Origin of the sequence: Bacillus cihuensis (assembly GCF_000504145.1) — a bacterium.
Taxonomy (GTDB): domain Bacteria; phylum Bacillota; class Bacilli; order Bacillales; family DSM-1321; genus Peribacillus; species Peribacillus huizhouensis.
Window position 1 is genome coordinate 2,189,665 of the sequence record NZ_KI632495.1, and the last position, 57,671, is coordinate 2,247,335.

Sequence of the window (57,671 nt, forward strand, 5' to 3'; positions counted from 1 at the left end):
ACAGTTTCAAAGGTAGCCTGTATGGGGCGTGTTGTGAAAACCAAAGTTGACGGTATGATAGGTTCTAAACTAACACCTAATAATGTACTTGTAACAGACGCTTGGAGAGCCTATAAAACGTATGCAAATGAAAAAAGGATAGAACACTACCGCATTAAATCAGACGATGAAAAACACGTCATCAAAGGTTTATATCATATCCAAAATGTAAACGGACTCCATTCAAGTTTAAAACATTGGATAAATCGTTTTAAAGGAGTAGCTACTAAATACCTTGATAATTACCTTGCTTGGTTCTTATTTGTAGATAGTCATAGTAACGAGAGCACAAAACACAATATCAAAGAATTTCTTTTGACATCGTTTGTTTTTGATATGACAGAAACATTCCATAGTCTGCGTTTGTCAAAATTTAACATACAATAAAAAGTTTATAAATGAAAAACTTAAAATAAAAACAAGTAATGAAAAAGGGTGAGTAGAAATGAATTTCGGCAAACAATGTTCGGTCAAGTTACAGGAGTTAGTGGGAGGACATAAGCGTTTTGAGGATTTATATTTCACTTTAGATGAAATTAAACAATTACCTAAAATACTACAAAGTTTTAAAGATGTAGAAGGTTTGATAATTACCCCGTATCACATTACAGATAACTCGATTATGGAGGTTTATTGGTGTGAACTTATTATTGAAATAGTGGATAATGTACAAGATAAATTTATCGAGCTACTAAGTGAGGCTGGTAAAACTAATTTAGAAGAAATAGAAACTGAATATATCGAGCAATGGGATTATACTCATTATCCAATTCTAAAAGATGATAAAAAGGGAATTATTGAAAGTTTAGAACGCTACATATCTTATATGGAAAGTAGAGAAATAGTTTTGCGAGAAGAATACGATATACCTAATCATAATGAACAAGGTATATTTTATAGCGTCTGGTAGAGAACTTGTTAACAAACTATCAGGAATACATAAAATACATTGGAACACCTTGTATTTTATGTATTCCTTTTATTTTTTTATTATCAACATTAAAGTTTAACACAGCCATTCAATAAATGAAACCAACATATATATTGAGACTAGTATAGTGTCCAAGTCGATCTATAAGCATTTTGATGATAGAACTCTTTATAATGAAAATAAATATAATCCGTTGCAAATTACGTGATTTTGCATCTAATAGATAATAAATATGTATTTATGTCAATGTGGCTCATTGGAATATAGCGGTCACTTTCAAGGAACGTTCCTATGAAGGGATTCCCATTATTCTTCTAAAGTAATGAGAAGTAATAAGAATACGTCATGTCAACGGGGATATTGGAAGTATTAATACCTAGACCTAACACAGCCATAGTAACTAAATCAGGGGATGATTCTAAAGGGGCTATTGGAGGAACCCCTTTTTTTACAATTAACGGAGCAATATCAGCCATTCATACATCAGGTGCTACCGGGATCACAATTCTCGTTTATCCAGGAATTTACGACGAAAAGATGGTCATACCTCCAGAGTGTTCGTTATGGGGGTAGTTTATTAACTGTAACGATTCCTCAACAGAATGTAACGACTAATACAACTTTATTAACCATGGGTGAGAATTCAAGAGTAGAGGATGTTAACTTGCTTTTAACTTCAGCAAATCATGTTAATTTAGTTGGCGTGGCTTTTTCCGGAACAACTTCACAAATAGCTAAATTGCGATCCACATCTATAACAGTAGATAACTCCACTGCTTGGACGACAGGGACATCTAATTAATGTTTATGGCGTTCATTCGTTTGGCACAGGAAATCCTTTAGACAATGTAGATGCTATTAGAGCTTCGGTAATAACAGTAAAATCAACTGGCTTAGGCACAAAACGAATATTATTAGTTAATACGAATGCACATCGATTTAATTGTCGGGACAACAATTTTTTATTAACGAGTGCAGGTGGGAGCGATTCATATATCGGTGTTGAAGTGAATCAATCCGGATCACAGATAGTTGTACGTGCATCAACGATTCAAGGAATTACAGCCGGGACTTTAAGTATCGGTACTTCAAACTTATTCAATTCAAATGCTAATAACTTAGGATTTTCTACTGTTTTACAGCCTTCTACGATTATTTGGAGCGATCCTGGTAGCTTACCAAAAGGAACTATTCGTTTTTATAGGCCGGGATCGGCTGCTGTTACAACCACTGAAATCTTTATTCGACTCAGTCAAACATGTCTTTTAAAAGCATTAAATATACGGTCTTTAACAGGGACAGTAGTTTCTAATACAGATACAAAAATGGGATTGATACACCACTTTCCGTTTCATTATCTGGTACGCAAACTTCCAACATTAACAATACAACATCTGTATCTTTTCAAGCAGGAGACAGTCTTTCATTAAAGTAACGACAAGTGCTGGTACAAATGTAACAGATACAGTGATTCAGGTTGATATCTTTTAATTGGGCAATTTTTAATATCAAAAACGGGACATCCATTTTAAGGTTGTCCCGTTTTCGAACTAATTATTATCATGATAAAAGAACAGAGCGAAACTACCACTACTTTTAAGTTTATAAATATTGACCAAATAATCCAACAAGGATTCCAATGGAAAAAAACAAACCACTCAAATAATGTCTTAAGATCTTATTTAAATACCCCCTATGTTAATATTTCTTTCCTGAGCACATCTCCTCCATATTACTTAAGATTAAATCCCCCTCCAAGATGAATTCTTTTACTTTTCTAAGGAAATTTTAAGGTTCTCCTTCTTTTTCTTTAAACTCTTTTGGGTATGATACAAATATCAACAAAACGAGGCGGTTATCATTAATGAACCTAATGAAAATTTTAATACATGGTGCATTGATTACAGTTGGTCTAGGAGCTCATACAATGATTGATAACCAACCTGTATCGAAACCAACTAATGCACAAGTACAACCAATAAATGAATTAACTGCAATAATTATTGCCTTAAACACATCAAAAGGTGGCTTAGTAACGGACACACAAACCATTTTTGATCATGGAAATATTAAATACGAGGTTTCAATCATAAAGCAAGAAACAGAATATGATATAGGTATTGCATCATCCGGGAAAATTTTAAAAATTGACCAATGTAGGAAAGTTTGTAACAACCATGATGTTGAGTAAGTAATTTTAAACTTTCATTCCTATTTCAGCTTGTAGCAAAACAGATTGTCGATTAATTTTAATCCATTTAGGGAAAAATAATATTAATAACTACTATCGGGAGGTATTTTTATGTTTCAAGATTTTAAAGTAAAACCATTATTTGAAGATCAAGTCCATGAACGCCAACATTTTACGCTTAATTTTGCAGGTGATACGTATCAAGGGATTTTCCACGAAGAAGAAATACATTGGTATCATCCTAAACCGAATATGAAGCTTGAAGAAGGTATCGTTCAAGATTTGGAATCTAGGGTGTATGACTTGATAACAAGCCACACTGATCAAGATTTCACCGCAAACCCAATGTTCGAAAACCAAGTTCATGAACGTCATAAGTTCGCCCTTAACTTTGAGGGAATGAATTATCAAGGGATTTTCCACAACGAAGAAATTCAGTGGCTACATCCGCAACCGAAACAACAGCTTGAAAAAGAGGGCCTTAAAGATTTGGAATCCAAAGTGTATGACTTGATGACTAATCATGTGTATCAAGAATTTAAAGTAAAACCTATGTTTGAGGATCAATTTCATAAGCGTCATCAATTTGAACTAAACCATGAAGGCGATAATTACCAAGGAATTTTTCATAATGAAGAAATTCAGTGGTTCCACCCTCAACCACATAGCAATCTTGAAGAAGACGGTATTGAAGAATTGGAATCTAAAGTGTATGACTTAATGATGAACCACGTTGACCAAGAATTTCAAGTAAAACCTTTGATTGAAGATCAGCCATAAATAACATCACAAAAGCGAGTGAAATAGTCATGCATTTCACTCGCTTTTTCATAACCTGAATTATCAGGTGTTACGATTTTTGCCAGTAAATCTGATTTCCCAACAACTTTCTGTAATTGGAGTAACACGATTACAAAAAATTAATGAAATTTACCAGTTAATCTAAAACCAATTTCTGCTACAACAGTTGATAATAAAAACGTCCCTGTATATACAACTAGTGAGATAACAACGATACGCCATCCTAATTTTTTAAACTCTTTCAAATCTTTTCCGAAAGATAGACCAGCATACGCCAAAATAGGTGTTGCTAATGCCATAAAATTCACTTGTTCTGTTACTTTAATAATTGATTCATTTCCTGGGAAAATTGGAGTTGTTATCAATAACGCTAACATAGACACCCAAATAACAATTGGTAGCTTAATAGGGATGATTTTAGCTAAAAAGAACCCTAATATCGTAACCGCTACAATGATCATCATACCTGGTAATGCTTCAGTAGGTGAAACATTGTACCCAATCCAATTTCCCATAAGGGCTATTATTCCAATAGTTACAAAAGTTAATATTTTATCTTTCATATAAAATCTCCTCTTTTATGTCCTACGCTCAAATATTTTTCATTTGATCTTGTTTTGCTTTTCTTCCCAAAATTGGTTCAAGTTTTTTGTATAGATAGTTTGTAAAAGGGAGAGAAAAGAATACACAAATATACGTGCCTAAAATTGTTGTAATTAAGTTAGCGGCACCAGCAAAAATTGCGATATCCTTTGCCGATTCCGGAAAAATAACGGCTAATGCACCAGACATAGCAGCCATCATACTACCTGAACCAACACCAGCACCCATGGCTAATGAAATGGGATGAAACCAACCAGTTTGAGCCATCACGCTCGCTAACACCGACAGATATAAAGCTCCAAATAAAGTACCGCATACATATACGCCTAAGGCTCCCCTTCCTTCTGGTGAATCAGAACCGTATTTTTCAGCAATAATGGCCAAGTTAGGTTCTCTATCGATTGAGAAAGTGGCTCCGACTGCTTCTCTTTTCATTCCAAGTAATAAAGCGATTGGTAGTCCTAATAGGATTGTACCCGCAAAATGGCCTACTTCTTGTAATCCTAAAGAAATTCCCGCCTCAAAAATCTTCGGTAATGATGGTCCCATTAACATGCCTAATTTTGCGACAAATAGCATAAATGAAATACCTAAAATATTAGCGGCTATATTCATTTCTTTTGTTTTTAATATTTTTAAAGACGGTAAACTAATAATGGCTCCAATAATTAATGCATACAACATTGGAAATAAGGCAATGGCTCCAATTCCGATATTTAATGTTTTTACGCCGATAAATTCTGTCACACATACTAATATCAAAACAAATAAATGAATTTTCCAATTTCTTAAAGAATTTTCTTGCATTTTTTTTGCACTCCATTTCTATAAATGTGCTGATTTTAACAAACAGAAAAAAGAGCGGGTCTTCGCAAAAGCTGCTTCACACCGCCGCTTTCCTATCGTCATACAAATTATCAACTCATTGAATTTTTTCAGTCGTATTTAAAGCTAGTCCAACGATTAGCGAGATCCCTCGAATCATCGCCTTTTCGTCTGGTAAAAACACGTCACTATGCAGTTTCATCGGTTCCTCTGGATTTTCACCAACACCTAGAAAAACAAATGTACCAGGTACTTGATCTAAATAGAAGGCAAAATCTTCACTTGCCATACTTGGTTTGCTCATCCACTGCACGGAATTTTCGCCAAATAAATCCGTAGCAATGCAAGCCACATGTTCATTAAATTTAATATCATTCATTGTTACAGGATAGCCTACTGTAAAATTGTAATTGATTTCAACTTCCAATTTCAGAGCAGCAGCTACTCCTTCGATAATTCGTTTTATACTATTTTGTACTTCTTTCCGAGTGTTTTCATTAAGTGTCCGTACCGTTCCTTTAAAACGAGCTTTTTCTGGAATGATATTATAACCATCTCCTGCTTCAATGGTGCCTATTGTAATAACAGCAGAGTCTACTGGATCGGTTTCTCTACTAACAATCGTTTGTAGAGCTGTAACAACATGACAAGCCCCAACAATCGCATCTACTCCTTGATGCGGCGCTGCTCCATGACCTTGTTTTCCAGTTAATACAACATCAAAGGTATCCATACTCGCCATCATCGGGCCGTTTCTAAATCCATATACGCCGGTCGGTAACTCGGGCCAAACATGAAAGGCAAAAGCATGGTCAACAGGGGGATTACTTAATACACCTTCTTCAACCATCATGATTCCTCCGCCTTTCATCTCTTCAGCCGGTTGAAAAATAAATTTGATCGTCCCAGAAACATATTGCTTATTTTCAGATAAGATTTTGGCTGCAGAGAGTAACATTGCCGTATGCATATCATGTCCACAAGCGTGCATGATTCCTGGATTTTTCGACTTATAGCTTACGGTTGTTTTTTCTTGAATCGGTAAAGCATCTATATCTGCTCTTAAAGCAAGCACTGGTCCTTCAAGCTCTCCGCGAAGAATGCCGACAACACCTGTCTCCGCTACTCCTGTTGTTACTTCGATTCCAAGTTCTTGCAAGTAATTAGCAATCAATTCAGCTGTTTTATACTCTTCAAACCCAAGCTCTGGATGTTCATGGATCTTTCTTCTTAAACTCACCGCTTCTTCATATATTCCAACTGTTTTTTCTACGATTTCAGCTGAAGTTAATGTTTTTGTAATTTTCTGGACATTCATAGCTGTTCATCCCCTAAATAATTAGATAGCCGTTCTCTGTTATAAAAACTAAAAATTTCATTATTATGGAAAAGTAAATAACGTCAGATAAAACATGTAATTTAGAAAATTCGAAATTGATATTGATATACTACCATATCAAAAAACAACTGTAAATCTGAAAAACACAATTGTATTTTTATAACATCTCATTAAGATTTAAATCATCTATTAGACTAAAAAACTAAAGCAACTGCCGATTTCTATGTAAATTCCTCCATACAAACATCTAAACGATTGTTACTATGCGTCAAAAAATACGAAAAAATAATTGATAATTGTTTTCAACGAGGAGGTGGCTTCCAATATAATCATTTCCTATAAATGACTTCGTGTTTGTCTTGATTTGTAATGACTGCGGTTATATAGATAAATGTGCGATTTATGATGATTTATGTCCATGTTGTGGGGAAAATGAAAGTTTAGAAAAGTATAACTATGTAAAGTGAAACTTCAAAGGTGGTTTTCTTCATCCCCACTGATTGTTAGTCCCGTTCTACTGTCGCTAAGGTCGCAGCGACAGCTTCGATCAATCGACAGTACGAACTAAGGTTCAATGAATCACAGACTAAGCGCGCCGCGTCCTGCGGCAACGTCTGTGTGACCCACATCCTGTGAGCAACAGAGACGCCATCACATCTTGTGATAGTCCGACAAGTATTACAGCTTATGACCTCGAGGGGCTAGGAGCCGCAACTAGATTAGGCATTGGTCCCCCACCTACTCTTCTTCGATTTCTCTAAGCCTTGAGGTGGGGGGTTACTGCCCGTTAATGCGGGATAAACGTAGAGTAATAGGTACATGTATTTACGTATGTATGCAGCATTTAGTCGAATTCCAATTCATCTAAAAATTTATTGCATATGCCACCACAGTAAACATTCATCGTCTTCTATTCACCTATCCCCCTGCTTAGAATTTTATCTTTAATACGATAAATAACTTCAACGAGGAGCATAAGAATGAAAAAATATATTTTAATTTTTACTAGTATGTCAGGAAATACAGAGGAAATGGCGGAGATTATTTAAAAAGCGATAACAGAAGAAGGTGGCGATATCCTTGTAAAAGATGTGCTTGAAGCTGAATTTTACTTGGTGCTTATACTTGGGGAAACGGCGATTCCCAGATGAGTTTTTAGATTTTTATGACGAAATGGATCAACTAAATTTTGCTGGTAGCAAGGCAACCGTTTTTGGTTCATGTGATTCATTCTATCCCGAATTTGGGGCAGCTGTTGATACATTGATGAATAAATTACAAGAATGTGGAGCTGATGTAGTACTTGAAGGTTTAAAGGTTGAGCTCGATCCTGTCGGTGAAGATGTTGAACGCTGCAAACTATTTGGAAAAGATTTTCTCAAGAAATGTACAGATTAAATATCACTGTAACTGCTTAGGAGGCATCTTGAAGTGAAAAATCATATGATCACAATCCGTACGATAACAGAACAAAACTTAAAAAATTTCATTCGTTGACCATATAAGTTTTATTACGAATAGATAGAAAAGAAGAAGTCTCCTTTAGATTGGAGGCAGGTCGTTCAACAAGTCGTTCACCGGATTGTGTACTCCTATTATCAACTCTCAATTGAACACCGGCATGCAACAAAAGTGCTTGAGTTAATAGAACAACATTGGCTGAAGATTTCTCCAAAATTTTATGAATCAAAAATTCACTATTATCAAGTAATGGCTAAAATGACGGATTATTTATTACAAGATTTAACAGCAGAATCAGATCTAGATCCACCTCTACTCTTATTTGAAAAATATAGGCTCTTTTCGTAAAGTTTGTTGTTTTTAGCAAGAAACCAATTCGAACAGATGTTGATTGTAGTGGAAGGTGCGAGACTCCTGCGGGAAAAGCGTGTTGAGGGAGACCCCGCAAGTGCAAAGCACTGAGGAGGCTTCTGAGACCGCCCGCGGAAAGCGAGTACCTGCAACGGAAATCAACCCGGGTTATTAGTGTAAAAATGATTGAAAAGCAACAAAGTATGTGAAAACAGCCAAAATATAAAACTCGTATTCAAGAACTAGACGTTGATCTCGCTTTAACCTTTGATGTTGTTAAATTTTCTAACTCCTCATTTGTTGTAAAGAAGTATGTAGTTAAAGCTGATCAAGAAATGTTAAAGCTTTATTATTACTTCATTCAAGTATTTTCGGGAAAAGTTTTTCAAATACGTCCAACACGGATTGAAGTGATCACTTTAATTGCCCAAAAGAAACATATCTTTCGTCCGACACAAGAAAAGCTTGATGAAGGAATAAGTTATTTTCTGTTAATGAAGCATTTTCTAGAAGATTCAGCTAATTATAGTGAAATCTATAACGAAAATGAATGCCCAATTTGTCCATTTCAAAACGTTTGTAATAGAGAAACACCAAAATTAAATCCAGCTAAGTATTTATCGTAAAACTTGCCTGTTGATTGGAGCGAAAGCATTTGCTTTCTGCGGTCAACAAGGGGTCTCCAACGGCGCTGTACGCTTGTTTGAGATCTCCCTTTGACGCTCTTTGGCACAAGAAGCCTCCTATACACGGTCCAATGAACATTGTGCAAAAATGAACACCACCCATAGCATATCCCTTTATAAATGGCCCTGTTAAGCTGTTCATCCTCTTGCTTGAATAATCATGATGGGATTGGTCTATCATTTTGGATTGCTCGCATAAATCACTTGGAAAATGTTATATTCCCATTTAATGCTCCGATCAGCTTGTTAAAAAAACTTTCCCTTTTCTAGGCATTGAAGATTCAACAACTGCAATCGCTTCTTTTACGTTTACTAAATCGTAATGGGAATCTGTCATCATTAATTTTAATTTATGATCTTGTATGAATGTAATGATCTGTTGAAAGGCTTCTTGCCAAGCTTCCGTCGATACTCTGCTGTTCCAATGCCGTAAATGAAAGATTTTCGCTTTTACTTTTGCCTGATTTACAATTTCTCCCCAGTTTACTTGAACGCCCGATAAAAGACCGATCGATAAAAAGATCCCATCGGGGTGTACACAATAGGCTAAATCCGTACCAGAGAAACCACCTATAGAATCAATCGCCGCATCAGCACCTAGTCCATTAGTAATCTCCATCATTGCTAAACGTAATGGTGTTTCAGATGTATTGATGACATGACTAGCGCCAAGGTTCAGTAATTCTTTTGTATATGTATTATTTCTCGTTACCGCAATTAATCGAAAGCCAAGTATTTTCGATAATTGGGCAAAGATTCGGCCGATTGAAGAACTACAAGCATTTACGACTAAAACATCATTTCGTTGTAATCTCAACTCTTCTGTACAAATGATCCATGCTGTAATTGGATTTATATACATTTGAGAAGCAATGAAATCATCAATCGTATCAGGGATTGGAACAGCAAACTGTGCGGATGTTTTCACAAACTCTTGCCAAGTGCCTTCTCCTCTTAAAGGTAAAACCCGCTTCCCAACAAGATGTTTCGATACTAAAGAACCCACCTCTTCTACAATCCCCACTCCTTCATAACCAGGAATAGCAGGTAGTGAAATTCGCTGGGAATATGCTCCTCTAACCGGAATTAAGTCTGAGGGATTAATAGGCCGTGCTAACATTCGCACAAGCACCTCATCATCTTTAGGCCGGTGAATTTCTTTATGTTCAACTTTTAATACGGCTTCTGGTTGACCGAATTCACAGAATGTAATACATTTCGCAGCCAACGCAACCACTCTCCTTCTATATCGGTATCCTCACACCGAAATATTACTACACTTTTCACTTTTTACTACCTTCAAAGACACATATCGCAACTAGATTTCTTAGATAACTGTCAATATTTCTGAGGGTTTATGCACCTTATAGTCGGGGTTTTCTCCTTGAATCGCTTCTATTGAATCATACCCCCAACTTACCCAGATCATTTTAATTCCTGCTTTTTTACAAGCAACTAAATCTCGTTTCTCGTCTCCTACATAGATCACTTCAGAAGACTCCAATTGATTCTCTCTTAAAAACTTTTCAATTAGTTTATCTTTTGAAAATAAACTGCCAGAACAAAGCACATTTGTGACACAGTCTATTTGATTACGTTTTAAAAAAAATAATATATTCTCCTTTGAATTAGAAGAGATGATCGCTGTTTTATATCCTTTTTTCTCTAGGCCGGATAACATGTCCTTAATTCCATCAAACAAATTAACATCATTTATTGATTTTCGGTATAATTTATAAAATTGAGGAATGATGATTGGCAGCTTATACATTTGAAAATTTAACAATTTACATCTTTCTTTTATCGAAAGTTTTTTCAAAGTCTCGATATCATCAAACTTTATTTCTTTAAAGCGATATTTTTCAGCAAGAATATTCCAACTTGAGATGAAAGCCATTTTTGAATCGGCGAGTGTTCCATCAAAATCAAAAATTATATATTTCAACATTTACTTTACTCCTATATCTAAAGATCCTAAGATTTAATAAGAAATTCCTCAGTATAAGTTCCCTCCTAAACTCAGCCTTTCCTTATTTCAAGTGAAAGCAATACTTCCTTCTTATAATATTGCACCCTTAGAACACGATGTTATTGCTTAATCGCTCCCGTTAGTATAACAAGGCTCCGCTTTTACTTTATGCATCCTTTTTTATAAAAAGGTTAACATATTAATTAAGTTTTTTGCACCGTTAACTGATTTTAATACTACGCAGTCAAAAGATATTGCGACGGAAACGAGGAAAATCGCAGAAAAAAAGACTGAGAATTCATCTTGACAGACAACTCCTCAGTCTACTAACAAATTATTTGTTATTTCTATTGGCTTCTCCGCCTTTGCGACCCGCTTCTTCTCGACTCATTTTGCGATCGTCAACATTGTCATCGTCCCGTTGGTTAGCTCTTGCTTCTCCACCCTTTTGTCCAATCTCTTGGTAAAAATCTTTGTCGTGATTTTTTGAAGTGGCTTCTCCGCCTTTACGACCAGCTTCTTCTAGACTCATTTTGTTATCGTTGTTAGCCATATTAATCACTCCTATAATAGATTTTTATCTTGCTTACATTACTTAAATATCCTGTTTGAGTAGTCCTTAAACTAAAGACATATATTTAGTAATCATTACCTTTTGATGATGTGATTTTAAAATTGGAACTACTTGTTAACTCGATTTGCTCGATATACAAGTAATGCTATTTGTTTATATATTTATGAAGACCATTGTTTTAGTCATAAAAAAGATTCTCAATTTAATCATTGAGAATCGGTTAATCATATATAGTAGTTTGATAATTTTGGCCAGATAAATTCACTGTATCCATCCTTACTTTTTTAATTTTTTATTTACGTGATTTTTACTAATTACGTTTTTATTTCTTTTTCTTTCCTTCTTCCATTTCTACTCCATAATTCCAAACTCTCTTATGTTTTTCCCCATAAACCTTCATTGCATCTGTTACTGATTTTATATATTTCTTCATTTATATGATCCCCTTTCTTATATGGTATGATTTTATTATCGTGTATGGGAGCCCTTTTGACAAAGCCACTGAAAACGGAAACATTCACCATGTAAACGGAAACAACATGGGTGATAGCGTGCATCATCGCTTATTTTCTCATTATTTCGTTGTTTTTGAATCGTTTGTAAATTAAGATTATTGGTATAACAATAATAGGGGGTACAATCCATGGATATTAAAAAAGCAACATTAAATGAGCTCGATTCACTAACAGAACTGTTCGATTTATACAGAGATTTCTATGAACAAGAGTCTAATCTTGAAGGGGCAAGGGAATTTTTAAAAGCTAGATTAATGAATGAAGAATCCGTCATTTTTATAGCCTTTGATGAGAATCATCCGATTGGTTTTGTTCAGTTATATCCATCATTTTCTTCATTAAGTATGAAAAAGTCATGGGTTTTAAACGATTTATATGTGAAAAAAAATGCTCGTAAAAAAGGATTTGGTGAGAAATTATTAAAAAAAGCCATTCGCTTTGCTGGGGAAACAGGTTCAAAAGGAGTTTTACTTGAGACGAATGTAGAAAATATTCCCGCACAAAGTCTCTACGAAAAAATTGGTTTTAAACGAGAAGAAAATTATTTTTATTTTTATTCGGTTATTTAAGTTGTTTACAATACGCCACCATTTACCATGAAGGATTAATCAAGTATCACGCTGCACTCACCTCATCACAGTGGTGGCGATGCGGAGCCGAAATTTTGAGGTAGTTTCTATAATCTCCTTCATACAAAAGAGGCTAATCTAAAAACAAAGATCAAAACGTTGACACCTATCTTTGAATTAGCCTCTAGTGCTTCTATTTAATTAAAAAGTATGAGCTAAATCCTTAGCACGAGCGATGCCATTTTCTTTGATTTCTTGTGCTTTTTCAGGCATAGCATTATGACCTTCAATAAATAATCCTTCAAAAGAAGGAACACCAAAGAAATTCATGATTACACTTAAGAAGCGATGCCCCATTTCTACGTCAGCAGCTGGACCTTCTGAATATACACCGCCACGTGCTTGAATATGAAGGGCCTTCTTATCTGTTAAAAGACCAATTGGACCTTGAGCCGTATATTTAAATGTTTTTCCTGCAACAGCAACAGAGTCAATATACGCTTTCATTACTGGAGGGAATGAGAAGTTCCATAAGGGGGTTACAAATACATATTTATCCCCTGACATGAACTGTTCACTTAGTTCATTAAGACGTCCCACTTTGGCTTTTTCTTCTGCTGAGAGCTCTTCAAATCCTTTGCCAGATTGGAGTTTCCCCCAGCCACTGAAAACATCTGTATCTAAATGAGGGATATGCTCTTGATATAAATCAAGATGAACGATTTCATCATTTGGATGTACTTCCTTGTATGTTTCAATGAATGCTTTTCCTGCTGCCATACTGACAGATTGTGTATCATCATTAGGATGAGCTGTGATGTATAATAATTTTGCCATGTTGCCTCCACCTTTTGCTTTTTAGATTCTTATTGTATAGTTTGAGAAAAATTAACATGGAACAAAGTTTGTATTTATTTAATTTTCGTTATTTACTCACATCAAAGAAATATGGGTTACCACCAATATTTAGACGCATCTCATCGGTTATTTGGTATAATTCATTTGAATAAGCTTCATCGTTTTCAGCATAATCAAAAGAAACACTACCATCATAATGATTAGGTTTTTGCTCCATATTTACACCTCCAATCATTTTTAGTATCTATCTCTTCCTATAATCCATTCATCAATTGGTAGCTTTCACTGACCGTTTTTCAACAAATAACCAATTTAAAAATATTTTGTAATTACCTAGCACGATCTAACCACTTTTTTTCATGACAATTGCTTTATTTTCTACTATATGTTCGAATTGTTTTTTATAGCGTTGTATAATAAGACAATGCAGAAAAATAGATTCTAGTTAAGGAGTGTCATACAATGATGGAATGGACGTTAGCCCTTTTATTTGGGGCAGCAGTTATTCTACTTATTTTGTCGGTTATTAAATCGAAGCAGTCGTCAAAAAGAGTAGAAGAACAAATAGATCAATTTACGATTTCTTTTTTGAAAGAATTAAACCAGTTACAGCAGAAAGTTCAAAACGTCGAGATAGATACTGAAATAATTGCTCAAAAAACAGGAGCTTCTAAACAACGACTTTTGTTACGTGAAGTAATCGACTTACATAGACGCGGATATTCATTAGAAAGTATTTCTGAAAAATTCCAGCTGACTGAGACTGAGATTAAAAATTTACTTGCTCCTTACATAAAATCAAAGGATGAGAGGAGCGAAGTTAGCAATGAAAGCACATTTAATGCGTAGCTTTGCCAGCGGACTATTGCTCGCAACCAGTATATGCGGGATCGTGTACCTCCTTGGTTCGAACAATGTACAATCCGCTAAAATACCATCAGAAGACGAGATGATCAGCTCTTTAACCTCTGAAGGCTATATCATCCAAACAAAGGAAGAGTGGAAAAAGCAATTTGAGGCCCATGAAGCATCTAAAGAGAATACCAAAAAAGAAACAACTGAGACAGTAGCACCGCAGGAAATAGTCGTGTACCGGACGATTCTGTCAGTGTCTAAAGGAATGACTAGCATTGATATTGAGAAGATCCTTAAGTCAACAAAAAGCATTGATCCTGCGATTGATTTCTCCAAAGAAGTAGAAAAGCGCGGCTTATCTAACAAGTTACGTCCAGGTACTTATGAGGTAGATAGTGGAATGACGATCGATGAAATAATGGCGGCTATTTTTAAATAAACATAAACTTTAATAGAGAGAATTTAAGAGTTATAGTTTAGTTATACATGTATTTACCTTTGGAAAGCTCTGTTGTGAGATCACACAACAGGGCTTTTTATTATGAATTTCTTCAGCGCTTTTTGTGACTCCAACAATTGAGCTACACGATCATTAGTGAAAAAAGACCTTTTACTGACGTGCTGCCAATATGATGAATCTCTATAAGCTAAGAACCGAAGATCTTCTGTAATTGATTAACTTCTTCATTAAATAACAACACCCATTGGTCGTTATATCGTTTAACTTCGACTTTTCTTATTGTAATCCCTCCTTTTGATTCTCTTGCAATGATTGCAAGACGGATTCCTGCAAAAAATTCGCCTCAACATATTCAGAATATCTGCTTTACAACTATATAAGGGTTAAAGCGAATGATCTTCTACTCGTACATTGACCCATGATTTCATATATTCAATAAATCTTTTCGTGGCTGGAGCAAGGGTTTTAAAAGATGTAGCTGCAATACCAATTGTACGATAATTCTCTCGCTCTAAGTTAAGGATGCGAATATTATTTGGGATTCGATATAAAGCCATTTCAGGAAGAATACTTATCCCCATTCCATGTTGAACCATTGAAAATATTGCTTGATCGTCTGCAAGCTCAAATTTTATTTTTGGGATGACATTGTTCTCTGTTAAAATTCGTCTTAAATCATTATCGCTTCCTTTCTTCGACATGATTAACTTCTCCTCTTGGATACTTTCAAAACTGATCTCATTTTGCTGAGCAAGGGGATGATCTTCAGAAAGGATGCAAAGCATAGGATCTTTTTTTAAAGGAATGACTTCAAACGCATAGGAGGTTGGGATCGAGACAAAACCAAAATCCACAATTCCATTGGATATCCAATACTCAATGTCATCATAATCCCCTTCTAGCAGCTTAATTTCGATAGAAGGATATAACTCACTAAAATTCCCCAATATTTCAGGCAGCCATTGAGCTGAAACGCTCGAAAAAGTACCAATACGTACTACACCTATTTCCAACCCATTAATATTCGCTATTTCTTGAGCCATTTCTTCGTTCCATTTTAAAATCTCACGGATATATCGTAAAACATGTTCTCCGTTACTAGTCAAATTAACACCTGCACGCCCTCTAGTAAGGATAGAAAATCCCCACTCTGATTCCAAACTAGAAATGGCATGACTAACCGCGGATTGTGTTAGACCAAGTGTTTCTCCTGCTTTTGTCAGACTCCCTAACTCTACAACTGTATTAAATATTTCAAACTTTGCAAGCGACAATTTCATCACTTCCTTTACATGAATTTTTTTCATTTAATTATTTAAAAACATTCATTTTTCTTATTTGAATTTTACAATTATACTAAAAAATAATAAAGTGAAACTTCCATCAGTGGATGTTTTTCACTGATGGTTAGTCGCGTTTTACTGTCGCTAAATCTTCGATAAATCGACACTACGAACCCGATTCAATGAATCACAGACTAAGTACGCCGCATCCTGCGGCAACGTCTGTGTGACCCACATCCTGTGGGCCTCAACTAAACCTTTGAAAACCACGAAGGTATGTTTCACTGTATCTCACCAATCGGGGATTTACAGGCTGTTTATCCCCACCAATTTATTTCTTGATTCTCTCAAAAAATTTAGGTGGGGGTATTACAGCCTGTTAAACCGGGATCAATTTGAAATAGGTAGGGGATGAAAAATGAATAGTATTCGAAAGTTTGAGATGCTAAAAAGGATAGGTATGAACAATCAATTAAAAGCAGATTTCATGATGATCATGGTCACTATGTTTTGGGGTTCATCCTATTTGTTCATGAAAATGGGTCTTCATTCTATTCAAGAATTTAACTTGATAGCCTTACGCTTTGGGATTGCCTTTATTTTAGCTGGAATCATATTTTACAAACGCTTGTGCAAGATGGATTTACCTACTTTTAAAGCTGGATTTATTTTAGGTACTATCTTGTTTTTGGCGCTTACTGTTGTCACGATTGGATTAACATCCACATCCATTTCTAATGCAGGGTTCCTATTTAGTCTCACGGTCGTATTTGTCCCATTGTTAATAGCCCTCTTCTTTAGAAAAAAACCTGAAAAGAAAATTGTTATCGGCGTACTTTTCTCTATAGTAGGGATCGCTCTTTTAACGTTAAATCAACATTTACAAATTAGTTCTGGCGATTTCCTGATCATTTTAGGTGCTCTTTTTTATGCGATCTATATTATTGTGACAGATAAATTAACAAAAAATGTAGATTCTATTACTCTCGGAGTTTTACAACTAGGTTTTACCGGTGCGTGGGCACTATTATTTTCATTTTGGTTGGAACAACCACATCTTCCTACTACATCAGAATCATGGTTTTCTATTTTAGCTTTAAGTATACTATGCAGTGCCGTTGGGTTTATTGGTCAAACTGCAGCCCAAAAATATACGACCCCTACACACACAGGACTCATCTTTTCATTAGAGCCCGTTTTCGCTGCTATACTCGCTTATATTTTCGTTGATGAAGTACTCCCAGCACGAGGTTATTTAGGAGCAACCCTTGTCTTAATCGGTGTCTTAGCCGCAAAAATAGATTTTAAACATTCATTGATAAGGAAAGGCATTAGGAAAACAATCAACGAGTCTCAAGTGTAATGTTACTTTCCACAGTAATGGAGTCAAGACATCATTTCTATCAGTACATCCAATTGAATAAATTCTCTTTTTTTTGCATAATTATTAACATTTTCATTTATATGTAGAACTTTTATGCTACTATATTCTATATAAACGGACGTATGAAGAGATCATATTTGAAAGATGTGTTTGTTTTGAGTTTATTTTTTACGTATCTTCTAGCAGGTCTGGCCATTGCAATGCCTGTAGGAGCAATGACTGTTGAAATGACGAAGCAAGGGTTAAAAAAGGGCTTTTTGCATGGCTGGGCTGTTGGATTAGGTGGAATGACAGTCGATTTCTTCTTAATTATTTCCTTATATTTAGGATTGGCATCGATACTTTCTACGCCTTACATTCAAATTCCCATGTGGCTAATTGGGGCCTGTTTCTTAGCATTTTTGGGTTATGATTCGATCAAAAATTCGGATCAGGGTATTACATTAACTGGTGATAAACCAAATCAATCTTTTTTTAGCTCATACCGGAATGGATTACTCGTAGCGATTTCACCAGGAAATCTTGTGTTTTGGATTTCTGTTTTTGGAGCTGTACTTTCCGATTCCTATGATACGACACAACCGGCAACGTTTTTAATCGTTGGGGCGGGTATATTAGCTGGTATATTAGTCCATGATATCGGACTCTTGTTAATCGTTACGATTACAAGGAAAATGATGAATCAGACAATGATAAAATGGGTTTCCATTATCGCTGGATTTATTTTAATCGGCTTTGCGGGATACTTCTTATATGAATTTATAATCACAATTAAAGGAGTACTATAAAGTGAAACTTCAATCAGTTAGGGTTTTACTGTCCGTTAATGCGAGATAAATCATGTTGAAAGAGACCAGTGATTGTATTCCATTAAAGTGTTCATTTATGGAGTACTATCACTGGTCTTCTTATTTTTATAGTTTGGTTATACTATTTCTTTCTACGTTCTTTGGGATGGAACATCTTAATTGGAATTGGTTTATGAAAGTCTAATTCTCTACAATGCAGCTGTAATTGTAGCTTTGAAATAAACTTTGATTAAATTAATTCTATAAACCTTGATACAAGAGCAAATAAAAAAGCGTATTTTATGTACCTATATTTTTACTTTTTTCAGTACTAGAATATCCATTTTCTTTTTTTAATAATGGATCGATCCCCCTGCTACTTTGTTTTAACCGTTAGAACAATAAACCCGGCAATAACCATCACTACTGACAAACTGATAAACACGATGGAGAAAGATCCGCCAAATAGAGTAATTAAAGCTCCAAAAGTCATTGGAGCAACAAATCCGCCAAGTGTCGAACCCGTATTGATAATCCCAACGGATGAACCAATTACTTTTTCAGGCAGGATTTTGTGAGGCCAAGAGAATACCCCAACAAAGATAATGGTTAATAAAAATGTAAGCACATATAACAAGCCAATAGATACTGCCAATGAATCAGAAAGCACCAGACCTACAAATGCTCCAGCTGAAAGGATCGAACTACTTAAAAATAATACTTTTTCTTTATCAGCAAAAAATTTTGTCAATAAAATGCCTGCTAATAAGGAAGCAATTGTTCCCCCAACAGCGTTGATTGCTAGGATCGTTCCAACTGTACTAATCGATAATGCAAATTTTGCTTTTAAGAAAGATGGCAGCCAAGACATATTTCCATAAAACGCCATATTAACTAAAACCATCACCATAAATAAAACGATTACATTTCGATTCAAAATGACTGACTTAAAACTAGCTTGCTTTGGTTCAACCTTCCTTTTCTCAATTGCAGTTCCACTAGGTACAAAGAAAATAACCAAAATTAACGAAATGAGAAATAATGTACCTAATACATAATATGCATAGTGCCAGTCCAAATCTATTAGTCTTGCTCCGAATAGGAAAGCTAGGATTCCTCCAATTCCACTTGTAGATAATATTAGCGATTGGATGAAAGTCCGTCTATCTTTCGAGAAATTCACCGCGATACTTTTTGACGTACTTGATGGATAGCCTGCATGTCCAACACCTGCAAAGAAACGAATCAAAATAAATAAAATAAGACTTCCTACAAAACCAAATGCAAATGTAAATACAGTAATCAGTGAAAGAGATATAATTAAAACCTTTTTATAGCCAATTTTATCTGCTAACCATCCACCTGGTATTTGCATTAAGGAATAGCCTAAGAAAAACAAACTCATGATTAAACCTGTCTGACTCGTTGTAAAATTGTACTGCTCTGCTATAGGGATAATCGCTGTCGAAATCATATTTTTGTCCATGTAAATCAAGGAGTAACCAAACATTAAAACCGTAATCAGCAAAATTTCACTTGGTTTTTTCTCCTTTTGAATAGAATTCTTTCTTACCATTTGTTGATTTGTTCCTTCTGTGTATTGCTCTTGTAATGCACTTTTGGAAATAGACATAAAAAGTCTCCCCTCACCAAATTGTAATCGCTATCATTTTCAGAGTAATTATATTATAATACATTTTTTTGAATAATTGTAATTTTTATCAAAGATATCCTGTATCTTTGATAAAAATTAGGTGTTCATAAAGATGAATTATTTCAAAATCCCCCCTTACAATTTACATTCACTTTCACATAGAACTCTGCATTTTTATTATATATGCGTAATTTTAAGACAATGCCAGCTACCATCACGCTCGCTACTTTAGTAACTTCGGAAGTTCTTTTCTTCGAAAGCCATTCAAATGAAAAAAGATTCTTTTTATTTTACTATTATTAATTGTTACTGTCTTATTCATTGATTCTGCAATATCTAGTGTTAATAGTTACATTGCAGTTTATCTTGATACCATAATGAAACTTCAATTAGTGGGGGTTATCTTTATCCCCCACTAATTGTTAATCCCATTCTACTGTTGCTAAGATCTTCCTTTCTCTTTGAACTATCGACAGTACGAATTAAGGTTCAATGATTCACCTTTATACAAATCCACAGCAAAGCACTGTTAGAGAAAGTCGGTTAAGCCATATTCTCTGCAATCTCTTTCAGTGCCTTTGCCCGAGATATGATGAATGATTTCATATACTTTTCCAAAAACAACGTATCAGCTAAAACACCAATTGAACCGAATGGAGATTTATATTCAAATGTATCGATCATTAATGTTCCACCTGATTCCTCGATAAACTGATGCGTATGAACAAAAGAATGGAAAGCACCCTTTACCATAATATCTACAAATTTATTTGGTTTTTCCATTACTATCACTTTCGCTGTTAACCTTTGCTTAATCCCAAAATGAATGGCTTCCCAAGTAACAATATCTCCCTCCTCCAATAACCCTTCGGTCACACCACCTACTGCCCTCTCCTTTGTTTTCGATGTTGTTTCAGTATGAATATCCACATCCCTCGCTAAGTCAAAACATACTTCAATTGGCGCTTTAATTAATTGTTGATTCGCAATAACCGGCATAACTTCTTCTCCTTATACGTATTCTCTAAAACTACCATTATTATACAGTTAAACATCCATCCGTGGGACCTTACTACCCGTAATTGGGATCAATCACATAATTGGAAGTTGCACTTTCTTCTACAATTCTAAGGAAACTTTAAGATAACTCTTCTATTTCTTTAAACTCAAGTCGGTATGATTCAACTATAGAGAAAACCTAGATGGCATTTAATAGACCGCCATTTACATTGAACCATTACGAATGAAAAGCAAAGACGATTGCCTTAGACAAAACAAAAGGCGGTTTAGTAACTAATACTCAAACGATTGAAAATCACAAGCTAAAAATACAAAATTTCCTTTTTCAATCAAGATACAGAATATGATGTCGATATCGCCGCACTAAATGGAGACATTTTGAATATTGATCAAAACATGAAATAACTACGAAGGTGATTTAGTCATTACTTACCTTTCTCTTCTACTTACATTAAATTGTGCCAAACGGAATAAAAAATTTTAGGAGGTTTTTAATATGATCCAAGATTTTAAAGTTAAAACATTGTTTAAAGATCAGATTCATGAACGTCAGCAATTTACACTTAGCTTTGAAGGGGCTACTTATCAAGGGATTTTCCACGATGACAACATTCAGTGGTTTCATCCTCAACCGCATACTAAACTTGCAGAAGAAGTCCTGAAAAATTTGGAAGCCAACATATATGATTTAATGCAAGACCATATCCATCGAAATTTACAAATAAAACCAATGTTTGAGGATCAAGTTCATGAACGTCAGCAATTTAAACTAAACTTTAAAGGGGACACATACCAAGGGATTTTCCACAATGAAGACATTCAGTGGTTTCATCCTCAACCACATACTAAGCTTGACGAAGAGGACATTAAAGTTTTGAAATCCAATGTGTTTGACTTGATGCTAACCCACATTAATCAAGATTTTAAAATTAAGCCGTTGTTTGAAGATCAAATTCATGAACGGCAACAGTTTACGCTAAGCTTTGAAGGCGATCATTACCATGGTATTTTTCACGATGATGGCATTCAGTGGTTTCACCCTCAACCTAAACAAAACCTTGAAGAAGACGACCTTCAAGATTTGGAATCAAAAGTGTTTGACTTGATGCAGAACCACATCTACCAAGACTTTAAAGTAAAGTTGTTGTTTGAAAATCAGCAGTAAACCTCGTATTGAAAATTTGTAAAAAGGGGCTGACTTTGCACTCTAATTCAGATGGTAGTGTTTCATAACACTTATCTTATACTGAATTTAGAGTTGCGGGGACGGCCCCTTTCTTTCTCTCCTCTTTCAAAAGCTAGAGGCCCTTTTCTCCTCTATATCCATTCACCTTGTAATAACCAATGGAATTATTCAAATATGAATTTGTCTAAAATCATTCCATTCATTTTTCCTTATTACTGAAGTAAGTAGGGAATCATGCTATACTAGATTAAATAATGTTCGTTCAGCCCGATAAACTTCACTAGTTTATAAAACGGGTACTAGTATGGCAAGTAGCATAAAAAAACAATCTATAATGACTGAAATACTTATATTAATACATGAAAGTACAACAAATAGCTGATTGCTAGCCTTATAAAAGTAACATGAACACATACCTCGGATAAACAAATGAAGATTTAAATACGAGTTAAATCACTTTAAGGAGGACTTATAAAATGACACTAGCTGAGTACAATGAGAAGTACGAATCGATCATTCGCAGCAGCAATATTTCTGACAGACAAAAAGCTCTACAATTGGCTGATTTAATGATCGATATGGAAGGGCAATTCAATCAGGCAGGGGAAGTGCAAAATAAAGAGGTTTTTGCGTTATATAAAAAAGTATCGCTTCTATCCACCTTGTTATAATCGATCGGCTACCTTAGGCCTTACTTTCTAGTGAGGTTCTTTTTTAGGCGTTGTGTAATTCGATTACGGCATTTCTATTCCCTCTATCTACTTAACTACCCCAATATTCATCTTACCCTAACAAATAATAGTAGTTCGCTTTCACAAAATAAGGAAAGACAAATAAAGTATTCCACAAAAAAACTCTAAAACGAATAGAATATTCTACACGTTTTAGAGTTTACACGTATCCTCAGTATCCACTGATGGAAGTTTTTTATCTTTTAGGTGCTAATTCAATCGCTGATCTAATAGCGGCTAACATACTTTTATCATCCGCGATGTTTTTACCAGCAATATCAAATGCTGTACCGTGGTCAACAGACGTTCTAATAATGCCGCCTTTTAAGCCAACTGTAATATTAACGCCTTCTTCAATGCCCATTACTTTTACTGGAGCATGTCCTTGGTCATGATAGCAAGCAACGACAACATCAAAATCGCCTCTGCCAGCTCTGAAGAATAATGTATCAGCTGGAAGTGGACCAGTTACATTGATTCCTTCAGCTTTCGCTTGTTCAATACCAGGCATTAATTTTTCTTCTTCTTCGCCATTACCAAACAAACCATTTTCACCAGCATGTGGGTTAATACCACAAACCGCGATTCTAGGATTGTCAAAGCCAGCTTTTGATAATGTATCATGTGCTAATTTAACAACTTTATAAGTTCTTTCTGGGTTGATGCTTTCAATCGCTTCAATTAATCCCATATGTGTTGTTAAATGGATTACTCTTAAGTTAGGAGTTGTTAACATCATTGAGAAATCTTCTGTATCTGTTAAATCAGCAAGAATTTCAGTGTGTCCTGGGTAGATGTGACCACCTTTATGCAACGCTTCTTTATTCAAAGGAGCTGTACAGATTGAATCAATTTTTTGTTCTTTTGCTAACTCGATTGATTTAGCCAAATATTGGAATGCAGCATCTCCAGCAGCAGCTGAAACTTCTCCGAAAGGTTGGTCAACTGGTAAAAGATCTAAATCGATTACATCAATTGTTCCATATTCAAATTTAGCTTCTGAAGGATCTTTAATCATATTGATTGTTGCTTTTGAATCAACAATCGGGCTGACTTTTTCTAAAATTTTTGCATCCCCGATAACCAATGGGTTACAGTTGTCATATACTTCCTTGTGATTAAGTGATTTAACGATAATTTCAGGACCAATTCCTGCAGCGTCTCCCATAGTAATTCCGATAATTGGTTTCATAATTCATTTTTCCCCCTTTAATTTTTTTATTGCATTAATGAAAACATCTTCTGCACCAAAACCACCAGCTTTAGTGACTACATAAATGTTATCATTCCCTAAAAACTTAGAAATAGGAACACCTATTTCAAGTTCGTCTAGTAATTCAAAACCTTTGACATCCCATAAAGTACAGATTTGTTTTGCCGTATCTCCACCAGTCATCGTAACACCTGTGAAAATTCCTGATTCTAAGAGCACAGAACAAACCGCACCTATTGCTTTTACTATTTCATTGCTAATTTCAGTATGGCTAAGTCCTTTTAATTCTCCAGTACCCCATGCTTTCTCAATATCTTCTTTTTCACCTGTGGAATAGATCAAAACATCTAGTCCCTCTTCTGCTTTTTGCATGGCTTCGTGGTAGACTCTTCTGATTTCACTTGTTCTTTCCGTATCCTCAGCAATCGCTTTATAGGATTCGAATGGGATTGCGTAGACATTTGTTTTTTCTAACAGCACCTTCATCTGTGCTCTAGAGTTTTTATTCACACTACCAACAACCGTAAGTGTTGGATTCGTGTTTGTATGAATAGCCAATTCTTGATCCTTTTTTGGGATACCATAGTAGTCAGGAAGATAATTGGCAATCCCAGCAGAACCGACCCAAGTAAATTGATAGGCTAATTCTTTAGTGTAATCCAAAATTTGTTTAAGATGATGTTCTTCCGTTGAATCAATGATAAGGTATGTTATTTCTTTTTGGAAATAATCCTTAATTTTTTCTTGAACAAATTGTTCCCCTTGTTCTAAGTCGTCAACTGTAATCGATCCAATTGGATGTTTTGTTTGTTCTTTTAAAAGTTCGGGTAAATATGATTGTGTTATAGGTGTTTTAGGATCTTTTGCAATCTCTGTTTCTCCTAATGGAACACCTTTTAAATAGTGTGTAGATTGGAGAATCGTTCGATTGTTTTTAGGATAGCCAGGTGCAATCATGACGAAATCAGGTTTCATAACCTCATATACCGCGTCAATTTCTGCACCAATATTTCCCCTCATTGTTGAATCGAGTTTTTTGAAAATATTTTTAAAACCAGCATTTTTGAGAAACTCTGCTATTTGTTTCACTTTTTCGTATGCTTCTTTTCGATCGATCGAACGACTATCCGTATCAAAAACAACAGCTTCATAATTATTAACGCTTGTTTCGTCCATATCAAATAAAACAGTCGTTTTTAAACCGTGACGAGCTAATTGAACCCCACTATCATTGGCACCAGTCAAATCATCTGCGATGATAGCTAATTTCATAATCGATCTCCTCCGAAAATACAATTTATCATTTTAAAAGAAGAGAGAAATTATAACGCTCTTACTTTTCAACGATATTAGTTCTAATAACCTTTTAACTAGCTTTAGCCATAACGGCTTTTTTATCTAATCGTTTTGCTAAGAACCCGATAAACAGCGGTAATAATATAGCAGTTGTTACAACACTTGCTGCAATTTGAACAGTTGCTAGTTCTGCAATTGGTTCAAATGATGCATTGGCAGCAACAATTGCAATCGGCGTTCCAACTGCGTTTCCAGCTGTTGAACCTTCAGAAGCACCAACAATCGGATTCCAACCAATCCATTTGAAAAGTAAGTACCCAATTCCACCAGTTAGTGCAACAGTAATGACACCAAGGAAAATACCACTAATTCCACCTTTAATAATGGCACTAAAGTCAATTCCCATACCTAGAGCAAAAGCAAAGAAAGGAACTAGCTTGTCGCTACCTTTATTTAAGAAGTCTCCCATTTCCGGATCTAAGTTCCCGATAACAATACCGATAATTAATGGAAGTAATACAGCAACGAAAGACATTGGCGAGAACATACCATTGGCGAAGCCCATAGTACCAAAAATGGATAAGGCAACCATTGTTAAAAATGGTCCATCACTTAATGCTAAAAATGGATAAGCAGCTTTGTCATCTTCTTTCCCATATTGACCAGCAAGAGCAATATAAAGGCCACCGTTTGAATTCGTCATAGCAGCAATAATAGCTAATGGTGCTAAGCCTAAAAATAATCCATTATCGTCCGCAAGCCAAAAAGCAAGGAGACCGACTAAAGAGCCGAGTACCCATTTAAAAACTAAAAGTGTTACACCTTTACCAACAGAAGAACCGGCTGTTTTAAATGTGATTTGAGTACCTGCTATTAATAGGAATAAAGCAATTAATGCACTGGCACTATTTACAAATAATGCTTCTGTAAAGCCACCAATTCTTAATATGCCAGGAAAAAATGTGTTGATAGTTGCAGCTAGTAATAACGGAACAACCATCATTCCTCCTGGAACACGATCTAGTGTTGCTTTAATCCTCATTCTATTAACCCCTTTTTGAAACTTAAATTATATATAATAATGTTCGCAATCATTATATTAAGATAAACCGTTTTCAAATGCAACAGTTTTTAATTATTTTATCTCAAAAAATATTATACTGTTTAATATTGAAACAATTCTTTCGACAAAGTTTAAAGTTAGCCTGTTTATGCTTAATCTTTCAGCTGCTTTGTTTGATTATTATTATCTTCATTTAATACCATTTGAAACATTATTTTCTATCTTTTTCAAAGTGCACTTCATTGAAAAGACATGATGTTCTCAGTCTATACATAAAGAGGCAGCCCCATAACAAAAAGTCCAGAACCTCACATCTACTCAATCGTTTATTAGTATTATTTCTTAATAAACAGAGTATAGGATGTGAGGTCATACTTTTTTAAGGCTACCTCTTCAAGTCTTTCTATATGTTCACTTGCCTATGTTACAGTTTAAATTGCTGTACAATATCCTGCAATTCCTCGGCGATTTGTGATAAAGAAGCCGCAGAACTTCTGATTTCTTCCATAGAAGCTAATTGTTCTTGTGTAGATGCTGAAACATTTTGAGCGCCACCTGCTGTTGCGTCTGCTACTTTTGCAACTTCTTCAAAAGTGTAAACAAATTGTTCCGTACCAGTAGAAATATCCTGGATTTTAGATGTGACTTGTTCGATTTGTTCCGATATGGTATTGAAGAAACCTGTAATTTCCGTAAACGATGAACCTGCATCGCTGACTACTTCAATTCCTTTGTCTACTTCCACTGTTCCTGATTCCATTGATTTTACCGCATTTGCTGTTTCATTCTGAATCGATCCAATCATTTGTCTAATTTGATCAGTTGATTGTGCCGATTGTTCTGCAAGTTTACGTACTTCATCTGCAACAACAGCAAATCCTTTGCCATGCTCTCCTGCCCTAGCCGCCTCAATCGCTGCATTCAACGCAAGTAAATTTGTTTGATCGGCTATATTTGTAATAACATCTACAATTTTACTAATTTCTTGTGAATGGCTACCTAAAACTTGGATACTGCTTGATAATTCATTTACTGTTTTCTTAATGTATTCCATTTGTCCAATAGTTGTTTCAATCGCTTTGTTTCCTACTGCAACAGCCGATGATGCATTAGCTGCTGTTTGTGAAACCTCTTTTGAACTAGCAGCAATATATTGAATCGATGCTGACATATCTCCAGCCATTCTTGAACTTTGTTCAATCTGGTTAGACTGACTCTCCATACCTGCAGCAACTTCCTGAATAGATGAAGAAATTTGTTCCGTTGCAGACGTGTTCTGCTCTGTACTAGCGTTTAATTGCTCAGAAGATGCTGCTAGTGTACTTGATTTTTCCCGTACCTCCAAAATGACCTTATTAAGGCCCTTTCTCATCTGCTCAAACACTGTCGCTAAATAACCGATTTCATCCTGCGATTTCGACTTGATTTGAACACTTAAATCGCCTTGACTCAAATTATTCGCCGCCCCGACTAGCTCCGTAATTGGACGAATCATTGAGCGAATGATGAAGAAAATCAATAAGCCTCCAAGTATAATCGAAATACTTATGACGATTAATGTTGTTTTTAAAATAGGTTTAACTGCATCAGCTACTTCACTTTGATTCATACTGCCGACAATTTTCCAACCTGTTAATTCACTCGTTGAAAACGCTAATTTCCTCGACTCCCCATTTGCTACATAATTAAACTTGCCTGATTGAGCCGCTTGCAATTTTTTGGACAAACCGTCTTCTACTTTTGTGCCAACCTCAATCTTCGGGTGGGTAATATAATGATTATTCTTATCGATTACATATAAATAACCTTGTTTGCCAATTTTGATTTGATTGACTAAATTAATAAAACTCCCCAATTTAAGATCAACAGCAACAACCCCTTTTCCATCGGTCGTTGCTTTGGCTATCGTAATGACGACTTGTTTAGTCGCTAGCGATACGCGTGGATCTGTAATAAGTATCTGACCCTTATTAGCCATCGCATCCTGATACCAAGGTCGCACTCTTGGATCATAACCAGGTGGATTTTTTACTGTAGACGGCGAATTAATAAATTGCCCTTTCTCTGTTGCTATAAATGTTTGTTCAACATCTGTTTTGTCGCTCTGTATTGTATCTAGCAATCTTCTCATTTGAAAATCATCATCTTCGACAATATTAGAAATGACAACTGAATTCGCTAAATAATTGACATCTTCTATATGTGAACGAATGAATTGCTCTACTGAATGATTAATGATCCCTACATCTTTTTGCGCCGTCTCCATCATTTGTTGATCTAAATTATTTTGCGAACTTTGATAAGAGAATATAGCTATTGAAAAACTTGGTACTAATAAAATGATTAAAAACACTATTATTAATTTCTTCCTCAAGCTAAAACGAAACTTGGTATCTTTAGTTTTTTTCATATATATGCCCCCTATTTAATTGTTGAAATTTGAAATATTCAAAAACCAGCTTAACAATACCTTTATTTTTATCGTCTACATTTGCAATACTTTTAGAGTACTTTCAAAAATAATTAGTAATCTATTTCCAGTTCAAATTGTTTGGTATGCGACGATTGTAGGCAAGTAGTTAAACAGGGGGAGTTTTTTTAAAATTTTTATTATTTACAGCTGATGATCTTATTTCTGCACCTGAGGCAACCATGGATTTTACTGGACGTTAATGAGGAATAAACTAAAAAAAGTCGAGCACATAGTAGTCCTGACAACAATATCTGTTCGACTTTTTATTCACTTAGTAGTATAACTTCTTCACTCATGGTGGTCGGAAGATTTATTCATTCTCTACTCTCGCTTTTTTCATATCTGGTCCCCCAGCTTCATAATGAAAATCATGGTATCCTTCATCATTTATTAATAATGGTAAGTAGTGAGGTACCTTTTCTGGGATGCCAAGATTATTTGAATCCAAAATCCAATCGATTTTTTTCCAATCTAGAATTCCTTCTCTAGTCTTTATTGGTGTAGGATAGTCTAAAGATTGGTCTATTACAGCAAGAAACACATGGATGCCATCAACTGAACCATTTGAAGTCGTCCATTTTACTACTCCTTCAGAGAAAAAATGGTTTAATCGAATTCCTGTTTCTTCCCACACCTCGCGAAGTGCAGCTTGTACTGGAGATTCATCGCCCTCAATTTTTCCACCAACGCCGTTCCAAATACCCATTATCGGTGCTTTTTCTCGATTTAACATCAGAATTCTATTACCTTGTTTTAAAAAACAAACTGTATACTTAAATTTCATTTGATATACGCCTTTCTACGATTTTTATTTATTTGTCTAATTTTTGTATACCGAACCTTCCTTCCACTATACTGTCGCATATTTTTTTATTGGTTGCACCATGAATATCAATTCTTAGTAGACTTGAATGATTAGCCCTGCCCCCTGCCCTTCATACAAAAAAAGCTGCCCAAAAGACAGCTTCGACTTTCCCGTAATAGGGGATAGGATCTGTTATTTCCATACAGACAGATCCTTCTTACGATATTTGCTATCTTCTTCAGTTTCAATCAAATCCATGGCTGTTTGCTTAATTTGCTCATCATTTACTTGATCATATAATTTCTTCAAGCCAACAAATATTAAGTAACAAAGTACATTAGGAATTATCCATACCATTCTTAACTTTATGTTATACAAAAGTATCCATCTCCAAATATGTACGATATCAACAAGAACAATTTACCATAAGTGCATGTCAATAGTTAGTAATTTAAAGGTTTTTGTTAAACAATCTGGTAAAGTGAAAATTCACATAATTAACGATATCCGGTTTCATTATCAATTGGAGAAGTAAGACGGTCATTGTAAACATCAAAATACAATTGACCATTCGTTCCTTTCACAGCATAAAATACGCTAGTCACCGTTAATCCCCTCTTTCTTAGTTCACTTAATAACCAGTCTTTCGTTAATCCATTATTAGCTAAATTCTTGTCCAATATTTGTTTTTCCATAATAAGTTCAATAGGAAAATGGTTGCCCTCTTTTATAAAAATGTTAAGATCTTTTATTGTCACATAACGGTATGGGGGGTGCTTAAGAATCGATATTTCACCGTTTGGCTCAACAACTGCATATTGTACTTCTTGAATATCAAATACATCTTTTTGTCGTAACGCATGATTTAACGTATCCAATGTATAGCGAAGCAGTCTTAGATTTTCTTCTAAAATTTTTCCGTCCTCAATGATTACAGTTGGTTTGCCAGATAACCATTTTCTCACTTTTCTGCTTTTCAAAGTGATGATTGACAATGCAAAAGTAATGCAAAAAAAGGTGATCATCGCAGTCGTCACTTGCCAGGCTTCGTTACGAAGATTGAAAGCAAGATTAGCTGTAATTGAACCAAAAGTTACCGTTGCAATAAAATGATGTAAGGTCATTCTTGATAAGGTTTGCTTCCCTAAGAAATTGACAATAACCATAAAAAGAAAAAAAGCAAAAATAGTCCTCACAATAATTTCTATAAAATCCGACATAACTAACCACTCCAAAAATACTTATTTATTTGTAGTATTTACTGTTTTTATAGTATTTAACGTACACAATTAATAGTATATTGAGTCATTAACCTAAAGGAATCTATTATCAGGAAAAATATTTCTCAAACATCACAGACTGAAGTCGGAAAATAGGGTCTTAATGTAATTGGGAAGTACCCTAGATTCAGCTGAAATTGAGTTTTGATTAGTTTTTGGATGCTCTGTTTGTTATGTATTAAAAACCGGAAAAGACTCCAAATACATGATTTCTTAGAAATGATGTGATTTTAGTCATCCAATAAAAAACAAGACAACTCACATAATAATTGTGAGGTAACCGCCAAATCGAGTGATATTGTAATCTTATTTATCCTGATTTACCAATGAAAAATGACATGGTAAAGAAAGGTATCGAAAATCAAGTATATAAGTAATCGTATAGATTAAGCCTTGACAGTAGATAACCTAGAGCCATAACAGAACCTAATATAGCCCAACGTAAGGTATCCAACCAGTAGATATCCTACTCCAATTAAAACAGAGCCTATATAACCCAATGGACAATTTTTTAAAGTGATTTTCCTAATCATCATTAAAAATTTCGAGTAAAAAATTCCAACAATAATTAACCCAAAAACAATTATCAAAATTGCCCCTACTTGTCTAATAAAATCAACGATGTTGACACCTCTAACACCACAAAGATAATTAAAAACCTAATCAACAAGAAGATATGAAGCTTTGCGCTGAATCAATTTCTACAGCTGCTCCACCCATACCTTCCATATATTCTGCTACTATGGTCACTTCCTTCTTCGTGCGAACGTTTCCTCACCAGCCATCTTTAATATCTTGTTGAACAACCCCCTTTTGAGTGCGAGGTCAATCCCTTAGGAGGCCACCACCTTTTTATGAAACAAGTTTTTTCATTAGGAAAGCTCTCTTATTTGTTTCGAAAGCTCTTTAAATCTCAGATCAAGTTCTGCGTATTCTTTATTATCTGGGGTCATAAAACTAAGTTTTCCTAAAACCTCTTGTCTTTCTGTATCAAGCTGTAAGCGTCTTTCTTCCTTATTATCTTTATGAGACGCCACTTCATTCAATTGCTTGTGTATACGATTGTTCATAATAACGAGTTTAGTAGTTGTTATTTTTTCTAGGAAATAGCGATCATGCGATACGACCAAAAGCGTCCCATTGTATTGTGCTAACGTGTCCTCCAGTTGTTCACGCGAAGCTAAGTCTAGATGATTCGTTGGTTCATCTAAGATAAGCACATCTTTGTCTTCTAGAATATACTTCATTAGCTTACACTTCACACGTTCACCCATGCTCATATTCTTAATTGGTTCTAACCATTGAGAAGCCAAAAATCCTAAATGCTTCATTAAATTTTGAACTTTTCCTCTCGCCTCAAAGGTTTCTTTATAAAAAAGCTGCTCTGGAGTTTGTTCAAGTGGTAGATCAAATACTTCTTGAGTTAAATAGCCAATTTTTGCAGATGGTGAAGTCCATATATCGCCTTCGGCAGTTTCCTGTCCGAGTATTACTTTCAATAATGTCGTTTTCCCACTACCATTTGGACCAGAAATTGAAACCTTATCACCATGCTGTATCGTAAAATTGGTGTCTTTAAAAAGCGTTCTGCCGTCATATGATTTCATTAAATTTTTAACTTCTAAGAAGCGCTTTCCTACTTTATGATTTGCTTTCATCGAGAAGGTCACTTTGTATTCTGAATCAAGTGGCTCAACTTTTATTTTTTCAAGTTCTTTCTCAAGACGCTTTTGTTTAGATTTTACTTGTGCATCCATGCGCTTTGCTTTTACCCTGTAGTATTCTTTAGGGAATTCTTTTTTCGTCGATTGTGCATGAGCTTTTTTTGACCAAGAAGTAAGTTCATTCATTTGACCTTCAATACGTTCAACCATTTTTTGCTGTTTTTCATATTCTCGTTGCTGTGTGAGTCTTTTCTGTTCTCGAAATTTCATATAACTAGAATAGTTTCCTTTGTGACTAATAAGCATTTTATTTTCAATGGACCAAATTTTTGTTGCAACAGCATCTAAAAAATAACGATCATGCGATACAAGAATAACGGTACCTTTATGACCTTTTATCTGGTTAATTAGGATTTTTAAGCTTTGCTCATCAAGATGGTTTGTCGGTTCATCTAATAGTACCAGGTCTGTATCTTGTGCAAGTCCTTTTGCAAGTCGCGCTTTTAATTTTTCTCCACCACTTAATTTTGAGAAATCATGAATTGGAACATGCCATTTCTCTAATAATGTAACTTCTTTTGGAGTAATCTCTTCAAAAGAATGCGATTCGGTTTCTTGCTCAACCATAATGGTTTTAAGATCGTTCTGTAAAAATTTAATATGTCCTTCTGTCGGTAAAAAGTCCTTGTTCAATACCCGCAACAAAGTAGATTTTCCGGCACCGTTTTTACCGATAACTCCAATAATATCCTTTTGTTGTACGGTGATATTTACGTTTTCAAACATTATATGATCTTTGATTTCAACGCACACATTTTGTAACTGCAGCAATTCTTTCATTAAAATCCACCCTCTTTTTAGGGAGAATAAAAAAATCCTCCCAATTCATTTGGAAGGATTAGTCGCATTTTTACCGTACTTAAATAAGCTATCTCACGTAATAGCTCAAGGGATAGTAGAAAATGGATAGACTAATCCTAGTTTAATATCATTCGAAATATAAAATTTCAAATTCTAAAAAATAAGATTAGTTATCCATCGTCCACCCATCATCCCTTTCGATTTATATTAGTGTGATTGTAGCACTTATTTACAGTGAAAGCAATCAACTTTTGAGTCTGTTAATGTAACCAACGAATCTTCGTCAATTACGAAAAAGCTCTTAGCCACCGTTAGCGGAAAAGGGGCGGGGCTTTGCAAAATCAGCTCCGCACCGCCACCTTCATAAGGTTATATAATTTGAGAATCTGAACCTATTTCATCGATGGGCTTAAGAGCAGACGCTCATGAATATATTTTATTCTAAAGTCTCAGAAATTGGCGATGGCTGCTTTTCCCACTCAGTAGGTCCTTCACCACTTTCAATGAACTTTCTCCAATAATCTCCGCTTTGCTTATCAAAAATGATCAGGTTATTTTCATTCGGTGAAAGGAGTTCATACCTGTATTGCTCCCCTTTTGATATCTTTTCTTGTTTATCTTGATTTGATTTTAATGATTGCGAAATAAACCAAGAACCTAAAAGCACACAGATTCCAAAGAAAATAATAGAAAAAGAATGAAGATATTTATACACTTTTATCCCCCTCATATACTTACATTTTTATTCTATCATTAACAAAATATTCATAGTTTTATTTTGAACAAAATTCTCATTCAGCTATTCTTCCAATTTATTAAGAAGGAAATGTATCAAAAACATTCTCGATTAAATGGTAACTTCTTTGCTGAACACGCAGATGATGCATGTGTTCTCTACCTTTTATCCTACACAGCCTATAAAATCTTTACACCTTTTCTTCAATAAAACCTTTACCAGCCCCTATGCCGGCAATAAAGAAAATAATCGGCAGTACTAAAAAAAGAAACAGTGGCGCATGCCATCCAGCTGAAATGTCATGAAGCCAACCAAAAACAATCGGTCCAAAAGCTGCCAATAAATAGCCAATGGATTGAGCCATTCCTGATAATTCAGAAGCTTGTTGACTATCATTTGTTCGTAAAGTAAAATACATCATCGATAAGCCGAATGCACTTCCACTGGCTATACCAATAACAATTACCCATACTGGCAAGAAAACACCAATAAATAAACCTAAAAAACCGATCAAATATAAAATGGCTGTAATGGATGATAGCAGCCGCTGATTTTCCAACTTTCCTGCAATAATTGGAATAATAAATGTCATTGGAATAATGGCAAATTGCAATAAGGAAAGTAACCACCCCGATGCACTAATACTATAGCCATAACTTTGAATAATTTCAGGCATCCACGTCATCAATGTATAAAAAACGAGCGATTGCAAGCCCATAAACACTGTAACACTCCAGGCAATCGGAGATTTCCACATGCTTTTTGCACTCACTTTGCTCTTTTTGCCGTTTACATGTATATCGTGTTTTTTATTTAGTTGAAAACTCCAAATGATAATCGCAATAATTGATAAAATCCCCCAAACGGCTAAAGAACCCCGCCATCCCATATTTCCTAGAGATGAAAGTGGCACACTCAGACCAGAACCTAAACCACCAAACACATTCATAACTACGGCATAGATTCCTGTCATTAATCCCATCTGTAACGGGAAATTCACTTTAATCAAACCTGGAAGCAACACATTACAAATTGCGATCGCAAGCCCAATTAATATAGTTCCGAGGAACAAGAAACTTGCCCCTGGAAGAATCCGGACAGCGATACCGAACGTTAAGACGAGAAAGGCCCAAAAAATAGTCATTTCGTTCCCAAGTTTTTTGGCGATTTTCGGTGCAAATGGCGAAAGCAAGGCAAAGGCGATTAATGGAACAGTTGTTATGCTGCCCGCCATTGAGTGAGATAAACCTAACTCATCCCTTATCGTAGATAATAACGGACCGACAGATGTGATCGGCGCCCGCAAATTCGCCCCAATAAAAATGATGCCTATTAGCAATAACCAATATTGCCCTTTTGATAAATGCTGATTGTTCAGTTGTAAAGCTGGCTTACTCAATTTGATCCCTCCATCATTGTGTATAGTGAGTCTTTCGCTTTCCTTAAATAAGCATCTACACATAAAACAGCGGCATGGCCATCTTGTACTCGAATCGCTTCATAGAGATCTGTATGAACGGCATATTCATCTTCTAATTGACGTCTTGCACGCATATTTTCATGCACAGAATTTTGTAAAGCATCGGTAATATGATCATACAACTCAATAAACATTTGATTATGAGTAGCTCTTACAACCGATTTATGAAACTCAATGTCCATATTTATAAAATAATCGGAGTCCTTATTTGTAGCCGCTTCCTTACACTTCGTTAAACATTCTTCTATAATATTTAAATCCTCCATCGTTCTTCGCTCTGCCGATAGCTTTGCAGCTTCTTTCTCTAAAGCTAACCGAACTTCTAGAGTCTCCATTAGGTCGCTTTTTTGAATTTTCTTCTCTAATGCTAACCCGAGAGTACTCGCTGATTTCACCGTCGTGCCAATACCTTGCCGTGTTTCTAGAAGACCCGCATGAACTAAAGCACGAATCGCTTCTCGTAATGTATTTCTACTCACATCAAACTTTTCCATAAGTTCTGGCTCTGCCGGAATTTTACTCCCTACTTCCCATTGTCCAGCTTCGATTAAATCTTCCATTTGAATTGCGACTTGTTCTACTAATGTGAGACGTTTAGTCTTTTTTATCATTACTTGATCGAGACCCCTTTTTAAACGTAGGATGTTTGGTTTATTGGATAATGTATCATAAGATGAAAAGAAAGTAAATCTTTCACGCCTAAAAATAAAGGGAAACTCCTGTGACTCTCTCAAAAGCGAATGTGGGGATAGAGGTCTGTTAATCCAGATAAAATTCTCCCTTATCTTTAACAAATAAGAGAAATACAAAACTGGGACCGCCTGATAGCCTATAACAATATACAGTTTTGATTAAGTTTAATTACCAAATGAATGGTATAATCTAGATTAAATTACGAGTGAGGTGGGGATTAAGATGGTGGAGAGTGGTAAACAAGTAATTTGTGAAAAAAGAACATATTCCAAAGAATTTGATTCTCATCAACATGATTTTGGTCAATTCCTCTTTCCATTACAAGGCTCCTTAGACTTACAAACGAAGTGGCAAAAAATCAACCTTAACTCAGACTACTGCTTTTATCTGCCTCCTGAGTGCAATCATATTTATCGTTCTACTGACAGGAATGAATTTTTAATCTTAGATATCCCAAACCATTATTTACCTAGTAAAACAGAGAGTATGTATATGAAGTTAGACAAACAATGGTCTTCCATAAGGTTTTTATTATTGGAAGAGGCAAGGGATCAAGGGAACACAACATCTGCATTAAATGATCTGACTAGATATGTGGCTCAAAAATTACGGACATCACCTTCTCCTTCTATTGACTTTATTCACAAACATTATAAGGAGTCCATTAGAGTTGAAACATTGGCTGAAATTGAGCATTACCATCCAGTATATTATTCATCATGGTTTAAACAAAAAACAGGTAAAAGTCCTAAAGCTTATATCACCGAACTACGTTTAAATGATGCTAAACGATTATTAAAAACGACATCATGGTCGATGACGAGCATAAGTGAAGAATTAGGCTTTGAAAATTCTTCCTCATTTACTAGGTGGTTTGTGAAATGCGTAGGGAAACCTCCGCAAATGTATCGAAAACATTAAGATTGGATAAAAAGAACCTTAAACTTAGTAAAGAAAAATGATGATTAGTTTTCTATTATTAGTTTAACCGTTCTTATTATCTTTTTTTATTGGAGTGAATCGTATGAAAGGAAAATATTATTAATTTTGAATTTTACTTACTTCAATGCTTTTGGGAACAGAAGCACCAATTACTTTAATTACAATTCTTCACAATCTAACTCTCAGTACAGGAATTTCTTTAACAGCCTGATAAAACAGGCTTAATAATCTTTGCTACAATAAAATACAGATTTACAGTTAGATTGGACTAGAGGTGAATCAAAATGTATTGGACTCCATTATTCGAAAATGATGTACCAGTAGCTCTCTCCCATTCTAATGGAGAGATAACTATAATAGGTGCTTCTCTCCGTTAGGGCATATAAAGCCTAAATTAAAACGGAGGGTATAAAAATGAAAAATACACTTATTGGTTCTTTATATTTAATATTAGCTTCGAGTATCTGGGGTGGGATGTATGTTGTCGTTAAAATATTAGTGGCAGTCATACCACCATTAGAACTTGTATGGATGCGTTATTTAATAGCACTAGTTGCATTAGTCATTATTAGCCTTTTGACTAGACAAAATTGGAGAATTAATAGACGTCACTTTGGCATTATCGTTGCTATCGCAATTATAGGGTACGTCATTTCCATTGTTACACAAGAAACAGGTACAATGCTTTCTACTGCACAAATGGGTGCTATTATAACTTCTACAACACCAGCATTTATGGTTTTGTTTGCTAGTTTAATCCTTAAAGAACGTTTAACTTTAAAGAAGGCTATTTCAGTTAGTTTAGCCACTATTGGTGTGATTATCATTGTTGGAATTGATGATATTAATATGTCTAGCATGCTTGGTGGAGTATCACTTATTATAGCAGCATTAACATGGGCATTAATGTCTGTACTTATAAAACGTATACCTAGTGATTATTCACAAATTGTCGTTACAACCTATGCTACTTTAATTGCTGTTGTTGTTCTAACTCCTTTTGTCATAACAAAATTACCACAAATTGATATAAATGAATTAACTAATCCAACCATTTGGGGAGGATTAATTTATTTAGGTGTCATATCAACATGTACTGCATTTCTATTATGGAGTCGTGGATTACAAATGCTAAATGCCTCCAGTGGGGGAGTTTTCTTTTTCGTTCAACCCGTTGTTGGAACATTATTAGGATGGTTAATACTAGGGGAAACGATTAGTATCACCTTTTGGATAGGCTCTATTTTAATTCTCTTGGGAGTCTTAATCGTTATTAAAGATAAACAAGAAGAACAAAGTCATTCTAACCATTCATTAGCTCAATAAAGTGAAACTTCCCTCAGTGGGGTTTTCATCCCCCACTGAGGGTTAGTTGAACCAATCGGGGATTTACAGGCTGTTTATCCCCCACCTATTTATTTCTTGATTCTCTCGCAAAAATTGAGGTGGGGATATTACAGCCTGTTAAACCGGGATAAATAATGCGAAGACAAATAAACAAATGTCAGAAGGCATTACTACGGCAACTTTGCACGATTTTCAAAAAGGTCTACTTTGAACGTACAAAAAAAGCACAAGTGGTATCAATCCACTTGTGCTTTTTATTTTTCGCTAACCTAGAGTGTCAATTTACAATATATATTGCGTCACATAAAAAACAAGAGCATCTTGATCGTATCTTATTCAGCTTTTTGTTAAGAATAGTAATAACATTTTTCTCAGGAGTGAATGATGATGATCAAATTACAATCAGGTATTGAGGGAAAACAGGCCTATTTTGGTCTTGTACGAGAAATCTTTAACTCTTTTGGATGTAGTTTCTGCAGTAATTTTGAGTATGACCAAGGGAAATTCGACACTGTTTTATGGCGGGAAGGTGGGGAAACCATTTACTTACGAATCCCTTTCAATGTTTTGGATGGTGCTTTGGATCATTCTAATGCATTTATTGAGTTTGGAACACCTTATGTTATCAAGCATGTAGTGAATTTTGGACTAGACTATGATGAAAACTCATTACTGACCACCACCACAGGTCTTAATCAATTTCAAGAGCCCTTGGATAATGATGGGTATGTAAGAGATAAAAGCCGCTGGAAAAAAGCCGGTGAAGAAACAATAGATCATGTATTGAGTTCCATGAATGAACTATTAAGCTCCTAATCTAAATTGATTTTACTAATGAAACGAAAACAAAAAACGCTTGATTCAAGCGTTTTTTTTATATCTAAAGCTCCCTTTTTTCAACTCCCAATAAACGATACCCCGTTTCTAATTTAGTAGTTATACGTAATTCGGAAATTACGGATACATTTCGTATCCTCTAAATAAAAGAAAAGAATGGATTGTATGAACGATATTTTAGCGGTTATTACAAATTAAGTTCTTGGGGTGGTTCACCATTATTATTTAAGATACGGATCGTTTCAGGTTGTATTTGCAGAAACACAAGGTTTGGATCTTCAGGGCCATCAAACCATTTTTTAAATGATTCATCCCAGAATTGTTTTTTCAAATGTTCCGAATCATTCATTATGGATGTTCCGGAAATTTCAACATAGGTATCGCCCATGCCTTTGCCTTCATACCCCACTAGGACAGAAACGGATCGGTTTTTTTCTATTTCGTCTATTTTCTCAGCATCTGCTTGCGTTGGTGTAAATAGCGTTAAGTCTTCATTATAGAACGTCATATATCGTGAATGAGGCTTGTTATTTTCCACGGTTGATAGGACGCCCGCTCTATGATTTGAGATAATCTTCAGTACTTGTTTTTTTAAATCTTGCTGGTTCATTGATTTTCACTCCTTTTCTATGTACTATTCCACTTATTCTTCAAATTAAACCCTACCGTTTCTATGTATTTTCTTGGAGCAAGTAAAAAATAATACGTCCAATTTTAGCAATGGATAGTACTTACTTTTAGACAAATAATACATAAATAAAGGAGTGTTTATTATGGAAGTTAACGATGTAGTAAAAACATTAAATGCTTTTTTAAAAGGACAGTATATGGGTATTCATGCTTATGAACATCACATACAGAAATTAAACGACCCGAACACAAAAAAAGAATTTCAAAGGATTCAACAAGATCATAAACATCACGCCTTAAAGGTAGCAGAAAGAATTCAAAACCTTGGGGGAAGGCCAGTAGATGATGAAGGGATTATCGGTTCCATTCAAGGCTACATAGGCTCTTTCAAAATACCTGATACAACGGTCGGAATAATAGATAACGCATTAAAGGGAGAAGATTATTATGGAATTCATATATCAGAAGAAATCGTAAAAGGTGATTTAGATGTAGAAAGTCGTCAATTGATTGAAGAGATATTGGATAAGGACAGAGAACATGTGAAATTTTTAAAAGGTTTAGTTCATTAGAATTACTTGTGTTCAATTACTAATTCAAGATATTGGCATCACTCCCCACTTACGCTTCGTAGAATCTTCTAAGCCTTAGGTGAGGAGTGACTTTCCGGTAATGTGGGATAAAAAATTCTAACTATATAAAGAAGGTAATTTTTTATGATTATTTTTTTAGTCCTAGCAAGTATTGTAATCCCTTTAAGCATGTTTATCTTACAGAAATTCTGGATGAAGTTCCGTTTAATATTTAATATAGGTGCTATCATCTCGACACTTATTTTTGGAAATATTGCTTCTCTATCTATTCTTGAAATTATTAAAAATAAAAGCGTATTTATGACGAATATCCACGCTGTTTTCTTAAACCCCTTTTTCTTATTTACCGGAGCCTACATAGGTATATATATCCTTTATCAACTGTTGGTATTAACTATATCTTTGGATTTTAGCTCAACATATAATCCCGATAAGAAAGAATCTTAAAAATTAATTTGAGCGTTTATTCGTTTACAAGAGGCTACATAGTTTTCAGTGCATGGAACGGAATTAGTGCGTCTACAACTACGATTATCACTTATCACTTAGCAAAAGGGGAAACCTTTAACCTACTCCTTTTTAGAAACTATTTTATTACCGGAACAATAAAGCGATACTTCAATCAATGGAAAAATATGATTACTTGATATAGAAGGATAAATGGAAATCTAACTGCTTCGTTAAGCTGCTAATTAAATTAGGCTGTTTTCGCATAGTTTGTTGTTTTTTTAATTAATGAACCGTTCCTTTCCGCTGCAGGCACTTGCTTTCCGCGGGGAGGAAGTCGAGCCTCCTCAACGCTTCGTGTCTCCGGGGTCTCGAACTTTCCTCTATTTCCCGCAGGAGTCAAGTGCCTTCCGCTACAATCCACTCTATGCTTGCAAAATTGTTAAAAGCAACAATCTGTTGGAAAACAGCCTTAAATTAACATCGTTTTTGATTAATCAGCTTGTGTTTAGCTCATACTAATTTTGGATTAAAGAATTATTGAAATGGAGCTGAACTATGTATGGAATTTGAATCTAGAACTTCTACAGAAGCCGCCCTTCAAGAATATAAAGCTGGACTCGGTTTATTTACTCAGAAAATGCCTAAGCTCGCTGAACAATTTAATGCCTTTACAGAAGAGTGCTTTAAAGAAGGTGTTTTATCTAAGAAAGAAAAACAGCTTATTGCTTTAGGCATAAGCCTTTATTCTCAAGATGAGTATTGTATTATATATCACACTAAAGGGTGTCTTGATCAAGGATGCTCAGAACAAGAAATTCTTGAAGCTATTGGCGTTACTGCAGCATTTGGTGGGGGAGCGGCGATGAGCCAGGCGGTAACTCTTGTCCAAACGTGCGTTCAGGAATTAAATCAATTAAAGCAGTAATTAAGTGTAATTTAATAATCTTATTTTCAAGTGAAAAAACGAAAATGGATAAGTGTTAATTTATAAAGATAGTATTAAAAATCCCCCCTGTTTAAGTAGGGGGGCGCGCTGATATAGGGACAGATTCTAAAAAAGCAATGTCATTACCATTGCATCAATTCGTTTTCCATCATCTATCTTTATAAAGAATCATCGTTAAATATCCAGCGCAACACAGGGCTTTTGAGATCCATGGTGAATAGACCGTAATCAATGACAACCATTTCATTATCCTTGGAGAATGCGACATTAGCTAACCGCAAATCTATTGGAATGATGCCGTAACTTAGGAATATTAATTTCAACTCGATTAATTTCGTATATTCCATGATGGCTTTTGGTATATCAATCTCCATCTTCTTCATAATAATCCAGCCGGTCCCAAACTCTTTAACCGGACAAATATACTTTTGGACCTCCTTATTGCAGTTATTATAAATGTAGGCTTCATTTGCGCTGCCTATTAATCCTACATCAGACAGTGCAATTTTTAATATATAGCCATTATTGAGATCATAGACGATTCGATTATACCCCTGTCCAATCACTTTATATTTGAATTTCAACGTATTTATTGCAATATCCGCTTTTTGATACGCGGATATAAAAAATTGATCATCCATTTGAGATATCCAGGATTCAATGGCTTTTATCTCTTTACGGGACAACATAGAACTTTTATTCGACTGTATACTTTCATTACCATAGTTATTTGGACACATACCCTAAATGTCTCCTTTTCTTAAATTAATTTTCATTTAATCTCCCCCTCTCTTCCACTAAAGGTAGGAGGAAAAGGCGTTCGATTCCCAGGTTATTTTAAGTAAATGTTAATTACATGAACCCCACTGGCAAAAACGGTCGGTTATCAGTGACGCCCAATGATTTCTTTGAAGGGTTTAGTCTCAATTTCCGGATGCTGAGAAAGCGAAAATATTGTCTAGGAAAAGTGGTCATCAGTTTCCATCATGCCCCTGCCTGTCATCCCCGGCACCACCAAAATGGCGAGTACGCCCTCAGGCTTTTCAGGACCTTCTCTTCGTAACATAATATGTCCTTTATATGAAATGGCTTGTACTATTGTTGAGAATTTTTTGCAAAATAGATACATCACTTGCTGTATCTATCTTTCTGATTAGCGTATTTAAACTTAATTAAAGATGTCTCAATAGGGAATGCTAAAAATACTAATTGGCATTGGGAGGTTTAGATTTGAGAACACATGAAAATTTATTATCCATTTTTGCATTAGGCGGCATAAATGAAATCGGTAAAAACATGTATGTGCTCCAATATTCAGATGATATCGTGATTATTGATTGTGGTGGGAAGTTTCCAGATGAAAGTTTATTAGGTATTGATTTAATTATCCCTGATCTTACCTACTTGGAAGAAAATAAGGAGAAAATTCGAGCTTTAATTGTGACACATGGACACGAAGATCATATCGGTGGGATTCCTTACTTTTTAAAGAAATTAAATGTTCCCATTTATTCTACTCATTTTACACTAGGTCTTATTGAATTAAAATTAGAGGAACATAGGCTAATAAGAGATACGAAACTCGTTACGATTGATTCTGAATCAAAACTGAATTTCGGAAAGATTCATGTATCCTTTTTCAAAGTAAGCCATAGTATTCCTGATTGTCTAGGCATTGTCTTTCATACACCAGAAGGAAATGTCGTTCATACCGGGGACTTCAAATTCGATTTAACACCCGCGAATCATCAATCTCCAGATATTCATAAAATGGCTGAAATTGGAAAAGAAGGTGTCTTAGTTTTAATATCCGAAAGTACGAACGCGGAACGTACTGGTTTATCTCCGTCTGAACAAATGGTTGGAAACCATATGAACGAGGCCTTTATGAAAGCCGAAGGGAAAATCTTTGTTTCTACCTTCGCTTCAAATATTAATCGTGTTCAGCAAGTGGTGGATGCTGCAATCAAGACAAAACGCAAGCTCTCCTTACTTGGCCGAAGTATGGTGAATGTCGTATCAGTTGCAATCGAACGTGGGTATTTAACGCTTCCTGAAGGGATGATCGTTGAGGCACACGAAGTTGATAAAATGTCTCCTGAAAAGGTAGTCATCTTATGTACAGGAAGTCAAGGTGAGCCAATGGCCGCTCTTGGTCGCCTCGCGACTGGCAACTATCGGGATGTTTCCATTTATCCTGGGGACACTGTTATTCTAGCTGCATCGCCAATACCAGGGAATGAAAAAGATGTTTCCCGTATCATCGATCACTTATTCGAATTGGGTGCTAACGTGATTTATGGCTCAGGCAGCACGACCGGAATGCATGTTTCGGGTCATGGCTACCAGGAAGATTTAAAACTCATGCTTACCTTAATGAAGCCAACCTATTTCATCCCGATTCATGGTGAATATAGAATGCTATACCACCACCGAATGCTAGCCGAATCTGTTGGAGTAAAGAAGGAGAATACATTTATCATTAAAAATGGTGATGTCGTTGATATCGAAAACTCAATTGCCAATCAGACTCGAAACATTCCAGCTGGTGATACCTATGTAGACGGGATCAGTGTTGGTGATGTCGGTGCAATTGTCTTACGAGACCGCAAACAACTGTCGGAAGATGGAATGCTAGTCATTGTGTTAACGCTCAGTAAATCAGAGCGAAAAATTATTTCAGGACCAGATACCATATCGCGTGGATTCATGTATGTAAGAGATTCCGATGACCACCTAAGAGAGATTAACACCATTGTTAAGAAAACCGTTAAAGAACTAAATGAAGAGAATATCCGTCAATGGAATGTAATGAAACAAAAGATTAGAAAATCAGTAGGTCAATATGTGTTCACACATACGAAGAGAAAACCAATGATTCTCCCTATCATTATTGAAATTTAGGTAGATTCAACATGCTCTAATTTTTTGAAACTGTGGGTCAGACCCCTCAAAACTACATAATATGCGATAAGTGAATGGGGCACTACATGCTGATTTAGTGTGCGAGGTCAGACCCTTATGAAACACCACACAATAATAAGTTAAGAATACTGTTACATAATGGTTTTCATTATCTTCAACTAAAGCCACCCAGTTGAGTAACCATATTTAAATTTCTGTTTGCTTAAAATTGAATAACAAGAATACTTAAGTAGTTAAAAGTAAACATTATAACTGTTACAAATCAAAAGGAGGTCATTATAATGAACAAACAACGGGCACAAGAGATTGCTGCTTCGCCAGTTATGGCTAATGTAACCTATAATGGGGTTCCAATCTATATTCAAAATGTGGATGAAAATAATGAAATAGCTAGAATCTATCCCCTCGATGAACCAAAGAACGAACAAGATATTCCTTTATCTAACTTAAAAGAACATTAACTTGTCAAATATATCCTGAATAAATAATAGCTTTCATTACAAACACCACTCTGAGTGGTGTTTGTATTTCCCATCTCCTTGCCCCTAGCACAATAAGAAAAACATCATAAGTACAAACTTCAATCAAAATCTTCTTCAACACCGCTCCTTAATTCCATGTCAGAAAATTAAGATGAAGTTCCAATTTTGCATGAATCCGAATGATGATACATGATAAGCAGCTACCAGTATATTATTTACCATATTTTCTGGAATAACATGTAAAAACTCTGAATATCGCTCCTACTAAATATAACTATGACGAATAGTAAGACTCCAATAAAGTTATTTTTTAATCAAAAAAATAAACAAAGCAGCTTTGAATATAACTAATACAAAACATAAAATTGGACCTCCTCCTCTGCGTAGCGCCTTGCTTCATCGAAAACCAAAGGCGTGAGTTCTCGTTTACGCATCACTTGTTAAATAACGATGGATAGAAGAAAACACCTTATCTCTCATCAGCTCTTCTTCATTTAATAAATGATGTTTTCCGTTCTCTATAAGTTCAACATCTATATTTGGAAACTTCTTCAGTAAGAAAACGACATTATATCGCCAATCCACCGTTGTATCCTTTTTTCCCTGGAGGATGAGAACAGGGACAGGACTGGGGGTTCCTTCCTTGATGGATTCATTCCATTTCATCAATGCTTCTAGCCAACTGAGAGGGATTTTATCATACTGCAATGGATCCTGCTTCACAAAGCGCAAAAACTTCGAATCTGATGAATTGTTTCGAAACACCCTTCTCAATTGCTGGGTGAACACCTTTAATGGTTTTATCCCGATGGTGATTGCATTCCATCGATAAGACCGAATAAGTGGACAGATGAGAACTACTTTTCGAATCTGGGACGATTCATGATCGTTCAGTATATAATCGACTGCCGCAGCAGCTCCGGTACTGTGAGCCACGATATGGACGGGAAGAGAGCTTGAGGAGAGGTGTCTGTGTACGACTTCACGAATACTTTCTGCATAGAGAGAAAACTCCGTAACGACTGCCCGTTCTCCTGTTGACAATCCATGTCCCGGTAAATCAAATATCAACACATGAAACCCTTGTTGAACCAAAAAACGTATGACAGCACTTAACACTCCAGTATGATCATAATATCCGTGAAGAAGGAGAATATGAGATTTTACCTGTAAGGGACGAAAGGATTGGATAAACAGCCATTCATGAGCAACTTGTTCAAATCCGTAACGGTACTTTACGTTCTCTGTTGGGAGATTGTAAAACTCGCTGTATCGTTTCATATTTTCAGTCATGGGACGTGAGTCGTATGTAAAAAGCAAATGCTGATCGTTTCGAATATTATCAATGACTTGTTTCATATATTCCTCTCCTGTATCTCTGTAATTTATTGATGTCATCTAATGATTTTTGCACCAAAACCTTAAGGGGTTCCGCAAACAAAGGTGTATTTAAAGTATTCTAAGAAGTGATAACGGCCATATTGAACCCTGACCTTCTCCTTTTGAAGGGCTCAGTTTTCACGAAACACACAGGTGACACGTATGACTAATTCCGTCATTCGATGCTTTTTAAATTTTCAATCTATTTTGTTACAAATTCTACTTAGATTCAATGTTATACTTTATCACCATGAATTTTTCTATGTATAATGGAATTCAAAAATATTGATCTAAACAATCGAATATTTTCTTACGCATGGCCCTTGGTTTTGTACCTTATATATTTCCAAAATCATTTTCATTCATATATATACTAGGCTTTTTTTAAATAGTCTTCTCCTAAAAAACTCATCCATATTCACTTTAAGGATAGCTTCTTCTCGTTCCCTGGATAATAGTAACTTTTATCAATATGGCATGTTCCTGTTTCTCAACCTTATTCCACAATGGTAGGCAAGTTTACATGTTGAAGAATTAGCATCAAATTCTACTATATATATCCTAAAAAACACATAGCACAATAGCAAACACTAATTATTTATTATACAATTATTGTAAAGTTAATCTAAAGGCGTGGTGAATCCAGTTGTTTAAACTTTTGTTAATTGAAGATGATACGACTCTATTTAATGAGATAAAAGATCGATTAGCCCAATGGTCTTATGACGTTTATGGGATTACTGATTTTAGTAAAGTGATTCAAGAATTTACGGATATAAAGCCTGACTTAGTTATTATTGATATTCAATTGCCAAAATTCGATGGGTTTCATTGGTGTAGAATGATTCGATCACATTCCAACATTCCAATTATCTTCTTATCTTCTCGCGATCATCCTACTGATATTGTGATGTCTATGCAGTTTGGTGCGGATGATTATATCCAAAAACCCTTTCATTTTGATGTGCTAATTGCAAAGGTACAAGCGATTCTTCGTCGTGTCTATAATTACAATAGTGAAAAAATCGAGCTCAAAACATGGTGTGGGGCAACGGTGGATTATGAGAAAAATACGGTTACTACTACTATTGGATCAATTGAACTGTCAAAAAATGAGATTTTTATTTTAAAACTTTTGATTGAGCAGAAAAATAAGATCGTAAGTCGAGAGCAATTAATTAATAGCTTATGGGATGATAAGCGCTTTATCAGCGATAACACCCTAACAGTCAATGTAAATCGTTTACGAAAAAGACTCGATGAAATTGGTTTAGGAAGCTTTATCGAAACGAAAGTTGGGCAAGGATACAAAGCCATAGAAGAGGCAACTATATATGATTAAAAAATATGTCATAGAAAGAGGCAGCTGGATCATTTTATTTATTTTTTTACAATTATTAATCATCTTTGTCGCCTACATTGATTCGGCAATTCCGCTCAAGCCCATCCTCTATCTTGTCTTCTTATCGATGATCTTTTTTACAATCTTTTTGATCTTTCGCTACCATAAAGAAACGAAATTTTATAGAAGTTTAGTAGATAGAGAAAACAATCTTGATTTAACGAGCATCGCCTATCCAGAAAGTCCGTTTGAAAAAATAATAGAAGATAGTATGACAAACCAAACCGAATTACAAAAACAGGTAGCTTCACAAAATCTACTAACTTTAGAGCAAGAGAAAGATGAACTATTGGCTTGGATTCATGAAGTAAAAACACCGTTGACAGCGATGCATTTAATGATTGATCGCTTAGACAATGAAATGATGAAAACTCATTTAACTTATGAATGGTTGCGAATCCATCTTCTACTTGACCAACAGCTCCATCAAAAGCGTATTCCATCCATCGAAAATGATTTATACATAGAAAATACGAACTTAGAAACGCTCATTTTCTTTGAAATTAAAACATTACAATCATGGTGCATACAAAAAGGGATTGGCTTTGCAATCCAATTAGAGATAACTGAAGTACTTAGTGATGCCAAATGGCTGGCTTTTATCATTAGACAACTCTTAACAAACGCAGTCAAATATAGTACAGCAGCCGATATAATGATTACAAGTTATGAGCAAGCTGAGCAAACCATTCTTGAAGTAAAAAATTTCGGACGAGGCATTGATCCTAGGGATATACCGCGTATATTCGATAGGGGCTTTACAACGACCACCCATCAAGACCATGCAGCAACAGGGATGGGACTATATTTAGCCAAAAAAGCAGCTCAACCATTACATATTGATATATATGTCAAATCAGAACTTTACGCTGAAACGACTTTTACGTTAACCTTTCCAAAAAGAAATGAATTCGTAAAGCTAACAAGCATGTGACAAAAATGTCATATGCTTTTATTCTTTGTTCGCTCAATCGAAGGAAAAGTAAGCTTACGCGCATTATACTTAATTTTATTGATAGAAAAAGGAGTGGGTACTTATGCATATACTTGAAGCTGTAAAAATTCATAAAAGCTATGGCAATAAATTTAATAAACAAGAAGTATTAAAAGGGGTTGATATTCGCATTCATCAAGGCGAATTCGTAAGTATTATGGGAGCATCCGGTTCAGGGAAAACGACTTTGCTTAATGTTCTATCCTCCATTGATAAAATTAGTAACGGGACCATTAAAATCGAAGGTAAAGAAATTAGTAATATGAAAGAAAAACAATTAGCCGAATTTCGCAAGCACCATTTGGGTTTTATCTTTCAAGAATACAATTTATTAGATACACTGACGGTCAAAGAAAATATCCTATTACCGTTATCGATTACAAAGACACCGAAGAAAGAAGCTGAACAAAAATTTGCTACCCTTGCAAAAGAACTAGGTATTTATGAACTGAAAGATAAATATCCCAATGAAATTTCCGGTGGTCAAAAACAGCGTACCTCCGCAGCACGAGCCTTTGTTCATGAACCGAGCATTATTTTCGCTGATGAACCGACTGGTGCACTCGATTCAAAATCCGCTTCAGACTTATTAAACAAATTAAGCGAATTAAATCAAACACGCAAAGCAACGATTATTATGGTTACGCATGATCCTGTTGCCGCTAGTTATTGCAGTCGAGTCGTCTTTATCAAAGATGGACAAATTTATACACAACTAAATAAAGGGGAAGAAACAAGGCAGACCTTCTTCCATGACATCATGAAGACACAAGGTGTATTAGGCGGGGTCCAACATGAGCATCAATGAACTCATCTTCCGCAATCTGAAGAAGAATCTAAAAAATTATTACCTGTATGTTTTTGCCTTAATCTTTAGTGCCGCACTTTATTTTGCATTTGTTACCTTGCAATATGACCCATCGATGGATGAAACAAAAGGATCAATTAAAGGAGCGGCTGCTATCAGAACAGCTTCCGTCTTACTTGTCGCGATTGTTTCAATCTTTCTCTTGTACGCCAATAGCATTTTTATTAAACGACGCAGTAAAGAAATTGGCTTATTTCAATTAATCGGCATGACGAAAAGCAAAATATTCCGCATTCTTAGTATAGAAAACTTTATCCTCTATTTTAGTTCATTACTAGTAGGAATTTTTCTTGGCTTTTCCGTATCCAAACTAATTATTATGATTTTATTTAAAATTACCGCTGTTGAAGCGATCGCAACCCTTCATTTTTCTTTTCAGGCACTCATCCAAACACTTGTTGTGTTTGGTGTCATCTACTGCTTTATTATGTTGATGAACTATGCATTTATTAAAAGGCAAACCATTTTATCTTTATTTAGAACCATTTCCATGACAGAAGGCAAAGTAAAAAAGGTGTCCTTTCTTGAAATGTTCATCGGGATGACAGGCATAATTTTGATCATAATCGGCTATTATCTTTCATCAAAATTATTTAGTGGAGACTTCACAACCATGACTGAACTATTTCTTGCCATGATTATTATTTTGGCATCAGTCATCATCGGAACCTATCTTATCTATAAAGGTTCTGTCCGTTTTATTCTAAATATTATTCGCAAACAGAAACACGGTTACTTAAATATCAATGAAGTATTGTCTCTATCATCGATTATGTTTCGCATGAAATCAAACGCCTTATTATTAACCATTATTACGGTCGTATCTGCCCTTGCGATTGGTTTATTATCGTTAAGCTATATTTCCTACTACTCTGCAGAAAAAATGGCCGAGAACTATGTCCCTAACGACTTTTCATTTGCGAATCAAAAAGATGCCGAACAATTTAAAGCAGCATTACAAGCAAATCAAATGAAGTATAGTGAGAAAACCGTGGATGTTATTCAAGTTGATGTTAATATGGAGCAAATATTGGAGACAAATCTAGAGGAAATGAACTTTGATCCGAACGTCATGACCATTCCTGTTATTAGTGACCAAGATGTAGAGGATATCGATGTATCTGCTAAAGAAGTTATTTTTACCGGGTATAGTGACCTGCTACAGAAATTTATGTCTTTAAAAGACTCTGGCCCCATTGCATTGAAAGGGCAACATGAAGACATACCGCAAAACTATATCGGACTAAAGAAAAATTCTTTTGTTTCATTGTATTTCACAAACGGTGGTCTACCCACTGCCATTGTTGACAAAACCATTTTCGAACGTCTAAAACAGGATCTAAATACAGACATTCAAAAAGAATCTACGATTTATATCGGCATTGATATGAAAGATACAGCAACGATTGAAAAAGCAAATGAGATTTTTCAAAAAATGAAATTTAGTGATAATCGTCAAAATGATTCTCGCCTTGAAACGAGTAACAATCAAAAACAAAATATGGGGCTTATAATGTTTATCGTTGGCTTCTTAGGATTAACGTTTCTGATTACCTCCGGATGTATCCTTTATTTTAAACAAATGGATGAAAGTGAAGACGAAAAACCAAATTACACGATTTTACGAAAACTCGGGTTTACAGAACGAGACTTGTTAAAAGGAATCCAAGCCAAACAAATTTTTAATTTCGGAATTCCTTTAGTCATTGGGTTATGCCATAGCTATTTTGCCGTTCAATCAGGCTGGTTTTTATTTGGCTCTGAAGTTTGGACACCAATGATTATCGTGATGGTCCTTTATACCGCATTGTACTCAATTTTTGGTATCCTATCTGTTTTTTATTACAAAAAGGTCATTAAAGACGCACTCTAATAGGAAATAAACAAAAGGGCTGAACTCCACCTCTACTATATTTTGTTTCTGTGAAATTGACACAGTAAACAATGTATAGAGTGTGTAGTCAACCCTTCACTCATGATCAAGAAGATCCAACTATTTTTATACCTCGCGGCTGTGTACCATTTGGATCTGGTTCTTTCGTAATGCCAATTTGATTGAATTGATTATTTGCTGGCAGCTTGTACGTCAATGACCCTGTCCCAGCTTTATCTGGCTTAAAAGTGCCGCCATTCGTCCGGTTACCATTATTCAAAAGCCACACTTGATAAACTTCAGACTCTTGTAATGCAGGTAAGTTCCGAATTTGTACGACTAAACTTTTTTCATGACCTTGCTCGAGGATATATGCAGCTCCGGCCGTATTCATATTTACAGCCGTTTTATCGGCAGGCTGCAATAAAAATGCCGTTTTAACTTTTACTGGTAGATCGGTTGCTTGCAGTTCTTTTTTTAACTGTACATTGGAATAAAACAGGATAATCGCTAAAACTAGAGTAGCCAAAAAGAGTCCTGAAGTGACCGGTGTAAACTGCCTGCTAAAAAAGCTGCTCCATCGCTTCACCTTATGTACAGGTTTTTCATGATTTTGCTCAAAAACAAAATTCATCACTTCCGATTTAAGAGTAACAGGGGGAGCCATTTCTTCAAAATCCCACTTCAATGAATTCCAGGCTTCCGTCATTTGATCATACTCCCTGGTGCATTCTGAACAGTGAATTAAATGTTCTGCGAATGCCTTTTTTTCTTTTTCTTCTAATTCATCTGATAAAAATGAAAGCAGGTTATCACATTCTTTTTTCATTTACAAATCACCTACTTCCAAATACTTCTTCAACTGCTTGAGTGACTGATGAAGTCTGCTCTTAATCGTTCCAATCGGTTCATTTTCAATTTTAGCAATTTCCGTAAGCGAATACCCTTTCCAATATAATAAATCAATGAGTCGTTTTTGTGGCTTGCTTAACTTATTTTTTGCTTTCGTAATTTCACTGTTAATCAGTCCATTTTCGATATCATTATTCGGATCCTCTATGTCAATTGACTGACTCATCCCGATTTGTTGGTTATTCTGAATATGAATACTGTCTTTACGAACATAATCTACACATACATTCCGTGTAACCGTTAACAGCCAATTCACGAAGTTCCCCTTTTCAGGGCTAAAACTGCTTTTTGTCGTCCAAAGCTTTAAAAAAACGAGCTGCACAATCTCTTTTGTTTTTTCTTCATTTCCATTAGTAAATTTAAAAATGAAGCCATAGATTAATTTAATATAGCGGTCATAAAGTTCTTCCAGAGCAGGACGATGCTTTTTAATTACTAATGCCATTAATTCTTGATCAAGTTTTTTTTTCAATCGCACCTGCACTCCTCGCCAAGTAATTTTTGAAAACGAACAACAGGAACAATCACGAGTCTGATCATTCCCCTTGTTTTCGTATTATGGAAAAACCGTATCATTATTTACAATATACCAAACATCTTTGACACCTTCTCCATTGACATCGCCTACTTGCTTATCATTTACAAAATAGTAGAGCGGGAATCCTTTGAAGGTAACCTGTTCTGCACCAGTATCCTCTCTTTTAATTGTTCCAAAATCTTTTTTGTCAAAGCCTTCTGGTACATTAAAATCCTGCTCCAAAAACGGTGGCCAATTTTCCAAACACTCACCCGAACAGCTGCTTTTTCCTTGTTCATCCTTTTTAAAATAGTACAGTGCCATTTCTTTCGAATCAGCCAAATACTTTCCTACTTTTTCATTTTCCAATAATTTCAGACTCGGTGTCGTCTCATCAGCTGTGGTAGTAACCGCTTGATCTTCCGTAGCAGAATCTTTCGTATCATTGCCACAGGCTGCTAAAAACAGTACACTTGCAACAATCGTTAACATAAACATCCATTTATTCTTCATTTAACTCCACTCCTTCACTTCCAGCCCCATTTTTGAAACACTTGATGAGAGGCTTCTGATTTTAAATATTCAATAAATTGTTTAGCTTCTTTCTTATTGTCCGTCTTGCTTGTTATACTTATCGGTGTTCCTCGATAAAGTTTTTCTTCATCTGGAAGCTGAACCAGTTCTGTTACATCTGTTAGACGATAATGCCAAGATTCATATGTAATCCAAGCATCATATTTAGAATTCTTCTTCCAAAGTTCGATAGCTTCAGCGCTCGACTCTACTGATATCACAATATTCTTGCTAATCCCAGAAATAAGCCCTTTCCTTCCTGCCAAGTCCTCCCAAAGACCAAGTTGCCCTGCTCCATTCACATCTACAATCTTCACACCGTTTTTCGTTAAATCTTCCAATGTTTGTATCTGTTTTGGATTTCCTTTTCTAACTAAAATTCCAGCTGCTCGCGGATACAAATCAGTACGAGTTTTTTCATTAATAATACCCGGATGTTTCAGGATAAAATCCGTCAACATATACTCAGATCCGCCGTAAATAATATCAGCATCCTGTTTGGCTTGATCTATCCATTTTACTTCAGGGCCCGCAGTTACTTCGACTTTGATCCCAGTTTCATCCGTAAAACGATCTGCCAACTCCTTCATTGGTCCAAGCGGTCCACCTGGTCCATATACTTTTACAACATCGTTCTTTGCAGGATGCCATTTAGATTCCATGACTGTTGAAAATCCTAACAACACAAGCAAACATACTATGCCCGCAACAAAAATGCCTTTCTTCTTCACACCTCTCTACTCTCCTTTCAGAAAAATCTGTTTATACTATAGGTAACGAGACAAACTGCCAAACGGTTTGAAAATAATTCAATTTTTTCAATTTATCATTTTGTATGCAGACATGGGGACAAGGCTTCGCAACTTACTAATCTAGACAATCTACATTGCAGATATACGTATTTATATTAAGAAAGGACTTCAAAGTCAGGCTCCGCTCCGCCACCATTGTGATTAGGCGAGTGTAGCGTGCTACAGGAGCGATCCATCATGGTAAATGGTGGCGTACTAACGTCTTATTTGTTTTGTAAAAAAAGAACCCCTCTTATCGGCGAACGAGAGAGGGGGGAGATGGATGTCGGTTAAGAGTTAACCAAATGTTCCTTTATATGTTTGGGACTCAGCTACATTTTTGACACGTCCTAAAAATTCAACGACCACTTTTTCAGTAGCAAACAATAAAAATAATTTCACAAACCACTTTAACGGGCGATTGGTCACTGTATATTTTAATAAAGTCTTATGATCATTTATTTTATTTAATTCATAAAAAGCGGTAATTTCAAACATATTAGCAAGAGTAAAACCGACTTTTAACTTTTTCTTATTAGCTTCATTCGAATATTCTAATGTTTCTACATCATACTCTTCTACTCGTTTTCCTTCTCGATAACTTTGGCGGTATATACTCCCAACCACTTCTTCAGTTATTTTAATAGGCTTGTGTTCGACAACTTGAGGCATAATTTCTTGCATATTTTCTAAAGAACCATCAAGAAACTTCCAAACCTGTTCAATTGGAGCGTTTATTTCTATGTCTTTTGTCCATTTTTTCATCGAAAATCACCTCTACCAAAATTCTTTAAGATTAAATCAAAAACTATTATTCCGAAATAAACCAGTTAATAAAAAAGCGTCTCCACATATTGTAGAAACGCTACCCGTTTGTCAACTTCTAGTACACTGACACTACTTTCATCTATTTTAGCCTGTATAGCTAATCTTCCCTGTCTCAACTAATTCCTTAAGTCCCATGAACATTAAATTCCACCCATGTTCAGATCCATCGCGATACTCTCCAAGAGCTTTTTCAATATCAGATTCTGTCCAATTTTCTTCATGAGGAACGATGATGATTTGTGAAAATGTCATTTCAGTGCCTTGTTGAAGTTCTTTTAGCTCCACAGTAATCGTATCTTCTGTTTCGCTGAATTGTGGCATTTTAAATGTAAACACTAATTTTGTTGGAGGATCAATTTCAAGATATTCCCCTATTGCTCGATAATCTTTTCCACCTCGATGGTCAACAATTTCCCAAGTGCCACCTACTTGAGGATTATTTTGTGCCACTTTATTCGTCCCTTCCAATGTAAAGAACCATTTTCTCATCATCTCACTGTTCAACCATGCGTCAAAAACTTTTTCAGGTGCTACATCAAAATTTCTTATCATTGTTAAAGTGGTTGTTGAATAGTTGTTCATTTAAATACTCCTTTATGTCATATAATGTTCTTTCTTTTTCGCTTTCAATTCTTTAACTCTATTCTTTAGTCCTCACTCATTCGTTCCAAACCTTTTAGCTGCTCTAGCACGAGCTCTCTCAGCTTCCACCTCACGATTGCGAGGTTCAGCACTCGTTTCCAGTGTATTCAATAAGTTCCTAGAAACCAATGCTATCTCATTGACTGCATGAAAAAATGCCTCCTCGTTCGCCTTTGAAGGTTTGTTATAGCCCGTTATCTTTCTGACGTACTGAAGAGATGCTGCGTGAATCTCTTCATCGGTAGCTGGTGGATCGAAATTAAATAAGGTTCTAATGTTTCGGCACATATTTTTCTCCTTTTTGCTTTCACTTTACTACATTCCATTCCACAAAGAATTTCTAATTTCCTTTTCTTTTGAAAAAGTAACACAATATTATTTAGAAGTAGAAAAGTATTTTCCCCTACATCATTGTTCATTTATATACTCTTCGTTTAAACAGTCTCATAACCCAAGAGGTTCAGAAAAGTACCCGATTGTTACAAAAAATATGACTTTCTTCGCCAAGGGGAAATTGCTTTTTTATCTTTTTTTCACAGTGTTCGAATGGTTTCACGATTCGCCACATACTTATCCACGATGGCCTGAACGGTTTGAGTATACAGAATGGATGGTTGTTAGTTTTCGACCCGTTCTCATTTTATGTTTATAGGATAATTATAACAGAACAAACGTTCTTTAATCAATGAGTATGCATAAAAAGATTTGTTGTATAATTAAGAAGTTATTGATTTTTGCTTAACACAAGAAGTGAAGTTCTTATTTAAGAAATACTCCCTTTTCTTGAATAAATATTATAGTTGTTGGTACATCCATAAGGGTTGGCTTGAAAATTAAGTAGCCCATCATTATGAGGGCAAAATAAAAGAACCCATTCAGTATCAAATAGATTCAATTATAATTGAAGATTAATTTTATGTTCCCATTCCATCCTTCATTTCATCTGTGTTGATCTACCAGAATCGGATTACCATCAGGATCTTCAATTGTAAAACTTGCAGGACCTTCGCTTGTTTCATCCGCTTCAGACAGCATTTTAATTCCTTTTGCTTTAAGTTGTTTCTGAATATCCCTAATGTCCGTAAATGAATTGAGATTTTCG

At 35.3% G+C, this 57,671-nt stretch carries 55 protein-coding genes and 5 pseudogenes (2 of these 60 only partly in view); 26 read left to right on the forward strand and 34 right to left on the reverse strand.

The annotated features are described in order from the left end of the window. From V179_RS28125 to V179_RS31190, 5 genes and pseudogenes are all read left to right on the forward strand, one after another. Positions 1–426 (forward strand): annotated as a pseudogene (locus V179_RS28125) (IS1595 family transposase) (its annotated part extends 246 nt beyond the left edge of the window); the annotation flags it as partial. Positions 427–484: 58 nt separating this feature from the next. Next, on the forward strand, positions 485–949 hold the full coding sequence (locus tag V179_RS0116240) for a hypothetical protein (RefSeq protein ID WP_028392417.1): 465 nt from the start codon (positions 485–487) through the stop codon (positions 947–949). A 366-nt stretch (positions 950–1,315) separates the two neighbouring features. After that, a pseudogene (locus V179_RS32235) lies at positions 1,316–2,461 on the forward strand (hypothetical protein). 373 nt (positions 2,462–2,834) lie between these two features. Continuing rightward, entirely contained in the window at positions 2,835–3,161 is a 327-nt protein-coding gene (locus V179_RS0116255) for a PepSY domain-containing protein (RefSeq protein WP_028392420.1), read from the forward strand. A 111-nt stretch (positions 3,162–3,272) separates the two neighbouring features. Further along, the gene (locus V179_RS31190) at positions 3,273–3,941 is read left to right on the forward strand and encodes a DUF5342 family protein (RefSeq protein ID WP_051404987.1); all 669 of its coding nucleotides are present in this window, start codon (positions 3,273–3,275) and stop codon (positions 3,939–3,941) included. Between the two features lie 140 nt (positions 3,942–4,081). On the opposite strand, the gene V179_RS0116265 is transcribed toward V179_RS31190, so the two are convergent. The 3 genes from V179_RS0116265 to V179_RS0116275 form a co-directional block, all read right to left on the reverse strand. Continuing rightward, complete coding sequence (locus tag V179_RS0116265) at positions 4,082–4,525, reverse strand: hypothetical protein (RefSeq protein WP_028392421.1); 444 nt, start codon at positions 4,523–4,525, stop codon at positions 4,082–4,084. Between the two features lie 28 nt (positions 4,526–4,553). Next, a complete protein-coding gene (locus tag V179_RS0116270) occupies positions 4,554–5,372 on the reverse strand; it encodes a DUF3100 domain-containing protein (protein ID WP_028392422.1) in 819 nt (272 codons plus the stop codon). A gap of 115 nt (positions 5,373–5,487) precedes the next feature. After that, the gene (locus tag V179_RS0116275) at positions 5,488–6,708 is read right to left on the reverse strand and encodes a M20 metallopeptidase family protein (RefSeq protein ID WP_235179055.1); all 1,221 of its coding nucleotides are present in this window, start codon (positions 6,706–6,708) and stop codon (positions 5,488–5,490) included. A 1,076-nt stretch (positions 6,709–7,784) separates the two neighbouring features. Here V179_RS0116275 and V179_RS28145 point away from each other — a divergent pair. Both V179_RS28145 and V179_RS28155 read left to right on the forward strand, forming a co-directional pair. Next, a pseudogene (locus V179_RS28145) lies at positions 7,785–8,127 on the forward strand (flavodoxin domain-containing protein). Positions 8,128–8,876: 749 nt separating this feature from the next. Then, on the forward strand, positions 8,877–9,167 hold the full coding sequence (locus tag V179_RS28155; protein WP_028392425.1) for a hypothetical protein: 291 nt from the start codon (positions 8,877–8,879) through the stop codon (positions 9,165–9,167). A gap of 298 nt (positions 9,168–9,465) precedes the next feature. On the opposite strand, the gene V179_RS0116300 is transcribed toward V179_RS28155, so the two are convergent. The 3 genes from V179_RS0116300 to V179_RS0116310 form a co-directional block, all read right to left on the reverse strand. Beyond that, a complete protein-coding gene (locus V179_RS0116300) occupies positions 9,466–10,455 on the reverse strand; it encodes a zinc-dependent alcohol dehydrogenase family protein (RefSeq protein WP_028392427.1) in 990 nt (329 codons plus the stop codon). A gap of 99 nt (positions 10,456–10,554) precedes the next feature. Beyond that, positions 10,555–11,175 carry an HAD-IA family hydrolase gene (locus tag V179_RS0116305; RefSeq protein ID WP_028392428.1) on the reverse strand — a complete coding sequence of 207 codons (621 nt, stop codon included), beginning with the start codon at positions 11,173–11,175 and terminating at the stop codon, positions 10,555–10,557. Between the two features lie 355 nt (positions 11,176–11,530). Further along, positions 11,531–11,749 (reverse strand): KGG domain-containing protein, encoded by a 219-nt coding sequence (locus V179_RS0116310; protein ID WP_028392429.1) that lies wholly within the window; start codon positions 11,747–11,749, stop codon positions 11,531–11,533. 664 nt (positions 11,750–12,413) lie between these two features. Here V179_RS0116310 and V179_RS0116320 point away from each other — a divergent pair. Continuing rightward, positions 12,414–12,854 (forward strand): GNAT family N-acetyltransferase, encoded by a 441-nt coding sequence (locus V179_RS0116320; RefSeq protein ID WP_028392430.1) that lies wholly within the window; start codon positions 12,414–12,416, stop codon positions 12,852–12,854. Positions 12,855–13,055: 201 nt separating this feature from the next. Here the strand turns inward: V179_RS0116320 and V179_RS0116325 are convergent, their stop codons facing one another. Together V179_RS0116325 and V179_RS31350 are read right to left on the reverse strand one after the other, a co-directional pair. Further along, complete coding sequence (locus V179_RS0116325) at positions 13,056–13,691, reverse strand: FMN-dependent NADH-azoreductase (RefSeq protein ID WP_028392431.1); 636 nt, start codon at positions 13,689–13,691, stop codon at positions 13,056–13,058. Positions 13,692–13,779: 88 nt separating this feature from the next. Next, positions 13,780–13,929: a hypothetical protein gene (locus V179_RS31350; protein ID WP_182502036.1), complete on the reverse strand. Its 150-nt coding sequence runs from the start codon at positions 13,927–13,929 to the stop codon at positions 13,780–13,782. A gap of 245 nt (positions 13,930–14,174) precedes the next feature. On the opposite strand from V179_RS31350, the gene V179_RS0116335 reads away from it, so the two are divergent. Both V179_RS0116335 and V179_RS0116340 read left to right on the forward strand, forming a co-directional pair. After that, complete coding sequence (locus V179_RS0116335) at positions 14,175–14,561, forward strand: hypothetical protein (protein WP_235179057.1); 387 nt, start codon at positions 14,175–14,177, stop codon at positions 14,559–14,561. Then, positions 14,539–15,006, forward strand: a complete 468-nt coding sequence (locus V179_RS0116340; protein WP_028392433.1) for an MltG/YceG/YrrL family protein — start codon at positions 14,539–14,541, stop codon at positions 15,004–15,006. Before V179_RS0116335 ends, V179_RS0116340 begins: the two co-directional genes overlap by 23 nt. 404 nt (positions 15,007–15,410) lie before the next feature. On the opposite strand, the gene V179_RS0116345 is transcribed toward V179_RS0116340, so the two are convergent. Then, on the reverse strand, positions 15,411–16,301 hold the full coding sequence (locus V179_RS0116345; RefSeq protein WP_028392434.1) for a LysR family transcriptional regulator: 891 nt from the start codon (positions 16,299–16,301) through the stop codon (positions 15,411–15,413). 469 nt (positions 16,302–16,770) lie between these two features. Here V179_RS0116345 and V179_RS0116350 point away from each other — a divergent pair, with 469 nt between their 5' ends. Together V179_RS0116350 and V179_RS0116355 are read left to right on the forward strand one after the other, a co-directional pair. Next, positions 16,771–17,673, forward strand: coding sequence for a DMT family transporter (locus V179_RS0116350; RefSeq protein ID WP_028392435.1), 903 nt, complete (start codon positions 16,771–16,773; stop codon positions 17,671–17,673). Positions 17,674–17,849: 176 nt separating this feature from the next. Further along, positions 17,850–18,482 carry a LysE family translocator gene (locus V179_RS0116355; RefSeq protein WP_028392436.1) on the forward strand — a complete coding sequence of 211 codons (633 nt, stop codon included), beginning with the start codon at positions 17,850–17,852 and terminating at the stop codon, positions 18,480–18,482. Between the two features lie 376 nt (positions 18,483–18,858). Here the strand turns inward: V179_RS0116355 and V179_RS0116360 are convergent, their stop codons facing one another. Beyond that, positions 18,859–20,115 carry an MFS transporter gene (locus V179_RS0116360; protein ID WP_200868674.1) on the reverse strand — a complete coding sequence of 419 codons (1,257 nt, stop codon included), beginning with the start codon at positions 20,113–20,115 and terminating at the stop codon, positions 18,859–18,861. A gap of 564 nt (positions 20,116–20,679) precedes the next feature. Further along, complete coding sequence (locus tag V179_RS0116365) at positions 20,680–21,135, reverse strand: SRPBCC family protein (protein ID WP_028392438.1); 456 nt, start codon at positions 21,133–21,135, stop codon at positions 20,680–20,682. Between the two features lie 517 nt (positions 21,136–21,652). Between V179_RS0116365 and V179_RS29215 the strand changes: the two genes are divergently transcribed. Next, on the forward strand, positions 21,653–22,321 hold the full coding sequence (locus V179_RS29215; RefSeq protein WP_051404988.1) for a DUF5342 family protein: 669 nt from the start codon (positions 21,653–21,655) through the stop codon (positions 22,319–22,321). Positions 22,322–22,818: 497 nt separating this feature from the next. Next, positions 22,819–23,013, forward strand: coding sequence for a hypothetical protein (locus V179_RS0116375; RefSeq protein WP_028392439.1), 195 nt, complete (start codon positions 22,819–22,821; stop codon positions 23,011–23,013). Positions 23,014–23,269: 256 nt separating this feature from the next. Here V179_RS0116375 and pdxA read toward each other — a convergent pair whose 3' ends face one another. The 12 genes and pseudogenes from pdxA to V179_RS0116430 form a co-directional block, all read right to left on the reverse strand. After that, entirely contained in the window at positions 23,270–24,265 is a 996-nt protein-coding gene (gene pdxA, locus V179_RS0116380) for a 4-hydroxythreonine-4-phosphate dehydrogenase PdxA (protein ID WP_028392440.1), read from the reverse strand. Between the two features lie 3 nt (positions 24,266–24,268). Then, on the reverse strand, positions 24,269–25,558 hold the full coding sequence (locus tag V179_RS0116385) for a four-carbon acid sugar kinase family protein (RefSeq protein WP_028392441.1): 1,290 nt from the start codon (positions 25,556–25,558) through the stop codon (positions 24,269–24,271). A 94-nt stretch (positions 25,559–25,652) separates the two neighbouring features. Continuing rightward, positions 25,653–26,624, reverse strand: a complete 972-nt coding sequence (locus V179_RS0116390) for a 2-keto-3-deoxygluconate permease (RefSeq protein WP_028392442.1) — start codon at positions 26,622–26,624, stop codon at positions 25,653–25,655. 445 nt (positions 26,625–27,069) lie between these two features. After that, the gene (locus tag V179_RS32510; RefSeq protein ID WP_407637252.1) at positions 27,070–28,017 is read right to left on the reverse strand and encodes a methyl-accepting chemotaxis protein; all 948 of its coding nucleotides are present in this window, start codon (positions 28,015–28,017) and stop codon (positions 27,070–27,072) included. Continuing rightward, a pseudogene (locus V179_RS32515) lies at positions 28,012–29,055 on the reverse strand (HAMP domain-containing protein); the annotation flags it as partial. The gene V179_RS32510 and the pseudogene V179_RS32515, both read right to left, overlap by 6 nt. Before the next feature lie 373 nt (positions 29,056–29,428). Further along, on the reverse strand, positions 29,429–29,902 hold the full coding sequence (locus V179_RS28165) for an NUDIX hydrolase (RefSeq protein ID WP_084552389.1): 474 nt from the start codon (positions 29,900–29,902) through the stop codon (positions 29,429–29,431). A gap of 213 nt (positions 29,903–30,115) precedes the next feature. Beyond that, positions 30,116–30,301, reverse strand: coding sequence for a hypothetical protein (locus V179_RS0116405; protein WP_028392444.1), 186 nt, complete (start codon positions 30,299–30,301; stop codon positions 30,116–30,118). A 119-nt stretch (positions 30,302–30,420) separates the two neighbouring features. Beyond that, on the reverse strand, positions 30,421–31,143 hold the full coding sequence (locus V179_RS0116410; protein ID WP_028392445.1) for a DUF421 domain-containing protein: 723 nt from the start codon (positions 31,141–31,143) through the stop codon (positions 30,421–30,423). A gap of 932 nt (positions 31,144–32,075) precedes the next feature. Then, positions 32,076–33,707 (reverse strand): ribosomal protection-like ABC-F family protein, encoded by a 1,632-nt coding sequence (gene abc-f / locus V179_RS0116415; protein WP_028392446.1) that lies wholly within the window; start codon positions 33,705–33,707, stop codon positions 32,076–32,078. Between the two features lie 457 nt (positions 33,708–34,164). Next, on the reverse strand, positions 34,165–34,443 hold the full coding sequence (locus V179_RS0116420; RefSeq protein WP_028392447.1) for a hypothetical protein: 279 nt from the start codon (positions 34,441–34,443) through the stop codon (positions 34,165–34,167). 211 nt (positions 34,444–34,654) lie between these two features. Beyond that, positions 34,655–35,863, reverse strand: a complete 1,209-nt coding sequence (locus V179_RS0116425) for a CynX/NimT family MFS transporter (RefSeq protein WP_028392448.1) — start codon at positions 35,861–35,863, stop codon at positions 34,655–34,657. Further along, positions 35,860–36,555, reverse strand: a complete 696-nt coding sequence (locus tag V179_RS0116430; protein WP_028392449.1) for a FadR/GntR family transcriptional regulator — start codon at positions 36,553–36,555, stop codon at positions 35,860–35,862. The genes V179_RS0116425 and V179_RS0116430 overlap by 4 nt, the downstream gene beginning before the upstream one ends. A gap of 307 nt (positions 36,556–36,862) precedes the next feature. On the opposite strand from V179_RS0116430, the pseudogene V179_RS0116435 reads away from it, so the two are divergent. From V179_RS0116435 to V179_RS0116445, 3 genes and pseudogenes are all read left to right on the forward strand, one after another. Continuing rightward, a pseudogene (locus V179_RS0116435) lies at positions 36,863–37,599 on the forward strand (helix-turn-helix domain-containing protein). Between the two features lie 394 nt (positions 37,600–37,993). After that, positions 37,994–38,905 carry a DMT family transporter gene (locus V179_RS0116440; RefSeq protein WP_028392451.1) on the forward strand — a complete coding sequence of 304 codons (912 nt, stop codon included), beginning with the start codon at positions 37,994–37,996 and terminating at the stop codon, positions 38,903–38,905. 408 nt (positions 38,906–39,313) lie between these two features. Continuing rightward, positions 39,314–39,742, forward strand: coding sequence for a YugN family protein (locus V179_RS0116445; protein WP_028392452.1), 429 nt, complete (start codon positions 39,314–39,316; stop codon positions 39,740–39,742). Between the two features lie 208 nt (positions 39,743–39,950). Here V179_RS0116445 and V179_RS0116450 read toward each other — a convergent pair whose 3' ends face one another. Then, positions 39,951–40,373 (reverse strand): pyridoxamine 5'-phosphate oxidase family protein, encoded by a 423-nt coding sequence (locus V179_RS0116450; protein ID WP_028392453.1) that lies wholly within the window; start codon positions 40,371–40,373, stop codon positions 39,951–39,953. Between the two features lie 163 nt (positions 40,374–40,536). Here V179_RS0116450 and V179_RS0116455 point away from each other — a divergent pair, with 163 nt between their 5' ends. The 3 genes from V179_RS0116455 to V179_RS0116470 all read left to right on the forward strand — a co-directional run bounded on the left by V179_RS0116455 (position 40,537) and on the right by V179_RS0116470 (position 42,361). Beyond that, positions 40,537–40,965 carry a ferritin-like domain-containing protein gene (locus tag V179_RS0116455; RefSeq protein WP_028392454.1) on the forward strand — a complete coding sequence of 143 codons (429 nt, stop codon included), beginning with the start codon at positions 40,537–40,539 and terminating at the stop codon, positions 40,963–40,965. 144 nt (positions 40,966–41,109) lie between these two features. Beyond that, positions 41,110–41,433 carry a hypothetical protein gene (locus V179_RS28170; protein ID WP_051404989.1) on the forward strand — a complete coding sequence of 108 codons (324 nt, stop codon included), beginning with the start codon at positions 41,110–41,112 and terminating at the stop codon, positions 41,431–41,433. 562 nt (positions 41,434–41,995) lie between these two features. Next, positions 41,996–42,361, forward strand: coding sequence for a carboxymuconolactone decarboxylase family protein (locus tag V179_RS0116470; protein ID WP_028392455.1), 366 nt, complete (start codon positions 41,996–41,998; stop codon positions 42,359–42,361). A 179-nt stretch (positions 42,362–42,540) separates the two neighbouring features. Here V179_RS0116470 and V179_RS28175 read toward each other — a convergent pair whose 3' ends face one another. Beyond that, positions 42,541–43,122 carry a hypothetical protein gene (locus tag V179_RS28175; RefSeq protein WP_051404990.1) on the reverse strand — a complete coding sequence of 194 codons (582 nt, stop codon included), beginning with the start codon at positions 43,120–43,122 and terminating at the stop codon, positions 42,541–42,543. 490 nt (positions 43,123–43,612) lie between these two features. On the opposite strand from V179_RS28175, the gene V179_RS0116480 reads away from it, so the two are divergent. Beyond that, positions 43,613–45,286, forward strand: a complete 1,674-nt coding sequence (locus tag V179_RS0116480) for a ribonuclease J (RefSeq protein WP_028392456.1) — start codon at positions 43,613–43,615, stop codon at positions 45,284–45,286. Positions 45,287–45,588: 302 nt separating this feature from the next. Next, positions 45,589–45,768 carry a small acid-soluble spore protein H gene (locus V179_RS0116485; protein ID WP_028392457.1) on the forward strand — a complete coding sequence of 60 codons (180 nt, stop codon included), beginning with the start codon at positions 45,589–45,591 and terminating at the stop codon, positions 45,766–45,768. Positions 45,769–46,215: 447 nt separating this feature from the next. On the opposite strand, the gene V179_RS0116490 is transcribed toward V179_RS0116485, so the two are convergent. After that, positions 46,216–47,148, reverse strand: a complete 933-nt coding sequence (locus V179_RS0116490) for an alpha/beta hydrolase (RefSeq protein ID WP_028392458.1) — start codon at positions 47,146–47,148, stop codon at positions 46,216–46,218. A 667-nt stretch (positions 47,149–47,815) separates the two neighbouring features. On the opposite strand from V179_RS0116490, the gene V179_RS0116495 reads away from it, so the two are divergent. The 4 genes from V179_RS0116495 to V179_RS0116510 all read left to right on the forward strand — a co-directional run bounded on the left by V179_RS0116495 (position 47,816) and on the right by V179_RS0116510 (position 52,306). Next, complete coding sequence (locus V179_RS0116495) at positions 47,816–48,511, forward strand: response regulator transcription factor (protein WP_028392459.1); 696 nt, start codon at positions 47,816–47,818, stop codon at positions 48,509–48,511. Continuing rightward, positions 48,504–49,505, forward strand: a complete 1,002-nt coding sequence (locus tag V179_RS0116500) for a sensor histidine kinase (RefSeq protein ID WP_028392460.1) — start codon at positions 48,504–48,506, stop codon at positions 49,503–49,505. Before V179_RS0116495 ends, V179_RS0116500 begins: the two co-directional genes overlap by 8 nt. Positions 49,506–49,608: 103 nt before the next feature. Continuing rightward, positions 49,609–50,373 carry an ABC transporter ATP-binding protein gene (locus V179_RS0116505; RefSeq protein ID WP_028392461.1) on the forward strand — a complete coding sequence of 255 codons (765 nt, stop codon included), beginning with the start codon at positions 49,609–49,611 and terminating at the stop codon, positions 50,371–50,373. After that, complete coding sequence (locus tag V179_RS0116510) at positions 50,360–52,306, forward strand: FtsX-like permease family protein (RefSeq protein WP_028392462.1); 1,947 nt, start codon at positions 50,360–50,362, stop codon at positions 52,304–52,306. Before V179_RS0116505 ends, V179_RS0116510 begins: the two co-directional genes overlap by 14 nt. A 106-nt stretch (positions 52,307–52,412) precedes the next feature. On the opposite strand, the gene V179_RS0116515 is transcribed toward V179_RS0116510, so the two are convergent. The 8 genes from V179_RS0116515 to V179_RS0116555 all read right to left on the reverse strand — a co-directional run. Then, a complete protein-coding gene (locus V179_RS0116515) occupies positions 52,413–53,135 on the reverse strand; it encodes an anti-sigma factor (protein ID WP_028392463.1) in 723 nt (240 codons plus the stop codon). After that, positions 53,136–53,690 carry an RNA polymerase sigma factor gene (locus tag V179_RS0116520; protein ID WP_028392464.1) on the reverse strand — a complete coding sequence of 185 codons (555 nt, stop codon included), beginning with the start codon at positions 53,688–53,690 and terminating at the stop codon, positions 53,136–53,138. Positions 53,691–53,774: 84 nt separating this feature from the next. Continuing rightward, positions 53,775–54,248: a COG4315 family predicted lipoprotein gene (locus V179_RS0116525; protein WP_028392465.1), complete on the reverse strand. Its 474-nt coding sequence runs from the start codon at positions 54,246–54,248 to the stop codon at positions 53,775–53,777. A gap of 14 nt (positions 54,249–54,262) precedes the next feature. Continuing rightward, positions 54,263–54,970: an extracellular solute-binding protein gene (locus tag V179_RS0116530; protein ID WP_084552429.1), complete on the reverse strand. Its 708-nt coding sequence runs from the start codon at positions 54,968–54,970 to the stop codon at positions 54,263–54,265. A gap of 426 nt (positions 54,971–55,396) precedes the next feature. Beyond that, on the reverse strand, positions 55,397–55,864 hold the full coding sequence (locus V179_RS0116540; protein WP_028392467.1) for an SRPBCC family protein: 468 nt from the start codon (positions 55,862–55,864) through the stop codon (positions 55,397–55,399). Positions 55,865–56,011: 147 nt separating this feature from the next. Beyond that, a complete protein-coding gene (locus tag V179_RS0116545) occupies positions 56,012–56,509 on the reverse strand; it encodes an SRPBCC family protein (RefSeq protein WP_028392468.1) in 498 nt (165 codons plus the stop codon). 72 nt (positions 56,510–56,581) lie between these two features. Further along, on the reverse strand, positions 56,582–56,857 hold the full coding sequence (locus tag V179_RS0116550; RefSeq protein WP_028392469.1) for a DUF2277 domain-containing protein: 276 nt from the start codon (positions 56,855–56,857) through the stop codon (positions 56,582–56,584). 651 nt (positions 56,858–57,508) lie between these two features. Then, positions 57,509–57,671, reverse strand: the final stretch of a protein-coding gene (locus V179_RS0116555) for a VOC family protein (protein WP_028392470.1). It continues 209 nt past the right edge of the window; 163 of the gene's 372 nt are visible here — the last part of the coding sequence; its start codon lies beyond the right edge, outside the window — the gene reads right to left on this strand; it ends in the stop codon at positions 57,509–57,511.

Bases quoted from the DNA above. Each gene is read 5' to 3' on its own strand.
- V179_RS0116320 (WP_028392430.1), top strand. From the start codon at position 12,414: ATGGATATTAAAAAAGCAACATTAAATGAGCTCGATTCACTAACAGAA.
- V179_RS0116385 (WP_028392441.1), bottom strand. From the start codon at position 25,558: ATGAAATTAGCTATCATCGCAGATGATTTGACTGGTGCCAATGATAGT.
- V179_RS31350 (WP_182502036.1), bottom strand. From the start codon at position 13,929: ATGGAGCAAAAACCTAATCATTATGATGGTAGTGTTTCTTTTGATTAT.
- V179_RS0116455 (WP_028392454.1), top strand. From the start codon at position 40,537: ATGGAAGTTAACGATGTAGTAAAAACATTAAATGCTTTTTTAAAAGGA.
- V179_RS0116515 (WP_028392463.1), bottom strand. From the start codon at position 53,135: ATGAAAAAAGAATGTGATAACCTGCTTTCATTTTTATCAGATGAATTA.
- V179_RS0116550 (WP_028392469.1), bottom strand. From the start codon at position 56,857: ATGTGCCGAAACATTAGAACCTTATTTAATTTCGATCCACCAGCTACC.
- V179_RS0116305 (WP_028392428.1), bottom strand. From the start codon at position 11,175: ATGTTGAAATATATAATTTTTGATTTTGATGGAACACTCGCCGATTCA.
- V179_RS0116240 (WP_028392417.1), top strand. From the start codon at position 485: ATGAATTTCGGCAAACAATGTTCGGTCAAGTTACAGGAGTTAGTGGGA.
- V179_RS0116390 (WP_028392442.1), bottom strand. From the start codon at position 26,624: ATGAGGATTAAAGCAACACTAGATCGTGTTCCAGGAGGAATGATGGTT.
- V179_RS31190 (WP_051404987.1), top strand. From the start codon at position 3,273: ATGTTTCAAGATTTTAAAGTAAAACCATTATTTGAAGATCAAGTCCAT.
- V179_RS0116545 (WP_028392468.1), bottom strand. From the start codon at position 56,509: ATGAACAACTATTCAACAACCACTTTAACAATGATAAGAAATTTTGAT.
- V179_RS0116360 (WP_200868674.1), bottom strand. From the start codon at position 20,115: ATGTCTATTTCCAAAAGTGCATTACAAGAGCAATACACAGAAGGAACA.
- V179_RS28165 (WP_084552389.1), bottom strand. From the start codon at position 29,902: ATGAAATTTAAGTATACAGTTTGTTTTTTAAAACAAGGTAATAGAATT.
- V179_RS0116375 (WP_028392439.1), top strand. From the start codon at position 22,819: ATGACACTAGCTGAGTACAATGAGAAGTACGAATCGATCATTCGCAGC.
- V179_RS0116485 (WP_028392457.1), top strand. From the start codon at position 45,589: ATGAACAAACAACGGGCACAAGAGATTGCTGCTTCGCCAGTTATGGCT.
- V179_RS0116505 (WP_028392461.1), top strand. From the start codon at position 49,609: ATGCATATACTTGAAGCTGTAAAAATTCATAAAAGCTATGGCAATAAA.
- V179_RS0116335 (WP_235179057.1), top strand. From the start codon at position 14,175: ATGATGGAATGGACGTTAGCCCTTTTATTTGGGGCAGCAGTTATTCTA.
- V179_RS0116340 (WP_028392433.1), top strand. From the start codon at position 14,539: ATGAAAGCACATTTAATGCGTAGCTTTGCCAGCGGACTATTGCTCGCA.
- V179_RS0116450 (WP_028392453.1), bottom strand. From the start codon at position 40,373: ATGAACCAGCAAGATTTAAAAAAACAAGTACTGAAGATTATCTCAAAT.
- V179_RS0116365 (WP_028392438.1), bottom strand. From the start codon at position 21,135: ATGCCGGTTATTGCGAATCAACAATTAATTAAAGCGCCAATTGAAGTA.
- pdxA (WP_028392440.1), bottom strand. From the start codon at position 24,265: ATGAAACCAATTATCGGAATTACTATGGGAGACGCTGCAGGAATTGGT.
- V179_RS28175 (WP_051404990.1), bottom strand. From the start codon at position 43,122: ATGTGTCCAAATAACTATGGTAATGAAAGTATACAGTCGAATAAAAGT.
- V179_RS0116410 (WP_028392445.1), bottom strand. From the start codon at position 31,143: ATGTCGGATTTTATAGAAATTATTGTGAGGACTATTTTTGCTTTTTTT.
- V179_RS0116255 (WP_028392420.1), top strand. From the start codon at position 2,835: ATGAACCTAATGAAAATTTTAATACATGGTGCATTGATTACAGTTGGT.
- V179_RS0116275 (WP_235179055.1), bottom strand. From the start codon at position 6,708: ATGAATGTCCAGAAAATTACAAAAACATTAACTTCAGCTGAAATCGTA.
- V179_RS0116270 (WP_028392422.1), bottom strand. From the start codon at position 5,372: ATGCAAGAAAATTCTTTAAGAAATTGGAAAATTCATTTATTTGTTTTG.
- V179_RS0116500 (WP_028392460.1), top strand. From the start codon at position 48,504: ATGATTAAAAAATATGTCATAGAAAGAGGCAGCTGGATCATTTTATTT.
- V179_RS0116510 (WP_028392462.1), top strand. From the start codon at position 50,360: ATGAGCATCAATGAACTCATCTTCCGCAATCTGAAGAAGAATCTAAAA.
- V179_RS0116430 (WP_028392449.1), bottom strand. From the start codon at position 36,555: ATGATAAAAAAGACTAAACGTCTCACATTAGTAGAACAAGTCGCAATT.
- V179_RS0116540 (WP_028392467.1), bottom strand. From the start codon at position 55,864: ATGAAAAAATGGACAAAAGACATAGAAATAAACGCTCCAATTGAACAG.
- V179_RS0116530 (WP_084552429.1), bottom strand. From the start codon at position 54,970: ATGGAATCTAAATGGCATCCTGCAAAGAACGATGTTGTAAAAGTATAT.
- abc-f (WP_028392446.1), bottom strand. From the start codon at position 33,707: ATGAAAGAATTGCTGCAGTTACAAAATGTGTGCGTTGAAATCAAAGAT.
- V179_RS28170 (WP_051404989.1), top strand. From the start codon at position 41,110: ATGATTATTTTTTTAGTCCTAGCAAGTATTGTAATCCCTTTAAGCATG.
- V179_RS29215 (WP_051404988.1), top strand. From the start codon at position 21,653: ATGATCCAAGATTTTAAAGTTAAAACATTGTTTAAAGATCAGATTCAT.
- V179_RS0116265 (WP_028392421.1), bottom strand. From the start codon at position 4,525: ATGAAAGATAAAATATTAACTTTTGTAACTATTGGAATAATAGCCCTT.
- V179_RS32510 (WP_407637252.1), bottom strand. From the start codon at position 28,017: ATGAGAAAGGGCCTTAATAAGGTCATTTTGGAGGTACGGGAAAAATCA.
- V179_RS0116310 (WP_028392429.1), bottom strand. From the start codon at position 11,749: ATGGCTAACAACGATAACAAAATGAGTCTAGAAGAAGCTGGTCGTAAA.
- V179_RS0116525 (WP_028392465.1), bottom strand. From the start codon at position 54,248: ATGAAGAATAAATGGATGTTTATGTTAACGATTGTTGCAAGTGTACTG.
- V179_RS0116490 (WP_028392458.1), bottom strand. From the start codon at position 47,148: ATGAAACAAGTCATTGATAATATTCGAAACGATCAGCATTTGCTTTTT.
- V179_RS0116350 (WP_028392435.1), top strand. From the start codon at position 16,771: ATGAACAATCAATTAAAAGCAGATTTCATGATGATCATGGTCACTATG.
- V179_RS28155 (WP_028392425.1), top strand. From the start codon at position 8,877: ATGTTAAAGCTTTATTATTACTTCATTCAAGTATTTTCGGGAAAAGTT.
- V179_RS0116440 (WP_028392451.1), top strand. From the start codon at position 37,994: ATGAAAAATACACTTATTGGTTCTTTATATTTAATATTAGCTTCGAGT.
- V179_RS0116325 (WP_028392431.1), bottom strand. From the start codon at position 13,691: ATGGCAAAATTATTATACATCACAGCTCATCCTAATGATGATACACAA.
- V179_RS0116445 (WP_028392452.1), top strand. From the start codon at position 39,314: ATGATCAAATTACAATCAGGTATTGAGGGAAAACAGGCCTATTTTGGT.
- V179_RS0116470 (WP_028392455.1), top strand. From the start codon at position 41,996: ATGGAATTTGAATCTAGAACTTCTACAGAAGCCGCCCTTCAAGAATAT.